Origin of the sequence: Pseudomonas cichorii (assembly GCF_019719005.1) — a bacterium.
Classification (GTDB): Bacteria; Pseudomonadota; Gammaproteobacteria; order Pseudomonadales; family Pseudomonadaceae; genus Aquipseudomonas; species Aquipseudomonas cichorii_E.
Genome location: NZ_JAIGPJ010000015.1, coordinates 57,672 through 114,015 on the forward strand (window position 1 = coordinate 57,672; position 56,344 = coordinate 114,015).

General features: G+C 58.0%; 59 protein-coding genes and 1 tRNA gene (1 of these 60 running past the window's edge). 29 read left to right on the top strand and 31 right to left on the bottom strand.

The window, feature by feature from the left end; translation table 11 throughout:
• Window positions 1-2,164 carry the 3' portion of a PAS domain-containing hybrid sensor histidine kinase/response regulator gene (locus K5D32_RS13345; RefSeq protein WP_221594578.1) on the top strand. Its footprint begins 1,310 nt before the window's first position, so the window shows 2,164 of its 3,474 coding nt (coding positions 1,311-3,474); its start codon lies beyond the left edge, outside the window; the stop codon is at window positions 2,162-2,164.
• A 35-nt stretch (window positions 2,165-2,199) separates the two neighbouring features.
• On the opposite strand, the gene aceK is transcribed toward K5D32_RS13345, so the two are convergent.
• Window positions 2,200-3,927 carry a bifunctional isocitrate dehydrogenase kinase/phosphatase gene (aceK, locus tag K5D32_RS13350; protein ID WP_221594577.1) on the bottom strand — a complete coding sequence of 576 codons (1,728 nt, stop codon included), beginning with the start codon at window positions 3,925-3,927 and terminating at the stop codon, window positions 2,200-2,202.
• A 224-nt stretch (window positions 3,928-4,151) separates the two neighbouring features.
• Between aceK and K5D32_RS13355 the strand changes: the two genes are divergently transcribed.
• Window positions 4,152-5,762, top strand: coding sequence for a methyl-accepting chemotaxis protein (locus K5D32_RS13355; protein WP_409372870.1), 1,611 nt, complete (start codon window positions 4,152-4,154; stop codon window positions 5,760-5,762).
• A 62-nt stretch (window positions 5,763-5,824) separates the two neighbouring features.
• Here the strand turns inward: K5D32_RS13355 and K5D32_RS13360 are convergent, their stop codons facing one another.
• Together K5D32_RS13360 and cysK are read right to left on the bottom strand one after the other, a co-directional pair.
• Window positions 5,825-6,763: an aspartyl/asparaginyl beta-hydroxylase domain-containing protein gene (locus K5D32_RS13360; protein WP_221529134.1), complete on the bottom strand. Its 939-nt coding sequence runs from the start codon at window positions 6,761-6,763 to the stop codon at window positions 5,825-5,827.
• 117 nt (window positions 6,764-6,880) lie between these two features.
• The gene (cysK, locus tag K5D32_RS13365; protein ID WP_025261173.1) at window positions 6,881-7,855 is read right to left on the bottom strand and encodes a cysteine synthase A; all 975 of its coding nucleotides are present in this window, start codon (window positions 7,853-7,855) and stop codon (window positions 6,881-6,883) included.
• Between the two features lie 126 nt (window positions 7,856-7,981).
• Between cysK and K5D32_RS13370 the strand changes: the two genes are divergently transcribed.
• From K5D32_RS13370 to K5D32_RS13390, 5 genes are all read left to right on the top strand, one after another.
• Entirely contained in the window at window positions 7,982-9,052 is a 1,071-nt protein-coding gene (locus K5D32_RS13370; RefSeq protein WP_221600593.1) for a DUF748 domain-containing protein, read from the top strand.
• Window positions 9,053-9,208: 156 nt separating this feature from the next.
• Entirely contained in the window at window positions 9,209-10,054 is an 846-nt protein-coding gene (locus K5D32_RS13375; RefSeq protein ID WP_221575535.1) for a MoxR family ATPase, read from the top strand.
• 39 nt (window positions 10,055-10,093) lie between these two features.
• Entirely contained in the window at window positions 10,094-11,272 is a 1,179-nt protein-coding gene (locus K5D32_RS13380; protein ID WP_221600594.1) for a VWA domain-containing protein, read from the top strand.
• Between the two features lie 186 nt (window positions 11,273-11,458).
• Complete coding sequence (locus K5D32_RS13385) at window positions 11,459-12,178, top strand: WbqC family protein (protein WP_221594572.1); 720 nt, start codon at window positions 11,459-11,461, stop codon at window positions 12,176-12,178.
• Window positions 12,179-12,375: 197 nt separating this feature from the next.
• On the top strand, window positions 12,376-13,221 hold the full coding sequence (locus K5D32_RS13390; protein WP_221600595.1) for a hypothetical protein: 846 nt from the start codon (window positions 12,376-12,378) through the stop codon (window positions 13,219-13,221).
• Window positions 13,222-13,269: 48 nt separating this feature from the next.
• Here K5D32_RS13390 and K5D32_RS13395 read toward each other — a convergent pair whose 3' ends face one another.
• The 4 genes from K5D32_RS13395 to K5D32_RS13410 form a co-directional block, all read right to left on the bottom strand.
• Entirely contained in the window at window positions 13,270-13,857 is a 588-nt protein-coding gene (locus K5D32_RS13395) for a hypothetical protein (protein WP_221600596.1), read from the bottom strand.
• Between the two features lie 263 nt (window positions 13,858-14,120).
• A complete protein-coding gene (locus K5D32_RS13400) occupies window positions 14,121-14,645 on the bottom strand; it encodes a DUF2937 family protein (RefSeq protein WP_201019331.1) in 525 nt (174 codons plus the stop codon).
• 28 nt (window positions 14,646-14,673) lie between these two features.
• Complete coding sequence (locus K5D32_RS13405; RefSeq protein WP_221600597.1) at window positions 14,674-15,459, bottom strand: class II glutamine amidotransferase; 786 nt, start codon at window positions 15,457-15,459, stop codon at window positions 14,674-14,676.
• Between the two features lie 52 nt (window positions 15,460-15,511).
• Window positions 15,512-15,982, bottom strand: a complete 471-nt coding sequence (locus K5D32_RS13410; protein WP_095067455.1) for an MFS transporter — start codon at window positions 15,980-15,982, stop codon at window positions 15,512-15,514.
• Between the two features lie 141 nt (window positions 15,983-16,123).
• Here K5D32_RS13410 and K5D32_RS13415 point away from each other — a divergent pair, with 141 nt between their 5' ends.
• The 7 genes from K5D32_RS13415 (at window position 16,124) to K5D32_RS13445 (ending at window position 22,908) form a co-directional block, all read left to right on the top strand.
• A complete protein-coding gene (locus K5D32_RS13415; protein WP_221538577.1) occupies window positions 16,124-18,172 on the top strand; it encodes a S9 family peptidase in 2,049 nt (682 codons plus the stop codon).
• A gap of 77 nt (window positions 18,173-18,249) precedes the next feature.
• A complete protein-coding gene (locus K5D32_RS13420; protein ID WP_025261183.1) occupies window positions 18,250-18,726 on the top strand; it encodes a cyclic nucleotide-binding domain-containing protein in 477 nt (158 codons plus the stop codon).
• A 68-nt stretch (window positions 18,727-18,794) separates the two neighbouring features.
• A complete protein-coding gene (locus tag K5D32_RS13425; RefSeq protein WP_025261184.1) occupies window positions 18,795-19,166 on the top strand; it encodes a YajD family HNH nuclease in 372 nt (123 codons plus the stop codon).
• 120 nt (window positions 19,167-19,286) lie between these two features.
• A complete protein-coding gene (locus K5D32_RS13430; protein ID WP_221600613.1) occupies window positions 19,287-21,029 on the top strand; it encodes a copper resistance system multicopper oxidase in 1,743 nt (580 codons plus the stop codon).
• A 70-nt stretch (window positions 21,030-21,099) separates the two neighbouring features.
• The gene (locus K5D32_RS13435) at window positions 21,100-21,912 is read left to right on the top strand and encodes a copper resistance protein B (RefSeq protein ID WP_409372871.1); all 813 of its coding nucleotides are present in this window, start codon (window positions 21,100-21,102) and stop codon (window positions 21,910-21,912) included.
• A 52-nt stretch (window positions 21,913-21,964) separates the two neighbouring features.
• Complete coding sequence (locus K5D32_RS13440) at window positions 21,965-22,456, top strand: RNA methyltransferase (protein ID WP_025261187.1); 492 nt, start codon at window positions 21,965-21,967, stop codon at window positions 22,454-22,456.
• A 74-nt stretch (window positions 22,457-22,530) separates the two neighbouring features.
• Entirely contained in the window at window positions 22,531-22,908 is a 378-nt protein-coding gene (locus K5D32_RS13445) for a DUF2892 domain-containing protein (RefSeq protein WP_221600599.1), read from the top strand.
• Window positions 22,909-22,913: 5 nt separating this feature from the next.
• Here the strand turns inward: K5D32_RS13445 and K5D32_RS13450 are convergent, their stop codons facing one another.
• Complete coding sequence (locus tag K5D32_RS13450) at window positions 22,914-23,363, bottom strand: YcgN family cysteine cluster protein (RefSeq protein ID WP_025261189.1); 450 nt, start codon at window positions 23,361-23,363, stop codon at window positions 22,914-22,916.
• A gap of 216 nt (window positions 23,364-23,579) precedes the next feature.
• On the opposite strand from K5D32_RS13450, the gene K5D32_RS13455 reads away from it, so the two are divergent.
• A complete protein-coding gene (locus K5D32_RS13455) occupies window positions 23,580-24,173 on the top strand; it encodes a nitroreductase family protein (protein ID WP_221600600.1) in 594 nt (197 codons plus the stop codon).
• Window positions 24,174-24,263: 90 nt separating this feature from the next.
• Here K5D32_RS13455 and K5D32_RS13460 read toward each other — a convergent pair whose 3' ends face one another.
• From K5D32_RS13460 to K5D32_RS13480, 5 genes are all read right to left on the bottom strand, one after another.
• The gene (locus K5D32_RS13460; protein ID WP_221600601.1) at window positions 24,264-25,196 is read right to left on the bottom strand and encodes a D-2-hydroxyacid dehydrogenase; all 933 of its coding nucleotides are present in this window, start codon (window positions 25,194-25,196) and stop codon (window positions 24,264-24,266) included.
• Window positions 25,197-25,304: 108 nt separating this feature from the next.
• On the bottom strand, window positions 25,305-25,598 hold the full coding sequence (locus K5D32_RS13465) for a YcgL domain-containing protein (RefSeq protein WP_025261192.1): 294 nt from the start codon (window positions 25,596-25,598) through the stop codon (window positions 25,305-25,307).
• Window positions 25,595-26,728: a ribonuclease D gene (gene rnd / locus K5D32_RS13470; RefSeq protein WP_221600602.1), complete on the bottom strand. Its 1,134-nt coding sequence runs from the start codon at window positions 26,726-26,728 to the stop codon at window positions 25,595-25,597. The genes K5D32_RS13465 and rnd overlap by 4 nt, the downstream gene beginning before the upstream one ends.
• A 185-nt stretch (window positions 26,729-26,913) precedes the next feature.
• Complete coding sequence (locus K5D32_RS13475; protein ID WP_221600603.1) at window positions 26,914-28,563, bottom strand: phosphoethanolamine transferase; 1,650 nt, start codon at window positions 28,561-28,563, stop codon at window positions 26,914-26,916.
• A gap of 238 nt (window positions 28,564-28,801) precedes the next feature.
• Entirely contained in the window at window positions 28,802-30,493 is a 1,692-nt protein-coding gene (locus K5D32_RS13480) for an NAD-dependent malic enzyme (RefSeq protein ID WP_221527657.1), read from the bottom strand.
• Window positions 30,494-30,777: 284 nt separating this feature from the next.
• Between K5D32_RS13480 and K5D32_RS13485 the strand changes: the two genes are divergently transcribed.
• Window positions 30,778-31,425 carry an HAD family hydrolase gene (locus tag K5D32_RS13485; protein WP_221600604.1) on the top strand — a complete coding sequence of 216 codons (648 nt, stop codon included), beginning with the start codon at window positions 30,778-30,780 and terminating at the stop codon, window positions 31,423-31,425.
• Window positions 31,426-31,480: 55 nt separating this feature from the next.
• Here the strand turns inward: K5D32_RS13485 and gvpU are convergent, their stop codons facing one another.
• The 6 genes from gvpU to dapA all read right to left on the bottom strand — a co-directional run bounded on the left by gvpU (window position 31,481) and on the right by dapA (window position 35,804).
• Entirely contained in the window at window positions 31,481-31,948 is a 468-nt protein-coding gene (gene gvpU / locus K5D32_RS13490; RefSeq protein ID WP_221538582.1) for a gas vesicle accessory protein GvpU, read from the bottom strand.
• 163 nt (window positions 31,949-32,111) lie between these two features.
• Window positions 32,112-32,201, bottom strand: a tRNA-Ser gene (locus tag K5D32_RS13495).
• 92 nt (window positions 32,202-32,293) lie between these two features.
• On the bottom strand, window positions 32,294-33,004 hold the full coding sequence (gene purC / locus K5D32_RS13500) for a phosphoribosylaminoimidazolesuccinocarboxamide synthase (protein WP_095067461.1): 711 nt from the start codon (window positions 33,002-33,004) through the stop codon (window positions 32,294-32,296).
• A gap of 28 nt (window positions 33,005-33,032) precedes the next feature.
• Window positions 33,033-33,791, bottom strand: a complete 759-nt coding sequence (locus K5D32_RS13505; RefSeq protein WP_025261202.1) for an MBL fold metallo-hydrolase — start codon at window positions 33,789-33,791, stop codon at window positions 33,033-33,035.
• Entirely contained in the window at window positions 33,792-34,907 is a 1,116-nt protein-coding gene (gene bamC, locus K5D32_RS13510; RefSeq protein ID WP_025261203.1) for an outer membrane protein assembly factor BamC, read from the bottom strand.
• An 18-nt stretch (window positions 34,908-34,925) separates the two neighbouring features.
• Complete coding sequence (gene dapA, locus K5D32_RS13515; protein WP_221529281.1) at window positions 34,926-35,804, bottom strand: 4-hydroxy-tetrahydrodipicolinate synthase; 879 nt, start codon at window positions 35,802-35,804, stop codon at window positions 34,926-34,928.
• Between the two features lie 326 nt (window positions 35,805-36,130).
• On the opposite strand from dapA, the gene K5D32_RS13520 reads away from it, so the two are divergent.
• Together K5D32_RS13520 and K5D32_RS13525 are read left to right on the top strand one after the other, a co-directional pair.
• Entirely contained in the window at window positions 36,131-36,694 is a 564-nt protein-coding gene (locus tag K5D32_RS13520; protein ID WP_025261205.1) for a glycine cleavage system protein R, read from the top strand.
• 9 nt (window positions 36,695-36,703) lie between these two features.
• Entirely contained in the window at window positions 36,704-37,177 is a 474-nt protein-coding gene (locus K5D32_RS13525; RefSeq protein WP_221600605.1) for a peroxiredoxin, read from the top strand.
• Between the two features lie 44 nt (window positions 37,178-37,221).
• Here K5D32_RS13525 and K5D32_RS13530 read toward each other — a convergent pair whose 3' ends face one another.
• Window positions 37,222-38,292: an AI-2E family transporter gene (locus K5D32_RS13530; RefSeq protein ID WP_198729003.1), complete on the bottom strand. Its 1,071-nt coding sequence runs from the start codon at window positions 38,290-38,292 to the stop codon at window positions 37,222-37,224.
• A gap of 33 nt (window positions 38,293-38,325) precedes the next feature.
• Window positions 38,326-38,577, bottom strand: a complete 252-nt coding sequence (locus K5D32_RS13535; protein ID WP_025261208.1) for a sulfurtransferase TusA family protein — start codon at window positions 38,575-38,577, stop codon at window positions 38,326-38,328.
• 148 nt (window positions 38,578-38,725) lie between these two features.
• Between K5D32_RS13535 and K5D32_RS13540 the strand changes: the two genes are divergently transcribed.
• Window positions 38,726-40,159: a M48 family metalloprotease gene (locus K5D32_RS13540; protein WP_221538586.1), complete on the top strand. Its 1,434-nt coding sequence runs from the start codon at window positions 38,726-38,728 to the stop codon at window positions 40,157-40,159.
• Between the two features lie 64 nt (window positions 40,160-40,223).
• Here K5D32_RS13540 and nadA read toward each other — a convergent pair whose 3' ends face one another.
• The 7 genes from nadA to K5D32_RS13575 all read right to left on the bottom strand — a co-directional run bounded on the left by nadA (window position 40,224) and on the right by K5D32_RS13575 (window position 46,368).
• A complete protein-coding gene (nadA, locus tag K5D32_RS13545) occupies window positions 40,224-41,282 on the bottom strand; it encodes a quinolinate synthase NadA (RefSeq protein ID WP_221538588.1) in 1,059 nt (352 codons plus the stop codon).
• A 319-nt stretch (window positions 41,283-41,601) separates the two neighbouring features.
• A complete protein-coding gene (rluB, locus tag K5D32_RS13550; protein WP_221600606.1) occupies window positions 41,602-42,813 on the bottom strand; it encodes a 23S rRNA pseudouridine(2605) synthase RluB in 1,212 nt (403 codons plus the stop codon).
• Between the two features lie 185 nt (window positions 42,814-42,998).
• Window positions 42,999-43,190, bottom strand: coding sequence for a DUF1289 domain-containing protein (locus K5D32_RS13555; RefSeq protein WP_200999859.1), 192 nt, complete (start codon window positions 43,188-43,190; stop codon window positions 42,999-43,001).
• Window positions 43,191-43,275: 85 nt separating this feature from the next.
• A complete protein-coding gene (gene scpB / locus K5D32_RS13560) occupies window positions 43,276-44,028 on the bottom strand; it encodes an SMC-Scp complex subunit ScpB (protein ID WP_221575519.1) in 753 nt (250 codons plus the stop codon).
• A gap of 15 nt (window positions 44,029-44,043) precedes the next feature.
• Window positions 44,044-44,742, bottom strand: coding sequence for a ScpA family protein (locus K5D32_RS13565; RefSeq protein ID WP_176767540.1), 699 nt, complete (start codon window positions 44,740-44,742; stop codon window positions 44,044-44,046).
• A 119-nt stretch (window positions 44,743-44,861) separates the two neighbouring features.
• On the bottom strand, window positions 44,862-45,491 hold the full coding sequence (locus K5D32_RS13570; RefSeq protein ID WP_221529279.1) for an L-threonylcarbamoyladenylate synthase: 630 nt from the start codon (window positions 45,489-45,491) through the stop codon (window positions 44,862-44,864).
• Window positions 45,492-45,504: 13 nt separating this feature from the next.
• Window positions 45,505-46,368, bottom strand: coding sequence for a PHP domain-containing protein (locus K5D32_RS13575; protein WP_025261216.1), 864 nt, complete (start codon window positions 46,366-46,368; stop codon window positions 45,505-45,507).
• A 67-nt stretch (window positions 46,369-46,435) separates the two neighbouring features.
• On the opposite strand from K5D32_RS13575, the gene K5D32_RS13580 reads away from it, so the two are divergent.
• The 6 genes from K5D32_RS13580 (at window position 46,436) to K5D32_RS13605 (ending at window position 50,612) form a co-directional block, all read left to right on the top strand.
• The gene (locus K5D32_RS13580) at window positions 46,436-47,035 is read left to right on the top strand and encodes a septation protein A (protein ID WP_025261217.1); all 600 of its coding nucleotides are present in this window, start codon (window positions 46,436-46,438) and stop codon (window positions 47,033-47,035) included.
• A 1-nt stretch (window position 47,036) separates the two neighbouring features.
• A complete protein-coding gene (locus K5D32_RS13585) occupies window positions 47,037-47,336 on the top strand; it encodes a YciI family protein (RefSeq protein ID WP_221538595.1) in 300 nt (99 codons plus the stop codon).
• Window positions 47,337-47,491: 155 nt separating this feature from the next.
• A complete protein-coding gene (locus K5D32_RS13590) occupies window positions 47,492-47,905 on the top strand; it encodes a translation initiation factor 2 (protein ID WP_221538596.1) in 414 nt (137 codons plus the stop codon).
• Between the two features lie 7 nt (window positions 47,906-47,912).
• Window positions 47,913-48,590: a response regulator transcription factor gene (locus K5D32_RS13595; protein WP_216703729.1), complete on the top strand. Its 678-nt coding sequence runs from the start codon at window positions 47,913-47,915 to the stop codon at window positions 48,588-48,590.
• A 141-nt stretch (window positions 48,591-48,731) separates the two neighbouring features.
• Window positions 48,732-49,193, top strand: coding sequence for a Spy/CpxP family protein refolding chaperone (locus tag K5D32_RS13600; protein ID WP_216703730.1), 462 nt, complete (start codon window positions 48,732-48,734; stop codon window positions 49,191-49,193).
• 78 nt (window positions 49,194-49,271) lie between these two features.
• Window positions 49,272-50,612 (top strand): HAMP domain-containing sensor histidine kinase, encoded by a 1,341-nt coding sequence (locus K5D32_RS13605; RefSeq protein ID WP_221600608.1) that lies wholly within the window; start codon window positions 49,272-49,274, stop codon window positions 50,610-50,612.
• 33 nt (window positions 50,613-50,645) lie between these two features.
• Here the strand turns inward: K5D32_RS13605 and K5D32_RS13610 are convergent, their stop codons facing one another.
• Window positions 50,646-51,206: a nitroreductase family protein gene (locus tag K5D32_RS13610; protein ID WP_025261223.1), complete on the bottom strand. Its 561-nt coding sequence runs from the start codon at window positions 51,204-51,206 to the stop codon at window positions 50,646-50,648.
• Between the two features lie 162 nt (window positions 51,207-51,368).
• On the opposite strand from K5D32_RS13610, the gene K5D32_RS13615 reads away from it, so the two are divergent.
• Both K5D32_RS13615 and K5D32_RS13620 read left to right on the top strand, forming a co-directional pair.
• Window positions 51,369-52,823, top strand: coding sequence for a TrkH family potassium uptake protein (locus K5D32_RS13615; protein ID WP_025261224.1), 1,455 nt, complete (start codon window positions 51,369-51,371; stop codon window positions 52,821-52,823).
• A 57-nt stretch (window positions 52,824-52,880) separates the two neighbouring features.
• Entirely contained in the window at window positions 52,881-53,192 is a 312-nt protein-coding gene (locus tag K5D32_RS13620) for a DUF962 domain-containing protein (RefSeq protein WP_200992567.1), read from the top strand.
• 6 nt (window positions 53,193-53,198) lie between these two features.
• On the opposite strand, the gene K5D32_RS13625 is transcribed toward K5D32_RS13620, so the two are convergent.
• Together K5D32_RS13625 and K5D32_RS13630 are read right to left on the bottom strand one after the other, a co-directional pair.
• Window positions 53,199-54,020, bottom strand: coding sequence for a UDP-2,3-diacylglucosamine diphosphatase (locus K5D32_RS13625; RefSeq protein WP_221575514.1), 822 nt, complete (start codon window positions 54,018-54,020; stop codon window positions 53,199-53,201).
• Window positions 54,021-54,119: 99 nt separating this feature from the next.
• Window positions 54,120-54,422, bottom strand: a complete 303-nt coding sequence (locus K5D32_RS13630; RefSeq protein ID WP_200992569.1) for a SelT/SelW/SelH family protein — start codon at window positions 54,420-54,422, stop codon at window positions 54,120-54,122.
• Window positions 54,423-54,829: 407 nt separating this feature from the next.
• On the opposite strand from K5D32_RS13630, the gene K5D32_RS13635 reads away from it, so the two are divergent.
• Together K5D32_RS13635 and K5D32_RS13640 are read left to right on the top strand one after the other, a co-directional pair.
• Window positions 54,830-55,711: a DUF4123 domain-containing protein gene (locus K5D32_RS13635; RefSeq protein WP_221600610.1), complete on the top strand. Its 882-nt coding sequence runs from the start codon at window positions 54,830-54,832 to the stop codon at window positions 55,709-55,711.
• Window positions 55,704-56,344, top strand: a 641-nt coding sequence (locus tag K5D32_RS13640) for a toxin VasX (RefSeq protein WP_409372869.1), incomplete at its 3' end; no start/stop codon positions are given. The genes K5D32_RS13635 and K5D32_RS13640, both read left to right, overlap by 8 nt.

Below are 56,344 nucleotides of genomic sequence, written 5' to 3' on the forward strand. Positions count from 1 at the left end.
CCGCCGTGGCGTATTCGCCGGTCTCGCAGCGGGGATCTTCATCTGGTTCTACACCCTGGTGCTGCCGGTGGTAGCCCATGGCATGGACTGGTCGCTGGATAACTTCCCCTTGCTGAGCTGGCTGCACAGCAACCCTCTGGACTTGCCGATCACGCCGATGACCCAGAGCGTCGTGCTGTCGATGGTGGGTAACTGCACGCTGTTCGTCTGGGTGTCGATGCTGTCGCGCACCCGGGTTTCGGAGCACTGGCAGGCTGGCCGCTTCATCGGACAGGAAACCCATGTTCGACCTGGCAGTCGCCCGTTGCTGGCCGTGCAGGTCGAGGATCTGCTGAGCCTGTCCTCACGGTTTGTCGGCGAAGAGCGCGCCCGGCAGAGCTTCCTCAGTTTCTCCTATCGCCAGGGCAAGGAGTTCACTCCGAACCAGAACGCCAATGGCGAATGGATCGCCCATACCGAGCGTCTGCTGGCCGGTGTTCTGGGCACCTCATCGGCCAGGGCCGTGGTCAAGGCGGCCATCGAAGGCCGGGACATGCAGCTTGAAGACGTGGTGCGCATCGCCGACGAAGCCTCGGAAGTGCTGCAATTCAACCGCGCCCTGCTGCAGGGCGCCATCGAGAACATCACCCAGGGCATCAGTGTCGTCGATCAGTCCTTGAGGCTGGTGGCCTGGAATCATCGCTATCTGGAACTGTTCAATTACCCGGAAGGCTTGATCAGCGTCGGACGGCCGATTGCCGATATCATCCGCTACAACGCCGAGCGCGGCCTGTGCGGGCCGGGCGAAGCCGAAGTCCACGTTGCGCGCCGCCTGCACTGGATGCGTCAGGGCCGGGCACACACTTCCGAGCGACTGTTCCCCAATGGCCGGGTGATCGAGCTGATCGGCAACCCGATGCCCGGCGGCGGCTTCGTGATGAGCTTCACCGATATTTCTGCCTTCCGCGACGCCGAACATGCCCTCAAGGGTGCCAATGAAAGTCTGGAACAGCGAGTCGCCGAACGGACTCATGAACTGTCGCAACTGAACATTGCACTGACCGAGGCCAAGGGCAACGCCGAAGCAGCCAACGAATCCAAGACCCGCTTTCTCGCGGCCGTCAGCCACGACCTGATGCAGCCGCTGAACGCCGCCCGGCTATTTTCCGCGGCGCTGTCCCATCAGGAAGAAGGCATTTCCAGCGAAGCCCAGCAATTGATCCAGCATCTGGACAGTTCGCTGCGCTCTGCAGAAGACCTGATCAGCGACCTGCTGGATATCTCGCGCCTGGAAAACGGCAAGGTCACGCCGGATCGCCAGCCTTTCGTACTCAATACCCTGTTCGACACACTGGGCGCAGAGTTCAAGGCGCTTGCTCAGGAGCAAGGCCTGAAGTTTCGGGTCAAGGGCAGCGATTTGCGGGTCGACAGTGACATCAAGCTGCTGCGCCGCATCCTGCAGAACTTCCTGACCAATGCCTTCCGCTACGCCAAAGGCCCGATATTACTGGGTGTCAGGCGTCGTGGCGGCAATCTGAGCCTGGAGGTCTGGGACCGTGGACCGGGCATTCCCGAAGACAAGCAGAAAGTGATTTTCGAGGAATTCAAACGCCTGGACAGTCACCAGACTCACGCCGCCAAAGGCCTGGGGCTTGGTCTGGCGATTGCCGACGGCCTGTGCCGGGTGCTCGATCATCCGTTGCAGGTCAAGTCATGGCCGGGCAAGGGCAGCATGTTCAGCGTCACGGTGGCGCTGGCTCAACCGCTGACGCTGGCACCCAACACCCCGACCGAACCTAGCCGCGTGGTGCTCAACGGCATTCAAGTGCTGTGCGTGGACAATGAAGACAGCATCCTGATCGGCATGAACAGCCTGCTGTCACGCTGGGGCTGCCAGGTATGGACGGCACGCAATCGGCAGGAATGCGAAACCCTGCTCAACAACGGGATTCGCCCGCAAGTGGCGCTGGTGGACTATCACCTGGACGAAGGTGAAATCGGTACCGAACTGATGGCCTGGCTGCGAACCCGACTGGGGCAACCGGTGCCGGGCGTGCTGATCAGCGCCGACGGCCGACCGGAACTGATTGCCCAGGTGCATGCGGCAGGCCTGGATTACCTGCCCAAACCGGTAAAGCCTGCGGCATTGCGCGCGCTGTTGAGCAGGCATGTGCGACTGAGTTGATTCCAGCGCTGCCATGCAACTCCGTAGGAGCGAATTTATTCGCGAAGCCCTTCGCGAATGAATTCGCTCCTACTGCGTCGATACGGAAACACATCGATCACCTTGCCGGCCCGGATCTGCACTTGCAGGCCTTTCCAGTACTCGGCGTCATAGAGTTCGCCATGCAGGCTGTCGAACAGGCGGCGCTGTTGCAGATCGGCAAACAGAAAAGGCGGAAACTCTTCGGGGAATACATCCATCGGACCAATGGAATACCAGGGCTCGCTGGCCATTTCATCCTCGGGCGTGCGCGGGGTCGGGATACGGCGAAAGTTGGCCTCGGTCAGAAAGCAGATTTCGTCGTAGTCATAAAACACCACACGACCATGGCGGGTGACGCCAAAGTTCTTGAGCAGCATATCGCCGGGGAAAATATTGGCAGCCGCCAGTTGCTTGATGGCCAGCCCGTAATCATCCAGCACCTCACGCATCTGCTCGGGGCTGGCCTGCTCCAGATAGAGATTCAACGGCGTCATGCGTCGCTCAGTCCAGCAGTGGCGGATCAGGACTCTGTCCCCATCCTCCACTTCGACGGTGGAAGATGCTACCTGTAACAGCTCGGCCAGGCATTCGGGCTCGAACTTGCTCAAGGGAAAGCGAAAATCGGCAAACTCCTGGGTATCGGCCATGCGCCCTACCCGATCGACGCTTTTCACCAGCCGGTACTTGTCGATCACGGTCATGCGGTCGACGTTCTTGGACGGCGAAAAACGGTCCTTGATGACCTTGAACACCGTATTGAAACCCGGCAGCGTGAATACGCTCATGACCATGCCACGCACGCCGGGGGCCATGATGAAACGGTCGTCGGTACTGGCCAGATGATGAATCAGGGCACGATAGAACTCGGACTTGCCCTGTTTGTAGAAACCGATGGAGGTGTAGAGCTCGGCGATGTGCTTGCCGGGCATGATCCCCTTGAGAAAACCCACGAACGCTGCTGGTACCGGTACATCGACCATGAAATACGAGCGGGTGAAGGAAAAGATGATGGACACTTCGGCCTCATCGGTAATCAGCGTATCGATCAGAATCCCGGCGCCTTCACTGTGCAGCAAGGCGATGACCAGCGGCCACTGTTCCTCGCGGGTATAGACACGCCCCACCAGATAAGCACCCTTGTTGCGATAGAAGACCGATGAAAACAGCTCGACGCACAATGTCGGATCCTTGCACACCCAGTCAGGCAAGTTGCTCTGCAATTGCATCTGGACGTGGTTCATATCGGCGGCCAGATCCGCATAGGGCACCTTGAAACGATAATCAGCGAATACACGCCCGAACATGGCCGCCATATCGCCAGACGGCCAGTAGCTGCGAACTTGCGCCACACACTCTTGAGCCTGCGCCGCTGGCCTCGTGCTGTGGATAAACATGCGTTCGTCGCTGATCAGGTCATGGCTGAACAGACCGAAGAAGATCGAGTTGAACCAGGTTTCTGACAGTTCATCGTCCAGCCGCGGGTCGATCAGCTCGATATAGGCGCCCTTGACTCCAGGCCAGTCACGGGCTTCCAGAGCCTGCACGCCAGCTCGCTGCAGGTGCTCGATCACTTCGCTGACTTTCTGCTCATAGAGATTGATCCGGTCGGCCGAAGCACGCTGGATCAATTGCCATTGCGCACCCTCGAAACGCTCCCGGGCCCCGGCGGTTATCTGCCGGAAGTGTTCACGGTAATCATCGAAACCGTCGAGGATCAGACGGGCGATAGCGTTGGCGGACATGGCACGGCCTCACGTCGAGACACCCAAAGCCTAGTTCAGGAATGCCAGGTATCGGGAACCACTTAACCGGGACAGGCCACTGAATGCACCCCTCATTTATGACCTGTTACAGGCACATGTCGATAAAATGATGGCTCGAAGATATTACTCATACCTTCTCCCACTCAAAAAAGACAATCAGGGAGTTTTTACGACACAAGGAGCGGTCAATGTTCATCAGAAATATGCGTATCGGGATCAGGGCCTGTCTGGGCTTTGGGTTAGTTGCTGCCTTGTTGGCACTGGTGGGGATTTTCTGCCTGGGCAAAATGGCAGAGCTGCGTTCAAGTGCAGAGATCATCGAACAGTCCTGGATGCCGGATATCGAAAACATGCACGATGCAGGAGCAGCCATCGCATCCATCCGGATGGAATCACTCAGGCTGATCGCAATGCCGGAACCTGCCAGCCAGTTGCGCAGCAAGAAAGTCATCAACGACGCCAGAAACGAACTGTTCACCCGTCTGCAAAAGCAGAAAGATAAAACCACCGACAGTCAGAAAGTCACGATCCTGGCTGATCTTGAAAGCAGCGCGACCCGCTATCTGGCGCTGGTGGACAACATCATCACGCAGATAGACAACCGGAATCCGGATAACGCCAAGGCCATCCTGAGTGACGAACTCACGCCACAGGGACGCATCCTTGATACAAATCTGGAAGCCGCTATCGGTTTCAGCCAGAAAGGTGCCGACAATGCTGCCAACGAGGCAGCTGCACTGTATGAGTCCACGAAAACCATCGTGACCCTGATCATCATCGCCGCCTTGCTGGGTACAGTGTTGCTGGCATGGCTGCTGACCCGCAGCATCGTCAAACCGATCAGCGAAGCGTTGACGGTTGCGCAAACCATCGCCCAAGGCAACCTGCGTGCATCGATCCACCTTGAAGGCACGGATGAACCGGCACAGTTGCTGAAAGCATTGTCGACCATGCAGGACAACCTGCGCTCGACCATCCAGAGCATCAGCGAATCGTCATCGCAACTGGCCTCGGCGGCTGAAGAGATGAGTTCGGTCATGGAACAGAGTACCCGTGGTCTGCAGGCCCAGAATGACGAAATAGAACTGGCGGCCACGGCAGTCAACCAGATGAGCGCTGCGGTGGATGAAGTCGCTACAAACGCCGTATCGACCTCGCAAGCGTCCAAGGCTTCGGATGCCGACAGTCAGCATGGCCATCGTCAGGTTGCCGAGACCATCGAGTCCATCGAAGGACTGGTCAGCGAAGTGCTGGGCGCGTCGGAGCAGGCGCAGGAGCTGGCGACCCAGGCTCAGGACATCACCAAGGTGCTGGAGGTCATCAGGGGCATCGCCGACCAGACCAACCTGCTGGCGCTCAATGCCGCCATCGAAGCTGCACGTGCCGGTGAAGCGGGTCGCGGCTTTGCGGTCGTGGCCGATGAGGTGCGCTCACTGGCCAAACGCACGCAGGATTCGACTCAGGAAATCGAGCTGATGATCAGCACCATCCAGACCGGCACTCACCAGACGGTCGGTGCCATGCAGAACAGCGCGCAGCAGGCAGGCCAAACCCTCAAGCGCGCCAGCAGCGCGGGCGAGGCTCTGGAAAAGATCACGGCAGCCATTTCCGAAATCAACCAGCGTAATCTGGTCATCGCCAGCGCCGCCGAACAGCAATCGCTGGTGGCCCGGGAAGTGGACCGCAGCCTGGTGAGCATTCGCGACCTGTCTACCCAGACCGCCGCTGGAGCGACCCAGACCTCGGCCGCCAGCCATGAACTGTCACGACTGGCCATTGGCCTGAATGGCCTGGTGGCGCGCTTCGCGTTGTAACAGGCAGCCCCGGCAGGAGCGAATTCATTCGCGAATGAATTCGCTCCTGCCGAAGCAATGGCTTATCCGAACAGCCACTTCCACAGCAAGACCGCCACCACCACAGCCAGCACCGGGCGCAGGACGCGGTAGGCCTTGGGATTCTGACGCTTGAACTGCTTGACCTTGCCGCTGAAGCTGTCGCTGAAACGCTTGCTGAAGGCATAGGCACGGTTGATGCCGCCCACACGCTCGTCATCCAGGTTCTGCGGTGCGGTGGCGCGGCCCAGGAAGGCACTGACGCTGCGGTTGATGCGGGTCATGAAGCCGTTGGTGAGCGGGCGCTCCACATCGCAGAACAGGATCACGCGCGTGGTCTGTGTTTCGTTCTTGACCCAGTGCACGTAGGTTTCATCGAACATCACGTCCTGGCCGTCGCGCCAGGAATACTCTTCGCCATCAACGAAAATACGGCAGGCGTCGGAATTGGGCGTGGACAGGCCCAGGTGATAGCGCAATGAACCTGCAAACGGGTCACGGTGCGGATTGAGATGGCTGTCGCCCGGCAGCAGGGCAAACATCGCACCTTTGACATTCGGAATACTGTTGACCAGAGCCACGGTTTTCGGACAAAGGGTTTCGGCAGACGGCAGCGCCTTGTCGTACCACTTCAGGTAGAAACGCTTCCAGCCCTTCTTGAAGAACGAACCGAAGCCCGCGTCGTTGTTCTTCTCGGCCGCACGGATATAGCCTTCATCGAACAGATGCATGGCCTCCTCGCGAATGGTTTCCCAGTTGTCCTTGAGCACATCGAGCTCGGGAAACTGGCTGCGGTCCAGATACGGCTTGGACGGCACCCGGGAAAACAGGTACATCAAGGCGTTATAAGGAGCAAAAAGCGCCGAATGGTTCACGAACTGACGCAACAGAGGCAGCCGCGCCTTGCCACGCAAATGCACATACAGCGTGCTGCACAGAAACAGCATCAGGATCGATGCCTTGGCAGCAAATGAAAGGGTCATGAAACTCTCCTTGCAACGGACAGATAGCCGGGCTGCCGTCATGTCAGGGGTATATCAGCAGCCGGCCATCATAAACACTTGTCGACTCAGGACAAAGCCGACAAGTCAAAGATACGTTTACTGTTGCAATTCCTGTTCGGTAAACAGATCGCTGAACAGCATGCTCGACAGATAGCGCTCACCGGAGTCCGGCAGAATCACGACGATCGTCTTGCCCTGCATTTCGGGTTTTTCCGACAGACGCACAGCCGCCGCCATGGCTGCGCCACAGGAAATGCCGCACAGGATGCCCTCTTCCTGCATCAGACGCCGCGCCATGGCCTTGGCTTCGTCATCGCTGACCCGCTCGACCCGATCGATAAGCGACAGGTCCAGGTTGCCAGGGATGAAACCGGCGCCAATGCCCTGGATCTTGTGCGGGCTGGGCTTGATCTCTTCGCCAGCCAGCGCCTGAGTGATGATCGGCGACACATCCGGCTCCACCGCCACTGACTGGATAGGCTTGCCCTGAGTGTTCTTGATATAGCGGGAAATCCCGGTGATCGTACCGCCCGTTCCCACACCCGCCACCAGCACATCGATAGCACCTTCGGTGTCTTCCCAGATTTCAGGACCGGTGGTCTTTTCATGAATGGCAGGGTTGGCCGGGTTATCGAACTGCGCCGGCATGAAGTATTTCTCGGGATCGCTGGCCAAAAGCTCTTCGGCCTTGGCGATGGCGCCTTTCATGCCCTTGGCCGGCTCGGTCAACACCAGTTCGGCGCCCAGGGCCTTGAGCACCTTGCGTCGCTCGATGCTCATGGAAGCCGGCATGGTCAGCGTCAGTTTGTAACCCCGCGCCGCAGCAACAAAGGCCAGGCCGATCCCGGTATTGCCTGATGTAGGCTCGATGATGGTCATGCCTGGCTTGAGTCTGCCGCTGCTTTCGGCGTCCCAGATCATGTTGGCGCCAATCCGGCACTTCACCGAATAGCCTGGATTGCGCCCTTCGATCTTGGCCAGAATCGTCACACCCCGAGGCGCGATGCGGTTGATCTGCACCAGGGGCGTATTGCCAATTGAATGGGCGTTATCAGCATAAATACGGCTCATGATCGTGTCCTTGTACGCATGCGTTAAAAACTCAAAGCCTATGCTTACCGCCAGTGCGCGTCCAGTTGCACCGAACGGATGCGAGCCTTGGGAGTCAACCATTCAACACATCCAGAGGCCCAGGTCATGAAACCTCGCTACCGCTGGCCACTATGGATACTGGCCGCTCTTGTCATATTGCTGATTGCCATCAATGTCGCGCTGCCTTATCTGGTGCGCAACTACCTCAACGACAAACTCGCGGACATGGGCGATTACCGTGGCCAGATCACCGATGTGGACATCGCCCTGTGGCGCGGTGCCTACAGGATCAACGGGCTGAATATCGTCAAGGTGGATGGCAAGGTCCCGGTTCCCTTCGTCAAGGTGCCGGTCATCGACCTTGCGGTGAGCTGGCACGCCCTCTGGTACAACCATGCAGTCGTGGCCAGGATGGTGTTCATCGAGCCGGAGCTTAACTTTGTCGATGGCGGCAATGACAAACAGGCCTCGCAGACGGGCCAGGGCACTGACTGGCGCACCCAGTTGAACAAACTGTTGCCCATCACCCTGGATGAAGCACGCATCGAGAATGCCCGCGTCACCTTCAACAACTTCACTTCCACTCCCAAGGTCAAGATCGAGGCCGACCGGATCAATGCCAGCCTCTATAACCTGACCAACGTGGTGGACGTGGAAGGCAAGCGCGACGCCCGCTTCGAAGGCAAGGGCCGGCTGCTGGGCGGTGCCGCCGTGGAAGCCACTGCGACCTTCGACCCGCTCAGTGACTTTCAGGATTTCGACTTTCGCCTTCGCGCCACGGGCATCCACCTGCGACGCCTCAATGATTTTGCCTCGGCCTATGGCAAGTTCGACTTCAATGCCGGCAATGGCGACCTGGTCATCGAAGCCCAGGCCAACGACGGTCAACTCAGCGGCTATATCAAGCCGCTGTTGCGCAATGTCGATGTGTTCAACTGGAAACAGGACGTGGAAAACCAGAACAAGGGATTCTTCCGTTCCATCTGGGAAGCGTTGGTGGGCGGCAGTGAAACCGTTCTGAAAAACCAGCGACAGAACCAGTTCGCCACTCGCGTCGATCTCAGTGGCAGCGTACGTCAGCAGGACATCAGCGGCTTCCAGGCTTTCCTGCAGGTGCTGCGCAATGCCTTCATCCAGGCGTTCAACACGCGCTACGAGAGCAATGAAAACCCCTGAGCCCGACACGACCCTGTGAGCGCAATCCCTCATTCAATGACTGAATGAGGCATCTGCGTTCACAGTCGGTGACCCTGCGCGCTATAGTCGTCACATTATTTGCGCCCATTGAGCCGCGCCAGCCACAGACTGCGCGTCACGTTAGAGGATTCACCGATGAAGTTCGAAGGCACCCACGCATACGTCGCCACCGACGACCTCAAGCTTGCGGTCAATGCCGCCATCACCCTGGAGCGGCCGCTGCTGGTCAAGGGTGAGCCCGGTACGGGCAAGACCATGCTGGCCGAACAACTGGCCGAGTCCTTCGGTGCCCGGCTGATCACCTGGCACATCAAATCCACCACCAAGGCTCATCAGGGCCTGTACGAATACGATGCGGTCAGCCGTCTGCGGGACTCGCAACTGGGCGTCGACAAAGTCCACGACGTGCGCAACTACCTGAAGAAAGGCAAGCTCTGGGAAGCCTTCGAGTCCGAAGAGCGCGTGATCCTGCTGATCGACGAAATCGACAAGGCCGATATCGAATTCCCCAACGACCTGCTGCAAGAACTCGACAAGATGGAGTTCTACGTTTACGAGATCGACGAAACCATCAAGGCCAAAAAGCGCCCGATCATCATCATTACCTCCAATAACGAAAAAGAACTGCCGGACGCCTTCCTGCGCCGCTGCTTCTTCCACTACATCGCCTTTCCGGATCGCGTCACTCTGCAGAAGATCGTCGACGTGCATTACCCCGACATCAAGAAGGATCTGGTCAGCGAAGCCCTGGATGTCTTTTTCGACGTGCGCAAGGTCCCGGGCCTGAAGAAAAAGCCCTCGACCTCTGAGCTGGTGGACTGGCTGAAGCTGCTGATGGCCGACAATATCGGCGAAGCGGTACTGCGCGAGCGCGACCCGACCAAGGCGATTCCGCCGCTGGCCGGTGCGCTGGTCAAGAACGAGCAGGACGTGCAGTTGCTTGAGCGCCTGGCCTTCATGAGCCGCCGCGGCAATCGCTGACCGCCCTTAACTACCCTGCCACGAAAAAGGGCGACAGCCATGCTGCTCAACCTGTTCAACGAAATGCGTGCGGCGAAAGTGCCGGTGTCATTGCGTGAATTGCTGGACCTGATCAACGCGCTGAAACAGCGGGTGGTCTTCGCCGATATCGACGAGTTCTACTTTCTGGCGCGCACCATCCTGGTCAAGGATGAACGCCACTTCGACAAGTTCGACCGGGCTTTCGGCGCCTACTTCAACGGCCTGGAAAACCTCGACGATCAACTTCAGGCGCTGATCCCGGAAGACTGGCTGCGCAAGGAGTTCGAGCGCTCGTTGAGCGAGGAAGAACGCGCCCAGATCCAGTCTCTGGGCGGCCTGGACAAGCTGATCGAAGAATTCAAGAAGCGCCTGGAAGAACAGAAGGAACGCCACGCCGGAGGCAACAAATGGATCGGCACCGGCGGCACCAGCCCGTTTGGCTCCGGCGGCTATAACCCCGAAGGCATCCGCGTCGGTGAAGCCGGTGAACGCAAGGGCAAGGCGGTCAAGGTCTGGGATCAGCGCGAGTACAAGAACCTCGACGACCAGGTGGAACTGGGCACCCGCAATATCAAGGTCGCCTTGCGCCGCCTGCGCAAGTTCGCCCGCCAGGGCGCTGCCGATGAGCTGGATATCGACGGCACCATCGACCATACCGCCCGCGATGCAGGCCTGCTGAATATTCAAATGCGCCCCGAACGGCGCAATACCATCAAGCTGCTGCTGTTATTCGATATCGGCGGCTCGATGGATGCTCATGTGAAAGTCTGCGAAGAATTGTTCTCGGCCTGTAAAACCGAGTTCAAGCACATGGAGTATTTCTACTTTCATAACTTCATTTATGAATCGGTCTGGAAGAACAACCTGCGCCGGGGCTCGGAACGCACCGCCACCCAGGACCTTCTGCACAAGTACGGCGCCGACTACAAAGTGATCTTCATCGGCGATGCCGCCATGGCTCCCTATGAAATCACCCAGCCGGGAGGCAGCGTCGAACACTGGAACGAGGAAGCGGGCTATGTCTGGATGCAGCGCTTCATGGCCAAGTTCAAGAAGATCGTCTGGATCAACCCTTACCCCAGGAATGCATGGGACTACACCTCCTCCACCCACATCATCCGCGACCTGATCGAAGACCAGATGTACCCCCTGACCTTGCGCGGCCTGGAAGAAAGCATGCGCTACCTGGCCAAGTAGGCCTTCTTCACCTTTCGTCAAAGCCAGTCATCGACTGGCTTGTCGAAGGCGACCACTAACCGCTCTCTTTCACCCCGCCAGACTAGGCTTCCCAGTGCGACACCCACAGCAGTAATCACAACCCATCAGTTGTATTCCTGACTACTCCGCCGGCTAACCACCGTCGTCGAGACCTTGTGGGGTTCCATGATCAAAACCCTGGGCATCATGCAGCCCTATTTCTTTCCCTACCTTGGTTACTTCCAGCTTATCGCCTTGGTGGAGCAGGGAATTCTCTTCGATATCGTCAAGTACAAGCGCAAAAGCTGGATGAACCGCAATCGAATGCTGGATAACAAAGGTGGCTGGCACTATATAACCGTCCCCGTGAAAAGCAGCGACGGCATGCTGATCAAGGACGCGATGGTCATCGATCATGCAGGCTCATTGAGGCATATCCGAGGCCAGCTTGAGCACTACCGAGGCAAGGCGCCCTTCTTCAAACAGACCCTGCAACTGATCGACCTGACCTTCAATTCCACCCGCTCGGCCAGCATTGGCGACCTGAGTGCCAGCTCTCTGAAAGTCGTCTGCGACTACCTCGGCATGGCGTTCAACTGGACAGTCTGCTCCGACATGCACCTGGAACTGCCGCCCATTGAACATGCCGGCCAGTGGGCACTGGAAATCAGCAGCCTGATGGGCGCCCGCCGCTACATCAACGCCCCCGGAGGCCGGGAAATACTCATTCCCCGGGAATGGCACGAACGGGAAATAGACCTGCGATTCCTGCAACCCTCGGTATTCAGATACCCGACCGGCCCCTACACCTTCGTGGAAAACCTCTCCATCCTGGATGTGCTGATGTGGAATGAACCGGGAGCCATCATGGAGTACATACGGTGCAATACGGAGTGTGTGGTTTAACCTCATGTTTATTTCGCAATATCGTATTGACAACGATTCTTACCAGTGATTACGTCCTGACGATCAGTTGATAAACAACTGTCTGTCAGACGCCCTTAGTGCTTCTGCCTTAACTCTTTTTTGATATTTACAGCCTTGCATGCTGGGGACTTCGACGCCTCGACAATAGCGGCTGTGCAATATAAGGATTTTGTAAAATGGACACTTTCAAGAAACATGCACTGATCATGGCATTGGTTTTTTTCGGGCTTAATATGAACCCGACAAACGCCATGGCAGACTCAAGCACGCCTGCAAACGTTCAAGTGATTGAGTTACCGGACAAACTCAATACGATCATTGACAGCCTCGCTAATGATGCTGACGTGAAGTACTACTCATTCACGGCAATTCGAGGACAAAGGGTACTGATCAATCAGATCAACCCGGAAAACTCACCCTGGCTGATTGAATACAAAGAAAGTGACACATGGAAAACCAAACATGGCGACGAAGCTTTTGCAACACCCAATATGAATCCCGGGCAACAAGTCCAGATAAGGGTGTCGAAAAAATCGTACCGCAACATTAAAAAAGATGAACACTACAAAATACTGTTCGGCTCAGCACCGCGTCTTGCCGACACAGAGGTGACCGGTGATGTCGAGCACTTCAATACACAATTTGGCAAACACAGGGCCTATCGAGTCTTAAACTGGCAAACGCGGATTGTCGATTATAAGGGGCATCCACTTGAGGGAGTAAGGGTTACGTTAGAACTAAACACAAACCAAAACTCAAATTCAAAAAACATACTGTCTCAGGGCATAAGTAACAAGAGTGGATTTTTCAGAACATCGCTCGCGCTACCAGAATGCCAGGGGGAAGATAGAACCGAGCCTTTCTGGCTATGGCAATACGGCTTCAGGACAAAATGGCAGTTGACCTATAACACAGGCTACTGGTTTGCTTACCCCGACAGCCATGAAAATGGCGGTGCAGGCAGTAAAACAGGAATCAAGACTTCGTTCGTACATATCTGCACCCAGAAAATAATCCGCTGATTAATGTTGACTTAACCGCTAACGGGCCAATAGCCCGTTAGCCTGAAATCAGCTCTCTATTTCCTCTGGCACAAGATATCGCGCGTAAGATGCATCCCACCCTTCTACCGTAAAATCCACCAGACTGAAAACCATCCGAACATATTGGCGGGCCACTTTCCTCAGGTCTTCGTTTTCATTCAACAGTTTTGTAAAAACACTGTCTATTTCTTCATGGGGCTTTCCAGATACAGAAGCCGGTTTGAATTCTCCTTTTTCATTTATCGAAAAGTTTAAGTCCTGCTCGCTCAAAACCACCCCAGAAGCTTTGAGCTTTTCCTTGACCCCCTCAACAGCATCATTGATGCTGTTAGATAGCGACTCAGCCGCATAGACCCTGTCGTTAATTTTTGCTTGCTCATAGCTATCTCTAAGGGTCCAGCACTTGAAATAAACACCCCCCGTATCCGTTACCCTGTTGCTACTGACCATACTTGACTCATGGTAAATCGCAGCCGGTGGCGGACTATTGAATTCTTTCTGGCAGGCCACCTCTGTTATTTCATCCAGCGTGCCATCCTGCCTGGCTTTATCGTAGGCAATTTTCAACGCTTCCCTGTAGCTAAGGTGCTGCTCGACGGTCAAAGTAATATTCATGGATAAGGTCTCTTCTTGCTGTTGTCATCCCTGTCTATAGCGGCTGATAACAGAAAAATTCGACCTGACTTCGAAGCGTGAAAAGTCTGAGTACGTTGAGTGAAATTAACTACAAGCCCGCATAAAAACCGGCTATTCAGCTTAACCTGGGCAACACACTCAACTGACTGGTATTACACAGTAGGAGCGAATTCATTCGCGAATAACACATCCAAATACTGGAATGCCATCTCGCACATGAATTCGCTTACGCGGTGATGCGATCAGCGCCACTCCCTGTTCAACTTTGGCTTGCGCCGACCGCCCGTCACCACCCAGCCCAGCAGCAGGAAGAAGCTTTCGATCAGCAGCGCCAGCAACAGTGCCGAGATGATGCCCCAGGCAATGACTTCAGGTGCCAGCAGCACTTGCCAGGTGTAGCCATTGAAGGTTTCGCGACGGATGTCGGCATCGGCTGAGGTGGCGACATACAAGGCTCTGGAATACCACGCGCCTTGCAGGCCGAGCCATTGGCGCTCCAGCACGTGGGTGCGGGTCAGCAATGTGCTGATGGTGTCGGCATCGCTGCGAAACACCGGATCTTCGCTGTTGCGATAGTGCTGGATCAGCGCCTGGATGTCGCCCTTGAAAAACTGCTGCGCGGTCGCGTTGTAACCCTTGATGGCCTGTTGCGCCTCGATCAGATGCGCTTCGACTCGCTTGCTGTAGTCACTGATGAAACCCGGAACCTGAACCCCCACCAGCAGGCCAGTCGTGAACAAGACCAATCGCAGATAACTTCGCAGCATTTAGATCCCTCTTGTCGGTTAGGCGAGCTTAAATCGGAGTATCGGTTGACCCTTGGGCCACACATTCGCCCTTGCGCCACAGGCTCCACTGACCCGGTTCGTAGCGATTCCAGGTTTCGTTTTCAGTCAGCGGTTCGGTGGCAATGACAGTCACCACGTCATGGGGCGTGGTTTCTGCCTGAAAATCGACAATCACATCGACATCCTTCAAGCGTGCCGGACCAAAGGGCGCACGACGGGTGATCTGTACCAGTTTGGTACTGCAGAAACAGAACAGCCAGTCGCCATCACTGAGCAGGCCGTTGAACACGCCTTTGGCCCGGTATTCGGAGCACGCCTCAATCAGATAAGGCAGCACTTGTTCGACTTCCACCGGCTCGGGAAAGGCTTCGCGAACCCGGTTGAGCAGGTCACAGAACGCCGCTTCACTGTCGGTATCGCCTACAGGACGATAAAAGGTAGCACGGGGACTGAAATCGGCCAGTTGGCCGTTATGGGCAAAACACCAGTTGCGTCCCCAGAGTTCGCGCACGAAAGGATGAGTGTTGGACAGGCAGACCTTACCGACATTGGCCTGACGAATATGGCCGATGACCACTTCACTCTTGATGGGGTAGCGCTGCACCAGTTGCGCGACTTCCGATTCGCTGCTGGCTGCCGGGTCCTGAAACAGACGCAAACCACGCCCTTCATAGAAGGCGATCCCCCAGCCATCGCGATGCGGGCCGGTGCGCCCGCCCCTCTGCATCAGCCCTGTGAAGCTGAAAACGATATCGGTCGGGACATTGGCGCTCATGCCCAGTAGTTCACACATGCTCAGGTTCTCGCTTCAATACGTGCTGCACGCTTGCCAACGAAGCGGGTTCTTACAAACGAGGCTCGACTCGCCCACGACTCGCACTGGCGGCCGGTGCAGCCGGGCTGCGGCCGTAGCGGTCGTCCCTGGCAAAAGGTTCGTCGTCGGTGTCGTCAGGCTCGGCTACAGGCTGTGGCTGACGGGCCTTGCGGTTTTTCTCCAGGGGCCAACGCACCAGCACGAACACCAGATAGGCAATCAGGGCAAACATGCCATAGGTGGCCAGATCGATGATCGCGCTCCAGACATTGCTGCCCACCTTGAACAGCAGATCAAGGGCGGTAACGGCCACGGCAGGTGCCAGTAATTCCTTGGCTGGATCGACGATGGTCGGCGTGAACAGCAACACTGCGCCAATCACCCGAAGGGGCTCTTTCAGGTAGCGCCACATCCAGCGGGTCATCAAAAACCACACCAGCAGGCAGCCCAATGCTGCAAATGCATAGAGGCCCCAGGCGATCAGATAGTCGTTCTCGGTCATGACGTCCGTGGTAAGGCAGGTAAATAGGCGCTTATGATAACGACTTTTCACTGGCCCGGCTCGCCCGGCTTCAGTAATAGGTGCGCCATACTTGCAGCCACCGATATTTCAATGACCCGATGCCTTTAAAGAGAGCCCCGCATGTCCTTCTCGAATGCCACCTCCAGCGCCCCGATCGCTCGCAAGGCCGACGGCTCCGATCCCTATGCATGGTTGCAGAATCGCGACAGCGATGAAGTGCTCGACTATCTCAAGGCTGAAAACAGCTATCAGGAACAGCAGTTGGCCGATCAGGCGCAATTGCGTGAAACCCTGTTCCAGGAAATAAAAGGCCGCATTCTTGAGACCGACCTGTCGCTACCCTCCCCCTGGGGCCCGTACCTGTATTACACCCGCACCACCGAGGGTGATGAATATGCCAGGCACTATCGCTGCCCGCGCCCGGCAGACGACTCGAACACCGTCGATGAGAGCCATGAAGAGCTGTTGCTGGACCCCAACGTGCTGGCCGATGGCGGATTCTTCTCTCTGGGCGCGTTCAGTATCAGCCCCGACCATCAACGCCTGGCCTACAGCCTGGATACCACGGGCGAAGAGGTCTATCAGCTTTACGTCAAGGAACTGGGCACAGGCCAGGTGAGCAGCCTGCCGTTCGAAGATTGCGACGGCAGCATGACCTGGGCCAATGACAGCCAGACGCTGTTCTTCGGTGAACTGGACGACACCCACCGCCCGCACAAACTCTACCGTCATCGTCTGGGCAGCGACTCGGCCGACCTGGTATTCAGCGAGCCGGACGGCCGCTTCTTCCTGCATTGCTTCCGTAGCAGCTCCGAGCGCCAGTTGATTCTGCTGCTCAACAGCAAGACCACCAGCGAAGCCTGGCTGCTGGATGCCGAGCATCCCGAGCAAGCCTTCGTATGCATGGCCGAGCGGGTCGAAGGTCATGAATACTTTCCGGACCACGGCCAGCTCGATGGTGTCTGGAGCTGGTTTATCCGAAGCAATCAGAGCGGTATCAACTTCGCGCTGTATCAGGCCTCGGAACAGCATGCGGGCCGCGATGGCTGGCAAGAGCTGGTCCCGCACAGCGATACAGTGATGCTGGAAGATATGAGCCTCAATGCCAGAAGTCTGACCCTGAGCCTGCGCGAAGGTGGCCTGCCGATCATCGAAGTTCGCCCACAAGGCCTGCCGGCCTATCGCGTGCAATTGCCCGACGCGGCCTACAGCCTGTATGTACAGGACTCACTGGAATTCGACAGCGACAGCATTCGCCTGCGCTATCAGTCTCTCAATCGTCCGGCGCAGGTCCGCCAGTTGGCTCTGGCCACCGGCGAGCAAGTGGTGCTCAAGGAAACGCCGGTGCTCGGTGAGTTCGATGCCGATGCCTACGTCAGCCAGCGTCTCTGGGCGACCGCCAGCGATGGCACACAAGTGCCCATCAGCCTGGTAGTCAAACGCGAGTTGCTGGGCCAGGCGACGCCACTGTATCTCTATGGTTACGGCGCCTACGGCGAAAGCCTGGACCCATGGTTTTCCCACGCCCGTCTGAGCCTGCTGGATCGTGGCGTAGCCTTTGCAATTGCCCATGTGCGCGGCGGCGGTGAACTGGGTGAAGCCTGGTATCGCAACGGCAAACAGGAACACAAACAGAACACATTCGGAGACTTCATTGCCTGCGCCGAGCACCTGATCGATCAGGGCCTGACCCGTGCCGATCAATTGGTCATCAGTGGTGGCAGCGCCGGTGGCCTGCTGATCGGTGCCGTGCTCAATCAGCGTCCCGAGCTGTTCAAGGCGGCGATTGCCGAAGTGCCGTTCGTGGACGTGCTCAACACCATGCTCGACCCTGAACTGCCGCTGACCGTCACCGAATACGACGAATGGGGTAACCCGCAGGAACCAGACGTTCATGCCCGCATCAAGGCCTATGCGCCTTACGAGAACGTCACGGCTCAAACCTACCCCGCCACACTGGTGATTGCCGGTTACAACGACAGCCGCGTGCAGTATTGGGAAGCCGCCAAATGGGTCGCGAAACTGCGTGACACCAAAACTGACGACAATCTGTTATTGCTCAAGACCGAACTGGGTGCCGGCCATGGCGGCATGAGCGGTCGCTATCAAGGGCTGCGCGATGTCGCCCTTGAGTACGGTTTTATCTTCAAGGTTTTGCAACTGGACTGAACTTGGCGCCAATAGTCTGTCTTAGTAGCATCGGGGAGCACGGACCTGCTCCCCTCTTACCAGCACAAGACCGAACCATGTCAGAACAACCGTCTCACCTGAACAATGCCATACGCGACATGCTGCTGGACTGCGGCCTGTTCGACACCCTGCTGCCTGCCGATTACCTGACCGTCGCGGGTTACTTCAGCATCAGCGATATCCAGGAAGGCCAGAGTATTTTCAACGAAGGCGATGCCGGTACCTTCATGTGCATCATTGATCGCGGCACGGTTTCGGTACAGAAACTCAACCCCGAAGGCCAGCAGGTGGAAATCGCCACGTTGCGTCGGGGCCGGGCCTTCGGCGAAATGGCGGTTCTCGACGGCGAACGCCGTTCGGCCAGTTGCATCGCTGCATCGGATTGCCAGTTGCTGAACCTGGGCCGGGACTCGCTGGACAAGATGCTCGACGAAGCGCCGAAAATCGCAGCCAAGATCATTCGCGCCCTGGCCATTTCCCTGTCCAAGCGTCTGCGCATGGTCGATGGCCAACTACTCTCCCAACAGGTGTGAGTTTCGTCATCTGGCGCTAAACTTGTGCGCATTCCCGCTATCAATGCGCACACGACACAGGTGACACCATGAGCACGGCCAACCCTCCTTCCAACACGTCCAAGCTGGACCGTATCCTGGCCGACGCCCAGCGCGACCGCGAAATGGGTTATCGCGACAAGGCTCTGCGCATGTACCCGCACGTCTGCGGCCGTTGCGCCCGTGAGTTTGCGGGCAAGCGCCTGAGCGAACTGACCGTTCACCATCGCGACCACAACCATGACAACAATCCTCAGGACGGCTCCAACTGGGAACTGCTGTGCCTGTATTGCCATGACAACGAGCACTCGCGTTACACCGACCAGCAGTACTTCTCCGACAGCTCCCTCAGTACACCCAAAGCCGCCAAGGCCACCCACAACCCCTTCGCTGCGCTGGCGGGGCTGATGAAAAAGGAATGACACCCAGTCAGTCCATGGGCGGCGTGATCTGCAACCTTACAGAAATGTAATCACCCGCCCGGCCTCGTTATGGCATCTTCCTTTCAGGCAAATACGCAACTGACCGGATACAACCTGGGCATGCACTCAAAGACCTCAAGACGAACCTTTGTAAAAGGGCTGACAGCCGGCAGCCTGCTGGGCGGCATCGGGCTTTGGCAAAGCCCTGTGTGGGCCATCAGCGGCGCGGATGAACCCAGGGTTCTGGCGGGCACCGAGTTCGACCTCTTCATCGGCGAAACTCCGGTCAATATCACTGGCACGCCGAAAACGGCCATGACCATCAACGGCGGTATCCCCGGCCCTCTGCTGCGCTGGCGTGAAGGCGATACCGTCACCTTGCGGGTTAAAAACCGGCTCAAGGAAAACACCTCCATTCACTGGCACGGCATCCTGCTGCCCGCCAACATGGACGGCGTTCCGGGCCTGAGTTTTCAAGGCATCGAGCCGGACGGCATGTATGTCTATCGCTTCAAGGTCAAACAGAATGGCACTTACTGGTATCACAGCCATTCCGGCTTTCAGGAGCAATCGGGGGTATATGGCCCGCTGGTGATCGATGCCAGAGAGCCTGAACCCTTCCAGTACGAACGCGACTACGTGGTGATGCTCACGGACTGGACGGATGACGATCCGGTCAGGCTGATGAAGAACCTCAAGAAACAGTCGGATTACTACAACTACAACAAGCGCACAGTGGGTGACTTCATCCACGATGTCAGCGAAAAAGGCTGGGGCGAGGCAGTGGCCGATCGCACGATGTGGGCCGGGATGAAAATGAACCCGACCGATCTGGCTGATGTGAGCGCTGCGACCTACACCTACCTCATGAACGGCAAGGCACCGGACATGAACTGGACCGGCGTGTTCAAAGCAGGCGAACGGATCAGGCTGCGCTTTATCAACGGCTCGTCCATGACCTACTTCGATGTGCGGATTCCCGGCCTGAAAATGACCGTGGTCGCTGCAGATGGTCTGCACGTCAAGCCGGTCAGCGTCGATGAGTTGCGCATAGCCGTTGCCGAGACTTTCGATGTCATCGTCGAGCCCACCGAAGAGGCCTACACCCTGTTCGCCCAGTCCATGGATCGCACAGGTTTTGCCCGTGGCACGCTCACCCGAAAGGCCGGTACAACGGCACCTGTTCCGCCTCTGGACCCACGCCCGTTGCTGGGCATGGACGATATGGGAATGGACCACGGCGGTATGGATCATGGAAAGATGGCCGCCATGGACCACAGCAACATGGCAGGCATGAATCACCATGACATGTCAGGCATGGGCAATATGCAGCCTGCGCCTCAGTCACACCCGGAAACCGAGAAGAACAACCCGCTGGTGGACATGCAGGCCATGAAGACCGCTCCCAAGCTGGACGATCCTGGCATCGGCCTGAGAAACAACGGTCGTCGGGTCCTGACCTACGGGGATCTGCGCAGCACCTTCGAGGACCCGGATGGACGCGAGCCTGGGCGCACCATCGAATTGCATCTCACCGGTCACATGGAGAAATTCGCCTGGTCCTTCAACGGCGTGAAGTTCTCGGATGCCGAGCCGCTGAAGCTCAAGTATGGCGAGCGCATCAGGGTCGTTCTGGTCAACGACACCATGATGACTCACCCCATTCACCTGCATGGCATGTGGAGCGACCTCGAAGACGAGAACGGGCAATTCATGGTCCGCAAACACACTATCGACATGCCACCGGCCTCAAGGCGCAGCTATCGCGTCACCGCCGATGCCCTCGGGCGCTGGGCCTATCACTGCCATCTGCTCTACCACATGGAAATGGGCATGTTCCGTGAAGTGCGCGTGGAAGAATGAGAACCTCAGCATGAACAGAATCTTTCATCTTTCCCGTCTGTCCGGCCTGCTTGTGGCGCTGGGTCCATCGATGACAATGCCGGCCCTGGCTGCCGACATGAGCGGCATGGATCACGGCAGCCATTCCCTGCACCACGACCACATGCAGCCCGCTCCGTCCACCGCTGGCCAGAGTCGTACGCCCATCCCCGAACTGACGGATGAAGACCGGGCTGCCGTCTACACCAGCCATACAGGCCATATGGTGCATGACAGCGCCATCAATACCTTCTTCATGGCCGACAAGCTGGAATGGCAGGACGCCGATCAGGGCAGCACCCTGGCGTGGGATCTCAAAGGCTGGATCGGCGGTGATATCGATCGCCTGTGGATACGCTCCGAAGGCGAACGCACTGATGGCAAGACCGGGGACGCCGAAATCCAGGCGCTGTGGGGACACGCGATCAGCCCGTGGTGGGATCTGATCGCGGGCGCACGCCAGGACTTCAAGCCGGGCGACCCGCAGACCTGGGCCGCTTTTGGCATTCAGGGCATGGCCCTTTCCAGCTTCGAGGCCCAGGCCACGGCCTTCGTCGGCGAAGCTGGCCAGAGCGCCGCACGCCTTGAAGGCGATTACGACCTGCTGCTGACCAACCGGCTCATTCTGCAGCCCACGGCCGAACTCAACGTCTATGGCAAGAACGATCCGCAACGGGGTATTGGCTCAGGGCTGGCCAACACCGAAATCGGCCTGCGGCTTCGCTATGAAATCCGCCGGGAGTTCGCACCTTATATTGGCGTGAGCTGGAACCGGACTTACGGCAAGACCGCCGATTATGCTCGCGAGGAAGGCGAAGATCGCAGCGAAGCGAAGTGGGTGATGGGTATCAGGATGTGGTTCTAGAGATTTCGCGTTCTGCCGTATACTTGCGCGTTTTACCCAGAGCATCTCTAAAGTGGCAAACAAACGGTACGCCTGCATCGGCCTTTACAACCCCAAATCCCCGGAAAACGTCGGCTCGGTGATGCGGGCGGCGGGCTGTTATGGCGTGGCTTCGGTCTTCTACACCGGCAAACGCTACGAGCGCGCACGGGACTTCATCACCGACACCAAGAAGATCCATCAGGATATTCCGCTGATCGGCATCGAAGACCTCAAGAGCATCCTGCCGCTGGGCTGCATTCCGGTTGCGGTGGAACTGGTGGACGGCGCCCGTGCCCTGCCCGAATACACTCACCCGGATCGCGCCCTGTATATCTTTGGCCCGGAAGACGGCTCACTGGATCAGGAAATCCGCGACTGGTGCGAAGACGTGGTCTACATCCCCACAGAGGGCTGCATGAATCTGGCGGCGACGGTCAACGTCGTGCTCTATGACCGAATGGCCAAAGGCATCAATACCCGCTCGGGTCCGCAATTCGGCCGGGAAAAGCCCGACCGCTCATGAAAATGCACTGAACAGTTTCACAGATGGGCAGTCAGTTTCGTTGAAGCTGATTTATCACATCCTGGAGAATCATCATGAGCGACACCTCGATCATCGACAGAATCGACACCCCGCGACTGCACAACCATCCGCAGCAGAACGTCCAGGGCTGGGAGCGGATAGGCTCTCTGGCAGGCGGCGTGACAATAATGGGCAAGGGGCTGCGCCGTGGCGGCATCCTGGGCCTTGTACAGCTGGCCATTGGCGGTGCCGTACTGGCGCGCGGCATCACCGGGCACTGCTCGGCAAAAAGCCTGCTCGAAAAAAGCCGCAGCAACCTGCACAGTGCGCGCTCGGATATCGAACGCGCAGGCGCTGAGTTGAGACAGCTCAAGGACAATGCCGAACTGGCCGCCAGGACCTCGGTCATCAACGGCATCGATGCCTTGAAAGACCCGAAAAACGACGTCTGAAATCCTTAACCGGCGCGGAAAATCAGATAATCCTCCCAGTCGTCCTCGGGCACGCTGTTCTCACTGAGCATGCGTCCCGACTGGGAGATGCGCTCGTGATGCACAGCCTCGCGATCACCGCACACCAGATGGTGCCAGAGCGGTAGATCCTTCCCTTCACTGACCAGACGATAACCACACGTAGGCGGCAGCCATTTGAACTCGTCGGCCTGCCCGGCCGTGAGTTGAATGCAGTCAGGCACAAAGGCTCGACGATTACTGTAATCGGAGCACTGACAGGTTTTCAGGTCCAGCAACTTGCAGGCGATGCGCGTGTAGTAAACGCTGTTGTCGTCCTCATCTTCCAGCTTTTGCAGGCAGCACAGACCGCAGCCATCGCACAGCGATTCCCACTCGTCCCTGTCCAGTTGTTCGAGTGTTTTGCGTATCCAGAAGGGTTCAACTTTAGCGGCCATGGTTCGGACAACGGTATCGACAATGAAAAGGCCGCCAGTCTAGTGGCACATCGGATGCGGGCCAAGCATTTGCGACTGCCGGTATCCCACACTTCACTTGTCAGCAGCGTGGCAAAACAGTAGCGTTAGAAGGCTTTCGAGGGCACAAGACAATGCCTGCCGACCACGGCCCATCATGTCAAGCTCACTTCAAACCTTCGCTACGACAGGATTTTCATGAGCATTAATCCACGCATCGCCGACCATACCATCGACCCGCAATTCACCCAACGCTGGTCGCCTCGCGCCTTTACAGGCGAAAGCATTCCACAGGAAACCCTGCTGGGTTTCTTCGAGGCAGCACGCTGGGCACCTTCGGCCTACAACTCGCAGCCATGGCGCTTTCTTTATGCGCGTCGCGACACGCCAAACTGGGAGCGTTACCTGGGCCTGCTCAATGAGTTCAACCGCAGCTGGGCGCAGAGCGCTTCGGCACTGGTGATCGTCATCTCCAAGACCACCTTCGCCGCACCCGGCGCGACCGAAGAGAGCCCGGCAACCACGCACGAATTCGATGCCGGCTCCGCCTGGGGCTACCTGGCATTGCAGGCCAGCCTGAGCGGCTGGTACACCCACGGCATGTCAGGCTTCGACAAGGAACTGACCCGCAAGGAGCTGAACATTCCAGAAGGCTATGCCCTGCATGCAGCAGTCGCTATCGGCAAGCTGGGCGACAAATCGACCCTGCCCGAATACCTGCAAGGCCGCGAAGTCCCAAGCCCGCGCAAACCAGTAGCAGAACTGGCGGCTGAGGGTGATTTTTCGTTGTAGGTTTTTAGAGCTGCAAGCTGCAAGTGGAAAGCTTCAAGCTTCTAACTTGTAGCTTGTAGCTTGTAGCTTTTAACTTGCAGCTACCGCTGCTCAATATCCCCGCGAAAAATCCACTTCTCCGCGCAGCGGCTCACCCGCCTGAAAGGCCTTGAGGTTATCGACGAACAATTCGGTCATGGCCACAGGCGATGTCGGCGCGGAGCTATGTCCGGTCAGCAGCAGGCCATAGGCGGTCCAGAACGGATGGCGCTGAGGCAGCGGCTCCTGACGGCAGACATCGATCACAGCGCCCGCCAGATGCCCTTCCTTCAAGGCCTGCACCAGATCCGCATCGACCACCGCTACACCACGCCCGACGTTGATGAACAGCGCAGAGGGCTTGAATGCAGCGAACAGTTTCGCGCCATACAAATCGTGGGTTGCCGGTGTGTTGGGCAGCAGGTTGATGACGTAGTCCATATCGCCAACCATCTGTTCCAGATCCGCCAGGGCACCGACTTCGACGAACGGCTCCTGAGTGCGCGCTTGAGAAGCGACGCCGTAGACCTGCACACCGAAAGGCACCAGGAATTGCGCGACACGCTGGCCGATATCACCCGCGCCCACGATCAGCACCTTGCGGCCATACAGGCTCTGGCCGGGACGATTGTCCCATTTGCGTTCGACCTGACTCATCAGGCGCGCCAGCACTTCACGTTCGTGACCGAGCATGTAGGTCAACAGAAACTCGGCCATGACCTGGCCGAAAATACCGACCGCCCGCGTCAATCGATAATCCCTGGATACACCTTCGGCCAGCAACGGGGTAATTCCCGCCCAGGTCGATTGCAACCATTGCGGCTTGTGCCCCTGACGCAACAGATTGGCCAGCAGATCAGGCTGTCCCAGCCAGACCGTGCATTCACCGGCCATACGAGACAGTTCGGCGGAATCACCGCTGCTCATGATTTCAACTTCGGGCGCTACCTTGCGCAACAGTTGGGTGTAGATGGGGTAATCGTGTTCGGCAATCAGAACGCGCATGTTTCAAAAACCTTAAAAACGGGACAAACAAGCTGCAACAGCCATGGGCCGGTCAAGCCTGCGCACTGCGAAAGCAGGCAGACCGGCACTACAGTGCGGCACAACGGATCAGACAGGATCGTTGCGGCGCAACAACTCTTCGGGCAAGTGCTGGATGTATTCCTCTTCGGCAGGCGGCATCTGCAAGTGATAGCCCTGGGTATCGAGGTTTTCCAGCACCTTGTTGATATCTTCACGAGCCAGCGCGCGCTCAGGACTGAGCACCAGGTCGAAAGCATGCTGAGGCGTGCCGAACGCAGCCAGTAACTCTACCGGTACACGCTTGAGCACATCGCTCTTGAGCACATACAGGTACATCTCGTTCTTTTTCGGGCTGCGATAAATGGAGCAAATACGTTTCAAGGCTGTTCTCCTGCATTGGCCAGGCTGTCGAGCAGCGCCTGGCCCATTAATTCGCGACGCCAGCCACGCAGCGAATCGGGCAATGTGTAAGGGCCATCGGGGTAGCCGCTCTTGAGCAAGGCTTCGAGGGTCTTCTTGCGCAGCACGACCTCGGGGGCAATATTCAGTTGTTCAGCGTATTGCTGACCAATGGCCCGCAAGCCTTTCAGGATGCCGGAAGCCTCGATCGGCAGAGGCTCGGGCAACGCCAGCGGCCACTGATCAGGCGGCAGATTGCCGGACTTCTTGATCAGGTCCAGCAGGTACTCACCATCCTGGCGTACCGTGCGCGGGTGCATGTCTTCGATTCGGGCCAGGGCACTCAGGTTGTCCGGCTGGGTCTTGGCCAGCGGCCACAACGAGTGCTCACGCACGATGCGATTGCGCGGCAGGTTACGCGAGCGCGCCTGTATCTCGCGCCAGGCGCACAGCTCACGCAATACCGCCAACTGGGCACGAGACAGTTTCCAGGCCAGCTTGGCGTCGCGGTAAATCTCGTAGGGATCGGTTTCGCGGCGCAGGTTGGCGACCAGCTCTGCACCATCCTCGAGAACCCAGAGGTATTTTTCGTCCGACAAACGTGGCCGCAGCAGACCGAAAAGCTCGGCCAGATGCACGGCATCTTCGGCGGCATAGCTGATCTGGGTTTCCGACAACGGGCGTTGCAGCCAGTCGGAACGGGTCTCGCCCTTGGGCAGGTCGATGTTCAGCACCTCCTGCACCAGACGCGAATAGCCCATGGAAAACCCGATGTTCAGGTAAGCGGCCGCCAGTTGGGTGTCGAACAGCGGAACCGGCAGGCTGCCCGTCAGGCGCAACAGGACTTCCAGATCTTCGCTGCAAGCATGAACCACCTTGATGACGTCGGGGTTTTCAAGCAATGCGGACAGAGGCGTCCAGTCGCTGATGAGCAACGGATCGATCAGCCAGGCGCTGGAACCGTCGCCGATCTGCAACAGCGCGGCAATCGGGTAAAAGGTGTCGACCCGCATGAACTCGGTGTCGAGCGCGACAAATGGCAGCGACTGCCACTGCGCGCACTGTCGGGCGAGGCTGTCGTCGTCGCGAATCCAATGAATATCGATGGCCACACGGCTCTCCCTTGATCAATGGCGCGCAGTATATATCGCCATAGGAGGTTTATCGCGCATCTGGCCTGAAACTCTTGGATATCTTCATGTGGATCGCCGGGAAACAGCAGGCTGGCGATCCATGAGCTGCGAGGTGCCTGGGACAAGGCCTGTCCGGTCAAGCGCCTCACCCTCAGAATCATGAATTACCTGTTGATTGCCACGCCATTGCCGATCGAACTTCTGCAACCGGAAAACATGTCCAGACTCGGGTCATAAACCTTGGTGTCGACTCTCAACAAGCCCAGCATGGAATGAAAGAGATTGTCCTGACTCAACGGTGCATTACGCTCCCTGGCCAGACACTCCGGAGTGACGGCAAAAGACTTCTGATAGTTATCGGACAACCATATCATCATCGGTACATGTTTCTGCTGATCCGGAGCCAGCATATAAGGCGTACCGTGCAGGAACAGATTATATTCGCCCAATGACTCTCCATGATCCGACAGATACAACAGGGCAGTATCCACTTTATCCTGACGGCTGCGTAATATATCGATCAGGGAAGACAGGACATGGTCGGTATACAGCAAAGTATTGTCATAACCATTGACAATACTTTCACGACTGCAGTTGTTCAGGGCATTGCTTTCACACACAGGTGTAAACTTCTCGAATGCCTTGGGGTAACGCTTGAAATACTCCGGCCCGTGACTGCCCATCTGGTGCAGTACCAACACGGTGTCTTTATCGAGACTGTCGATAAAGGCTTCCAGGCCTTGCAGCAGGATCTCGTCGTGACACTCGTTATTGGCGCACAGCAACGGGTCCTTGAGGTTGCTGACATCCTGGAAGGCGACGCGATCACAGGTGCCTTTACAGCCCGACTGGTTATCGCGCCATATCACTTCAAGACCTGCGCGCTTCAGCACATCCAGCAGCCCTTCCTGATTGCGCGCCTTGGTCGCGTTGTAATCCTTGCGTCCCATATTGGAGAACATGCAAGGCACCGACACTGCCGTCTCGGTACCGCACGAATACACATCGGTAAATGCCACCAGACCGCTCTGTTTATTGAGCTTTGGCGTGGTATCGCGGCCATAGCCCAGAATGCCGAAGTTCTCCGCCCGGGCACTTTCACCCACTACAAGGACAGTCAGGGATTTGCGGCTATGCGTAGACCAGTCCGGCGAGCGCCTGGCATCTTCGCCAATCATCAGAAACGGGCGTTGGGACGAAATGATCTGCTCGCTCAGATAGCCAACCGAGGCACCAATGTAGTTGCTGGGCACGACCATAAGGCGCAGCTCATGGTGATTGCGAAACAGCGATGACAGTCCCTGATAATTCGCCAGAGCGACGCCACCAATCGACACCGAGCAGATGAAACAGACCAGCACCTTGCTGAACAGCTCACGGTGCCAGCGGCGGTAGTTGATCGGGGTTTTCCACAACAACACTGACGGCAGAAGCCCCAGCAGGACGATGTAAATCACCAGTTTCAAGGACAGCAGGCCTTGAACTTCGGTAGGGTTGGTTTCCGCAAAGTTGCGAAACATGCCGGCATCAATCATGACGCCGTACTCACTCATGAAGTAAGAAACAGAAGCACTGACAAAAAACAAAAAGATCAAGACCGGCTTAAGCACACGCCGAAATGAAAAAAACGTCAAAAAGATATTGAACACGCAAAAAATCATCACACCAAAAGCAATACGCATGGCAATGCCTTTACTGCTCCCTCCTGTAATTTCAAAAAGATGCTGCCAAAGATTGGCATTGTAACCGAACAACAAAAAGGCACTGGCAATCAGCGTAACAACTTCAGGACGAACAGCTTTGATTTTCAGCATTGACAGTCTGCTTATATAATTTTTTATCGAGTATAGATTGAACCAGGCGGCCCATCCATGCGCAGACTTTAGGCGGCATCCTATCAATTTTTTGTGAAAAGAATGCAAATAACAGGTCGGATTAAACTTATTTCACTGTAGGAAAAAACCTCCAAGAAACCGGCAATCCTAATGCAGCCATAAAAAAGGCCCTTCACGAGCACGCTCGCGAAGGGCCATTCAGTAGTGACGCTTACAGTCAGACTGAACGACGACGGTAGCCGCGATATTCAGGCACCCAGAAATTACGCTCGATGGCTGCCAGCAGTACTTCATCCGACGTCTCAAGGGCAAGACCTTCAGCCTGAGCCTCCTTGGCCACAGCCAGAGCGATCTTGCGGCTGACCTGCTGGATTTCCTTGAGCGGAGGCAAGACTGCATCGCCAAGCCCGGACACCATCGGCGAGCATTCTGCCAGTGCATTGGACGCTGCCATCAACATCCGGTCAGTGATACGCGAAGCCTTGCAAGCCACCACACCCAGACCGATGCCCGGGAAAATGTAGGAGTTGTTGCACTGCGCGATATGTACTGTACGACCATTGATTTCCACAGGCGCGAACGGGCTGCCGGTAGCAACCAGTGCATTGCCATCGGTCCAGCGCAGGATCTCTTCTGGCGTGGCTTCGACCTTGGAGGTCGGGTTCGACAGCGGCATGACCAGCGGTTTGGCACAATGCTTGTGCAGCTCACGGATCACTTGCTCAGTGAACAGACCACGCTGGCCCGAAACACCGATCAGCACCGTCGCACCGGCATGGGTCACTACATCGAGCAACTGCGGGAACGCTTCACCGCCAGCCGCCCAGCCCGCAACATCACCCGCCTTATGAGCCAGGCGCTGCTGGAAGTCCAGCAGGTTGTCCATGCCCTCGGTCAGCAGACCGAAACGGTCGACCATGAAAATACGCTTGCGCGCTTCGCTTTCGCTCAGGCCTTCGATCTTCATCGCGGCAATGATGTGCTCGGCAATCCCGCAACCGGCAGAACCGGCGCCCAGGAACACGACCTTCTGCTGACCCAGCGTCTCGTTCTTGGCCTTGCAGGCGGCAAGCAAGGTGCCCACGGCCACCGATGCAGTGCCCTGAATGTCATCGTTGAAGCAGCACAGCTCGTCACGATACTTCTCCAGCAACGGCATGGCGTTGGACTGGGCGAAATCCTCGAACTGCAGCAGTACATCCGGCCAGCGACGCTGAACGGCATCGATGAAGGTAGCGATGAAATCGTCATATTCCTTACCGGTAACACGCTCATGACGCCAGCCCATGTACATCGGGTCGTCGAGCAGTTCGCGGTTATTGGTGCCGACATCCAGCACGATCGGCAGCGTATAGGCCGGGCTGATGCCACCACAGGCGGTGTACAGCGACAGCTTGCCGATCGGAATGCCCATGCCGCCGATACCCTGGTCGCCCAGGCCCAGAATGCGCTCGCTATCGGTGACAACGATGATCTTGATACGGTCTTTGGTGGCGCTGCGCAGAATGTCGTCGATGCGGTCGCGCTCAGGGTAGGAAATGAACAGCCCGCGATGGGTGCGGTAGATCTTGGAGAATTCCTGGCACGCCTGGCCGACCGTCGGGGTGTAAATGATCGGCAGCATCTCGTCCAGATGCGAATCCAGCAGGCGGAAGAACAGGGTCTCGTTGTTGTCCTGGATCGAACGCAGGTAAATATGCTTGTCCAGGTCGCTGGCGCACTGCTTGTACTGGCTGTACACGCGAGTGACTTGCTCTTCGATCGTCTCTACGTTCTGCGGCAGCAGCCCGATCAAATTGAATTCGACCCGCTCTTGCGGGGTAAAAGCACTCCCCTTGTTCAGAAGGGGCATTTCCAGCAGCGAGGGGCCGGCATAGGAAATGTACAAAGGTCGCGAAGTGTTGGTCATTTTTTCTAATCGCCTTTTTTCGTCTACTCATTAATTCTGGGTATCGACCGGGGCGGGCAGCCTGGCTCTCTGTTTCTTGTTCTTCTTCTGGTTGCCAGTTTTCTATCAGGCCATTCCGGGCATAAAAATCGGATGGCACATATTACCTGCGATAAAGACGGTTGCGGCATTTTGTCGCGCAAAACGTGGCCAAATGATGTCTCAATGTAAAAGCCCTGCCTTGCACAAGCCAGTGCTGCATGGGCATATTTGCCCGCTATCAACGCCACCCACAAGAGGCATGCATGCTCAACGAGAAGCGATTTTCGGCCTTCCTGTTCGATATGGACGGGACCTTGCTCAACTCTGTCATTTGCGCCGAACGAGTGTGGGCGAAATGGGCACGCAAGCACGGCATCGACGTAGAAACCTTTCTACCGACCATCCATGGCGTGAGAAGTATCGATACCGTCCGCCAGCAGAACCTGCCCGGCATCGATGCAGAACAGGAGGCAGAGGCCATTTCTCAGGCCGAGATCGAAGATGTCGAAGGCGTGATCGCGATTGAAGGCGTCGCAGCCTTCCTCGCCTCGCTGCCCAAGGAGCGCTGGGCCATGGTCACCTCCGCCCCGCTTGCACTGGCCCAGGCACGCATGGGCGCTGCCGGCCTGGCACTCCCCGAAATCGTCATCACCGCCGAAGACGTAACCCAAGGCAAACCTGCCCCCGATGGTTTTCTACTGGCCGCCCAACGACTCGGCGTGGCTGCGCAGGACTGCCTGGTATTTGAAGACGCACCCGCCGGCATCACCGCAGCCAAGGCAGCCGGGGCCAGTGTGGTGGTGATCACGGCAGCCCACTTGCACCCTTATGAAACTCAAGATGTGACACTCAAGAGCTACCTTGAGGCCCGCGTAGAAACAGAGGGCCAATGGCTGAAACTGGTCCTGTAAGCGCCACAAACAAAAAGCCCCGGTAAACACCGGGGCCATTCAGCAGCTCAGGCTTTCACTTGCGTGCAATGAGCCCGATGGTAAAGCCATCGACAGCCGCAATTCTTCCACGCCACAGCACACCCGCATCGCAGATCGGGCTTTCATCGGTCGAGTACGTTCTGCAATCCTTCAAATGGATGAAATGGAAAGCTGGCGTGTCTTCATTGGACTCACCCGGCTTGAAAGACAGGATCATCTCCTTCATCGACTCGTCAGTACCGTTATTGAACTGGGTGAAAGGTGCAGAGATATCTGCAGCCAGTTGCTCAAAGTAGGCATCGTGGGAAATCAGATGGCCGGAAACGAGGTTCCCGCCTACCGACAGGGTAACCCCCAACTCAACCTTGGTATTGGCAACGAATTTGACAAGCCACTGAAGCAGCCAGTCGATCTGCTTGCCCTGCCACTTGAACTGGGCAATGACGTCATCATGGCTCTGGCTGGGAGACGGTTGCGGTTGTGCCTGGTTTACGTCCGACATCTGATAGCTCCTTGCATCACAAAACGTGAGATTTGGCTCTACCACACCTTAGCTGAAAAAAAGCAAAGGGGCGGACGGGAGTGGGATTTCTTGAAGATCCGTGAAGCACACCCCAGAAAACAGAAAAGCCCCGTAGACGGAATCTACGGGGCTTTTCAATGTATGGCGGAGAGATAGGGATTCGAACCCTAGGTACCGGTGAAGGTACAACGGATTTCGAATCCGTCCCATTCGGCCACTCTGGCATCTCTCCAACGGCGCGCATGATAACAGCATCGGCGCGTAAGGCGAAGCCCTTTACGCTAATTTTTTTCGTGCTATCAAGCGCTTGCGTAACTTTTTGCCTTAAAGCGGGACGCCCAGGCGGTTTGCGACTTCTTCGTAGGCTTCGATGACGTCACCCAGACCCTGGCGGAAGCGGTCCTTGTCCATCTTCTTGCGAGTGTCTTTATCCCACAGGCGGCAGCCGTCCGGGCTGAATTCGTCGCCCAGGACGATCTCGCCGTGGAATACGCCGAACTCGAGCTTGAAGTCGACCAGCAGCAGGCCTGCGTCGTCGAACAGTTTGCTGAGGACTTCGTTGACCTTGAGCGACAGCTCTTTCATGCGAACCAGTTGCTCGGCGGTGCCCCAACCGAATGCCACGACGTGGGATTCGTTGATGAACGGGTCGCCCTTGGCGTCGTCCTTGAGGAACAGCTCGAAGGTGTACGGATCGAGTTTGGTACCCTCTTCCACACCCAGGCGCTTGACCAGGCTGCCGGCAGCGTAGTTACGCACGACGCACTCGACCGGGATCATGTCCAGTTTCTTGACCAGGCACTCGTTGTCGCCCAGCAGCTTGTCGAATTGGGTCGGAACGCCCGCTTCTTCCAGCTTCTGCATGATGAAGGCGTTGAACTTGTTGTTCACCATGCCTTTGCGGTCCAGCTGTTCGATGCGCTTGCCGTCGAACGCCGAGGTGTCGTTGCGAAACAGCAGGATCAAGCGGTCAGCGTCGTCGGTCTTGTAAACCGACTTGGCTTTGCCGCGGTAGAGTTCTTCACGTTTTTCCATGATGGGCTCCGCTTGCTAAGTAGTTGGGCTAGGCGATATGTCGCCAGTCGAGCCCTGAATCTTGATCGGCCAGCTCCAGCCAGTCCGGGTCGCAACCCAGAGTGTCGGCAAAACATTGCCGGGCCAGATACGGCAGGTTGTTCTTGCTGCTGAGATGGGCCAGCACCAGATGCTGCAAATCCCTCCATCCCAGTTCGCTCACCAGGTTTGCGGCCTGATGATTGTTCAAATGTCCTGTTTCGCCTCCCACACGCTGCTTGAGAAAGACCGGATAACGGCCTCGGGCAAGCATGTCGCGGCAATGGTTGGCCTCAATCATCAAGGCATCCAGGCCATGATAGCTTTGCAGCACATTGGGGCAGTAAGACCCAAGGTCGGTCAGCAGGCCAAAACGGCGGCGCCCGTCATTGAAGACGAACTGGGTGGGCTCCAGCGCATCATGGGCGACGGACACCACATCGATGCCCAGCGCTCCCACCTGCAACCTTTGCCCACCTTCCACCACCCCGGCGGCTTCGACCGGCTTGCGCATCCCGCGCAAGGTCCCGCGACTGAGATAGACCGGCACATTGTACTGCCGAGACAGCAAACCCACGCCATGCACGTGATCGGCATGTTCGTGGGTCACCAGAATGGCACTCAATTGTCTGGCGCTGACTCCCAGTCGCGCCAGACGCCGCTCGGTTTCCCGCAGGGAGAAACCGCAATCGACCAGCACGTACGTATCGTTGCTTGCGACCAGCGTGCCGTTGCCACGGCTGCCGCTGCCCAGAACAGCGAAACGCACTTAACCCAGGTTGTCTTGAATGATGCTCAAGACCCTGCGAGCGACGTCGGCCGGCGCAACGGTGTTGATGTTTTTCTCGACAGTGACCTGCACGCTGTCACCCACCTTGCTCAGGCGGACCTGATAGCGCTCGGCACGGGCTTCGATTTCTTCCTTGCTGGACTTGCTGCCAAACAGGCGACCGAAGAAACCAGGCTCGTTCGCAGGCGTGTTGGCCTTCTCTGCCAGGTTGATGTAGTACAGGCCAAGGCTGCGGTTGATGTCTTCAACGCGCCATTCACCCTGATCCAGCGCACGGCCGACACTCGACCATGCTCGGTCCAGATCGGCACCGACGGTCAGAACCGGGTTGCCACTACCGTCTTCGCTCAGCGCTACACGGCTCGGTGTATCGTAGTCACGCGCCGCCACCAGAGACACCGAACCGCCCTTCTCGGCGTTGCGGCTCATGCTGGCCAGCAGGTCGTCGGTCAGTGCGGCGTCGAGGCCGATGTTGGTCGTGCGCGGCGGGAAACCGACGTCGGCAGTGCTGCCAGCCGGACGCTCGACGCTGACTACATAGACTTCACTGGTGTTGCGCTGTACGCCCGGCTCGATACGAACCCGCACGCGGGTTTCGGAATCGGCCGATACGCCGCTGGCCGTCAGACGCTTGGCGACCGAAGCGGACAGCTCGTCCAGACGCTGCCAGGTGGTGCTGAATTCGCCGGTCTGTGGACGCTCTTCAGCGATACGGAAACCGTTGTCTTCAAAATACTGATGCGCCACCGGCCAGACTTCGGCAGGCGGACGCTGAGCCAGAACCCAATGGGCATCGCCGCTCTTCTGCAAGCTGAAATCGCTCGATTCGGAGGCTACCGACAGAGGCAGCGGACGAGGCACCTTGTACTCGCCCTTCACGGTGCTGTCAGCCACGTTGCGAGGGATCGGCAGCAGCGGATCCAGACGCTTGGTGTTGGAGATGTCGGCAGGCACCTGCATCGGTGCGGTCTGGGTTGCTTCCAGATAGTCACTGCCGCGATCGCGGAAGTAACCATCTTGCCCCCATAGCCAACCGCAACCACTGGTGCTGGAGATAATCAAGGCTAGTGCGGAAAGTCCGGCCAGTCGCTTCATTGCGTAATGCTTCCTCAATTAAACCAATACGCCGGACTGGCGCATGGCCTGACGCAGCGGTTCGTGACAGGCTTCGCTGAGCCAGGTGAGTGGCAGACGGATACCGTCCGGCATCAGACCCATTTCATGCAGAGCCCATTTCACGGGAATAGGGTTGGATTCGATAAACAGGGTGTTATTGACCGGCATCAGCTTTTCATGGATGGCACGTGCCGTTTCGGCATCGCCACGCATGGCAGCGGCGCACAGCTCGCTCATGGCACGCGGCGCGATGTTGGCAGTCACGGAAATGTTGCCCTTGCCGCCCAGCAGCATGAGTTCGACGGCCGTGGCGTCATCGCCGGAATAGAGCAGGAAATCGCTGCTCACGCCTGCCAGGATGTCCTTGGCGCGCTGCAAGTTACCTGTGGCTTCCTTGATACCGATGATGTTGTTGACCTTCGACAGACGCACGACCGTCTCGGGCAGCATGTCGCAAGCAGTACGACCTGGCACGTTGTAGAGAATCTGCGGGATGTCCACGGCCTTGGCGATGTGGCTGAAATGCTGGAACAGGCCTTCTTGCGTCGGCTTGTTGTAGTAAGGCGTCACCAGCAGGCATGCATCGGCACCTGCGGTCTTGGCGTTGGTCGTCAGTTCGACGGCTTCGCGCGTGGAGTTCGCACCAGTACCTGCAATGACAGGGATACGCCCTGCAACCTGAGTGACCACACGGCGGATGACTTCGATGTGTTCGCTCACATCGAGTGTCGCCGACTCACCTGTAGTGCCGACGGCAACAATGGCGTTGGTGCCCTCTTGCAAGTGGAAGTCCACCAGTTTGCTCAGGCTGTCCCAGTCCAGACGACCTTGTGCATCCATGGGTGTGACCAGTGCCACCATACTGCCCGCAATCATGCAACCGCTCCTGCCGGAAAAAGAGAGCCGTAATGGTACTGGCGCCATCAGCCTTGTACAAGCGAAGTACCGCACTGTGAGCATTCCCCTGAGCGATGGTTTTCGCTACCCTTCGTCCTTTGATCGTTACTGGTCATCTGCGCACCTCGTTCAATCGATCGTTTTTTGTCGCCAACCCCCTTGTGCCAGCGCGTTGCAGCCCTACCATGGCCATGCCATGCAGGCGTTCAACGACGGGGCCCGGGTTGGTACCTTGCGCTCACGATCGTCGAAACAGCCCGGCAGAGCCCAAAAAGTACCGACCGCTCATCGCTTAGGAATGCTGCATGTCGTCCACCCCCACAGTTCGCGAACAATTCCTTGTTATCAGTGCCCTTGGCGCAAACCCTATGGAGCTGACCAACGTCCTGTGCCGCGCCAGCCATGAAAACCGCTGCTCGGTCGTCAGCTCCCGCCTGACCCGTCACGGTGAGTGCAGCGCGCTGATCCTTCAGGTCTCTGGTAGCTGGGATGCCCTGGCCCGTCTTGAAACCGGCCTGCCGGGGCTGTCGAAAAAGCACGCCTTCACCATCAGTGTCGTGCGCAGCGCCACGCTCGAAAGCCGTCCTGAAGCCCTGCCTTACGTGGCGTACGTCAGCTCGGCCTATCGCCCGGACATCATCAACGAACTGTGCCAGTTCTTCATCGACCACAACGTCGAGCTGGAAAACCTGATCTGCGATACCTATCTGGCTCCGCAGACCGGTGGCACCATGCTCAACGCGACGTTCACGGTCACGCTGCCGGCAGGCACCCAGATCAGCTGGTTGCGCGACCAGTTCCTGGACTTCGCCGACGCACTGAACCTCGATGCGCTGATCGAACCATGGCGCCCTCAAGCCCCCATGTAAGGAGTTCTCATGGCAGTAGCAGTAGATCAACCCGTTCCCGACTTCCAGGCCCCCGCCACCAGCGGGCAGGCTGTCAGCCTTGCCGGGCTCAAGGGCCAGCAGGTCGTCATTTATTTCTACCCCAAGGACAATACGCCGGGCTGCACCACCCAGGGCCAGAACTTCCGTGACAGCATCGCGCAGTTCCAGGCGGCCAATACTGTGGTTTTCGGCGTATCGCGCGACAGCCTCAAGGCCCACGAGAACTTCAAGGCCAAGCAGGAGTTTCCCTTCGAGCTGATTTCCGACAAGGACGAAGCCCTGTGCCAGCTGTTCGACGTCATCAAACTCAAGAAGCTGTATGGCAAGGAATATCTGGGTGTTGATCGCAGCACCTTCCTGATCGACAAGGATGGCGTGCTGCGCAAGGAATGGCGTGGCGTGAAAGTCCCGGGCCATGTTGAAGAAGTACTGGCGCAGGCTCAGGCACTGAACAAGGCCTGAAGCCCGCCCCACTGGCTGCGGCGCGCAATGCACCGCAGCCGGCGCTACAACATCGGCGCCACGCTCGGTCCATGACGCGGCCAGGCGTCGAGAACGGCCTTGAACAGGGTCGCCAGCGGAATCGCGAAGAATATCCCCCAGAAGCCCCACAACCCGCCAAACAGCAGCACGGCGCAGATGATCGCCACCGGATGCAGATTGACAGCCTCCGAGAACAGCAGCGGCACCAGCACGTTACCGTCCAGCGCCTGAATGATGCCGTGGACCATCATCAGATAGATGAACTGATCGCCCCAGCCCCATTGAAACAGACCGATCAGCGCCACCGGCACCGTGACCACCACGGCGCCCACATAAGGCACGACCACCGACACTCCCACCAGCATCGCCAGCAGCGCGGCATAGTTGAGGCCAAGCGCCACAAATGCCACGTAGGTCACACCGCCACAGATGAAAATCTCGATGACCTTGCCACGAATATAGTTGGCGATCTGGCGATTCATTTCCTCGGCAACCCGGGTCAGCAAGGCACGCTCACGAGGCAGATAGCCACGTACCCAGCGGCCGATCATCTGGCGGTCCTTTAGGAAAAAGAACACCAGGATGGGCACCAACACCAGATAGATCATGAGATTGACCAGCAACGGCAGGCTGGACAGGGAAAACGTCAGCGCCAGTTGGCCGATCTTGCCGATTTCCCCACGAGCAGCTTCGATGGCTTGCAGCACTTGCACGTCCGAAACCAGATGCGGGTAACGCTCCGGCAACAGCAGCAGAAGCGACTGCCATTTGGCGAGCATGCCCGGCAACTCGTTGAACAGGGTGATCAACTGATGCCAGAGCAACGGGACCAGCACCAGCAGGAAAACCAGCAACACGCCGATGAACAGGGCGAATACCAGACCGACCGCCCCCACCTCCGGCATGCGCAGGCGTTCCAGAAAGTTGACAACGCCCTGCATCAGAAACGCCAGAACCAGCCCGGCCAGAACAGGAGCCAGCATGCCACCCAGTGTCAGGACCAGGGTGAATGCCAGAAACAGCAGGACTGCCAGTACAACCGCTTCCTCATCGGAGAAATACAGCTGCACCCAATTGCGAAGCACCTTGAACATCAAACATCCTTTCGAGAAAAAACGGGCTGTGATTTACGCCTTGCGCAACCAATAGCTGTAGATGCCTTCATTGGCCTCTTCATGCAGCAATACATGGCCTGCCAGCCTGGCAAAGGTTCTGAAATCACGCTGCGATCCCGCGTCGGTCGCAATGACTTTCAGAACCGCGCCACTGGGCAGGCGATTGAGTTCCATCTTGGCCTTGAGCAGCGGCAACGGGCAATTGAGGCCACAGGCATCGAGTTCGGCATCACAGACCTCGGGGCGCGTTACAGCGTCAGACATCGTTTCTCTCCAGGCGGACACATCAAGTTAAAAAGTATTCGAAAAAATGCATGCAGACATTTCAGACAGAACGAGAAGAATACCTCACTCTGGTCAGCACGCCATTGAGCCAGCTACAGTAAGCGTTCTCCAGCCTAGAGCCTCGTGCATGAATTTCCTGCGTCCTACACTGCTCACGCTCGCCTGCCTGCTCGCCACGCCGAGCATGGCTGATGATTTACCATCTCTTGGCGACGCCAGCTCTTCCATCGTTTCGCCCGAACAGGAGCACCAGTTGGGCCGTGCCTGGCTGGGCATGCTGCGTGCCCAGGTGGGTCAACTCTCCGACCCGCAGCTCAAGGACTTCGTCGAAACATCGGTCTATCGCCTCGCCGAAACCAGTCAGGTCCAGGACCGGCGCCTTGAGTTCATCCTCATCAACAGCCCCCAGTTGAACGCCTTTGCGGCGCCCGGCGGGATCATCGGGGTCAACGGCGGACTGTTTCTCAACGCCCAGACCGAAGGCGAATACGCATCGGTCATGGCCCACGAACTGGCTCACCTGTCACAGCGCCACTTTGCCCGTGGTGTCGAAGCCCAGCAGCGCATGCAGGTTCCCGTAATGGCCGCCATGCTGGCCGGTATCGTCATGGCCGCAGCAGGTGCGGGTGATGCCGGCATCGCCGCCATTGCCGGCTCACAGGCCGCAGCCATCCAGGAGCAGCGCCGCTTCTCTCGCCAGAACGAACAGGAAGCGGATCGCATCGGCATCATGAACCTGGAAAAAGCCGGGTATGACCCTCGCAACATGCCGACCATGTTCGAGCGTCTCATGCGCCAGTACCGATTCGATGCCAGACCACCGGAGTTCCTGCTGACTCACCCGGTCAGCGAATCGCGTATCGCCGACACCCGCAACCGCGCCGAGCAGGCCAAACCTGGCGGCAAGGAAGACAGCCTTCTCTACCAACTGATGCGGGCACGGGTCGCGCTGATCTATGAAGAAACCCCGGGGATCTCCGCCAAGCGCTTCCGCGCCCAACTGGTTGAAAACCCCAACTCCGATTCGGCACGCTACGGGCTGGCCATCGCGCAGATCAAGGCCGGGCAGCTCAATGAAGCCCGTGAAGAGCTCAAGCCGCTTCTGGCCAAGGCGCCCAACGACATCACCTACAACCTGACCCAGATCGATCTGGACATCACCAACAATCGTCTGGCAGATGCCCAGCAACGGGTTGACCGGATGCTCACGCTGTATCCGAACAACTACCCTCTGAACGACGTGCGGATCGACGTGCTGCTCAAGCAGAACCGCACCGCAGAAGCCGAAAAAGCACTGGAAGCGCTGCTCAAGACCCGCTCAGACGATCCGGACATCTGGTACGTGGTTGCCGAAACAAGGGGTCTGAATGGCAACACCATCGGTCTGCATCAGGCCCGCGCCGAATACTTCGCCCTGGTCGGCGACTTCCGGCAGGCCATTCAGCAACTGGAATTCGCCAAGCGTCGTGCCAGCAACAACTTTCAGCTGGCTTCCCGGATAGATGCCCGGCAGAAAGACCTGATCGAACAGGAACGAATGGTCAAGGACATGATGAACTGACTGTTCACACCCCAGAATGAAAATCCCGGCTCGAAGGCCGGGATTTTCATTTCAGGCATCGCTATCAGGCATTACCAGCCTGTTTCAGGCGAGCCGCCTGAGTGAAATCCAGCATCCGCTGCAGAGGACGGACGGCATGGGGGATTACCGCAGGCTCGACGAATATCTCGTTGCTGCCCTCACGCAGGCACTGCAAGGTGCGCTCAAGGGTGTTCATCGCCATCCAGGGGCAATGAGCACAACTGCGGCACGCCGCACCATTACCGGCCGTTGGCGCTTCGATGAAGATCTTGTCCGGGCACAACTGCTGCATCTTGTAGAAAATGCCGCGGTCGGTGGCCACGATAAACGTCTTGTTGGGCATGCGCTGGGCGGCGGCGATCATCTGGCTGGTGGAACCCACCGCATCGGCCAGGGCAATGACTTCCTCAGGCGATTCGGGATGGACCAGCACGGCAGCGTCCGGATACAGCGCCTTCATGTCTTGCAACTGCTTGGACTTGAACTCTTCGTGAACGATACAGGCACCGTCCCAGAGCAGCATGTCGGCACCGGTTTCACGCTGGATATAACGCCCCAGATGCTTGTCCGGCGCCCAGATGATTTTCTCGCCGTTGTCCATCAGGCTCTCGACGATTTCCAGGGCGCAGCCGGAGGTCACAACCCAGTCGGCGCGGGCTTTGACAGCGGCCGAAGTGTTGGCGTAAACCACCACGGTACGGTCCGGGTGCTGATCGCAGAAAGCAGAGAACTCGTCGACAGGACAGCCCACATCAAGGGAACAGGTGGCTTCAAGCGTCGGCATGAATACCCGTTTTTCCGGGTTGAGGATCTTGGCGGTTTCGCCCATGAAACGCACGCCAGCCACCAGCACGGTACTGGCCGAATGGCTATTGCTGAAGCGCGCCATTTCCAGCGAGTCGGCCACGCAACCGCCAGTTTCTTCGGCCAGGGCCTGGATGACCGGATCACAGTAATAGTGGGCGACGAGCACCGCATCCCGCGCCTTGAGTTCGGCAGCGATTTCGGCGCGGTAATGGGCCTGTTCTTCAATACTCAACGCTTTGGGCTGCTTGGCATCGAGGTGAGCCTGTACCAGAAAGCGTTCGGAAATCTGCGTCATTTTTAGCTGGACCTGAATGCACTTGAGCGCGAGCGGCAAGTTTACACCGGAAAGCCATTCAAGAAAAAAGCCGAAGTAGCTGATTTTCAGGGGTTGTCCAACTTTTCAGGAATCAGCCTGAAAAACTGCAAGCAATTGATTTTCTGTCTGTTTAGCCGCACCTGGAGTAACAAGAATCATTTACCAGATTAATCTACTCCATGACGGGTAAATAATCTGACGCAATAACTTCAGACAAAGCCTGACCTCGCTCCTTTCATTAAATGAAAGCCATAAAAAAACGCCAGTCGAAACCGGCGTTTTTTATTTACATCAAGACTTACTGCGGCTTGCGACGGCCAAAGCCAGGACGCTGACCGGAACCGGCCGGTGGACCACGACGCTTGCCCGATGGAGCATCGTCATCGACAAGCTTGATACCGGCGCGCTTTGGCGAAGGCTTGGCTGGACGCTTGCTCACTTCACTTGGACGCTCGGCAACCGGCGTACCACGGCTGTTCTCGGCAGGACGCGAACCTGGCTTGCCCGAATCCTTGCGCGGTGGACGCTGCGTGGAATCGCCACGTGGACGATCACGATCGCTGCCGGTGACCTGCGGCTGACGTGGTGCGCGCTCGCCGGTGGCCGGTGCGCCATTGGCAGGACGCAGGTTCCGTACGCGCTCGCCCTTGCCCAGTGGGCGGGACGACTGGCGCTGCAAACGCTCCAGCTTGTCCTTGGTCTTGGCATTCATCTGCGGCTGAGCCACAGGTGTCAGGCCGACTTCGGCAGCCAGTACGTCAACTTCGTACTGGCTCATTTCGCGCCAGCGGCCCATCGGCAGGTCGGAATTGAGGAACACCGGCCCGTAACGAACGCGTTTCAGACGGCTGACCACCAGGCCCTGGGATTCCCAGAGACGGCGCACTTCACGGTTACGACCTTCCATCACCACGCAGTGATACCAGTGGTTGAAACCTTCGCCGCCCGGCGCCTGCTGAATGTCGGTGAAACGTGCAGGACCGTCTTCGAGGATCACGCCGTTCTTGAGACGCAGCAGCATGTCGTCATCGACTTCGCCACGCACACGTACCGCATATTCGCGGTCCATCTCGAAGGACGGGTGCATCAGGCGGTTGGCCAGCTCACCATCGGTGGTGAACATCAGCAGACCGGTGGTGTTGATGTCCAGGCGACCGATATTGATCCAGCGGCCTTCTTTGGGACGCGGCAGGCGGTCGAACACCGTTGGACGGCCTTCAGGGTCGTCACGGGTGCAGATCTCGCCGTCCGGTTTGTTGTACATGATGACGCGGCGTACCGTTTCGGCAGCCTCTTCGCGCTTGATGACGCGACCGTCAACGGTAATGGCGTCATGCATGTCGACGCGCTGACCAAGGGTGGCGTCGCGGCCATTGACCTTGATGCGACCCTGGCTGATCCAGGCCTCGACGTCACGGCGCGAACCGACGCCAATACGTGCCAGAACCTTCTGCAGTTTTTCACCTGCGGGTCCGATTTCCTGGCTGTCCTGCGTGTCTTTTTCACTCATCTGGGCACCTCCCGGTGTGTCGAATCAGGGATTGCCGAGGACCGGCAAGACCTGCTGCCCTGCGCGCTGTGGATAGCCGCAAGGCGAAATACTTTAAGCCTGGGCGAAGCGGATTCGCCAAAGGGTCGCGAATCATACGCTCATGCAGCCGGTTGCGCATCCAAGGCTAGTTGAAAATCTGCCGGTCACTTCTTCTTTTTGCGACCGGTGGTCTTCAACTTCGCCAGACGCATGGCCGATTCGGCAAGTACGGTGCGCTTGTCGTCCTTGTCGAGTTTCTTCCAGGCCTTGATTTCCCGTTTGCTGCGACCGCATCCCAGGCAGATGTCGTCGTCAAACTTGCAGAGGCTGATACAGGGGTTCTTGGTGCTGCTCATAGCGTTTTTTTCGCGAATGAATTCGCTCCTACCAAGTCGCGGTAATTTCCGTAGTAACGAATTTATTCGCTCCTAAAGAGTTGGGTCACACGTCGCCTTCAGGCTCATCGACCAACAGATCATCGAAGTCGGTCTTCAGACCCTGCTCCATGGAATCGAGTTCAAGCAACAGGCTGCGGAAGCTGGTTTCATCCCGTGGCGCCTCAGGCTCCTGCTCATCGTCGACCTCAAGGCTGGCGTCGGCCAGGGCCTGCAAATGAGCCGGGACCGGGACGTCGTCGAATTCGAGTACCGGCTCGGTTTCCATCTCGCGCAGGTCGGCCAGTGGCGGCAGTTCTTCGAGACTCTTGAGGTTGAAATGATCGAGAAAGCCCTTGGTGGTCGCAAACATCGCCGGCTTGCCGGGCACATCACGATAGCCCACGACCCTGATCCACTCGCGCTCCAGCAGCGTCTTGACGATATGGCTGTTGACCGCCACGCCACGCACATCTTCGATTTCGCCACGGGTAATCGGCTGGCGATAGGCGATCAGCGCCAAGGTTTCCAGCATGGCCCGGGAATAACGCTGCGGACGCTCTTCCCACAAACGCCCGACCCAGGGCGAAAAGCGCTCGCGAATCTGCAGGCGATAGCCGGAAGCCACTTCCTTGAGCTCGAAAGCCCGACCTTCACAGGACTTGCTCAGCACTTGCAGAGCCTTCTTGAAGACCGGCGGCTCCGGGCGCTCGCCTTCCTCGAACAGCTCGTACAAGCGCTCCAGCGTCTGCGGCTTTCCGGAAGCCAGCAGAAACGCTTCAAGCAACGGGGCCAGCTCGCGGGGTTCATTGAGGTTCATGATTCAGTTCTTGCTCTACTCGGCTCGCGCCCGGACATGGATCGCCGCAAAGGGCTCGTTTTGGACCAGCTCGACCAGAGACTCCTTGACCAGCTCAAGCACGGCCATGAACGTCACTACAACACCAAGCCGCCCTTCTTCAGCGGTGAACAATTCGGCAAAAGGCACAAAACCACCACCCTTGAGCCGCTCCAGCACATCACTCATGCGCTCGCGGGTCGACAATGCCTCACGGCTGACCTGATGGCTCTCGAACATGTCGCCCCGGTGCAGCACCTCGGCCATGGACATCAGCACTTCTTCCAGGCTGACATCCGGCAACAGCTTGCGCGCCCTCGCTTCGGGGGCATCGAGTTTGGGAACGATCACATCGCGCCCGACCCGCAGCAAGCCATCGATCCCTTCGGCAGCGGCCTTGAAACGCTCGTACTCCTGGAGACGGCGGATCAGTTCGGCACGGGGATCCTCTTCATCCTCTTCCACTTCTGCCGAGCGCGGCAGCAGCATCCGCGACTTGATCTCGGCCAGCATCGCGGCCATCACCAGATACTCGGCGGCCAGTTCCAGACGCACGGTTTTCATCAACTCGACGTAACCCATGTACTGACGGGTGATTTCCGCCACCGGGATGTCGAGGATATCGATGTTCTGTTTACGGATCAGGTACAGCAGCAGGTCAAGCGGGCCCTCGAAGGCTTCGAGAAAGACTTCCAGAGCATCCGGCGGAATATAGAGGTCCAGCGGCATTTGCGTGACCGCCTGCCCATAGACCAGTGCGAACGGCAGCTCCTGCTGGGCATCGGCCTGGCTGTCTACCGTTTCCAGGTTCGTCATTAAGCTTCTTCACCGAACGGCGTCGGATCACCGCAACCCACACGGATGATCTGCGGCTCTCCGTCAGCCAGGCTGATGACGGTGGAAGCCGAAATGCCGCCCATACCGCCATCGATGATCAGGTCCACCTGATGTTCCAGGATCTGACGCATTTCATAAGGATCGCTCAGCGGCACGCTGTCGCCGGGCATGATCAGGCTGACACTCATCAGCGGCTCACCCAGTTGCTCCAGCAACGCCTGGGCAATCGGATGACTCGGCACGCGCAGGCCGATGGTACGGCGCTTGGGGTGCAGGATCAGGCGCGGCACTTCACGGGTTGCATTCAGAATGAAAGTGTAAGGCCCCGGTGTATGCGCCTTGAGGGCTCGAAAGGCTCCGGTATCGACCTTGGCGAACAGGCCCAGTTGCGACAGGTCGCAGCACATCAGGGTGAAGTTGTGCTTGTCGTCCAGCTGGCGCAGACGACGAATGCGCTCGATAGCGCTCTTGTCGCCGATCTGGCAGCCCAGCGCATAGGACGAATCGGTCGGGTACACCACCAGCCCGCCGGCTTTGATGATTTCCGCGGCCTGTTTGATCAGACGCGGTTGCGGGTTCTCCGGGTGGACCTGGAAAAATTGACTCACGGTAACTTCCTGTTCAGACGGAGGCTGGAGGCTGTTCATGTTTGAATCTGCACCACAATGGCGGCAGATCCTCGGGCAACGGTCGGTATATACCGATCTCGGACCATGCACCAGGGCCATGGAAATCGCTGCCGGCGGTAACCAGCAGACCGAACTCACGGGCCAGTATCGCCAGGGTTCCGACCTGATCGGCAGGTTGCATGCCATTGACCACTTCGATGGCGTGGCCACCGGCCTGGATGAAATCGGCGACCAGTTTACGCCGTTTACTGCGCGTGAAGTCATAATGCGATGGATGCGCGAGGCTGACCCAGGCACCTGAAGCCCGCAAAGTGGCGACGGTTTCGTCCAGAGTCGGCCAATGCTGCTTCACATCCCCCAGCTTGCCTGCCCCCAGCCATTTGCGAAAAGCCTCGGCACGATCCTTCACAAAACCGGCACGCACCAGATAGTCGGCAAAGTGCGGTCGGGCCGGAGCATTACCGCTGTCGCCCAGTTCCTGCTGGATCGCCCGGGCACCTTCCAGCGCCCCAGGCATACCTTTGATCGCCAATTTGCGACTGATTTCCTCAGCCCGCAGCCAGCGGCCTTCGTGCAAACGCTCGATTGCTTCCACCAGCGCCGGGGCCTTCATGTCGAATCCGTAGCCCAGAATATGGATGGTTGCGCCTCCCCAGGTGCAGGACAACTCGACGCCATTGACCAGCTGCATCCCCAGGGAATGCGCGGCCGCGCGGGCTTCTTCGAGGCCTTCGACCGTGTCATGGTCGGTCAGCGACAGGACCCGCACACCGTTTTCATAGGCACGGGCAACCACGGCCGCTGGCGCAAGAGAGCCATCCGACGCGGTGCTGTGGCAGTGCAGGTCAACATTCATATTCGGGAGCTATCGCTGTCTTTGATGTTTGTTATTATGCCGTCACATCCTGCTTCTGGCTGCCATTGTGAAACAATTCATAGACTTCATCCCGCTGATCCTGTTTTTCATCGTCTACAAGACCGAACCTCGCGCCGTCGACATCCTGGGCCACAGTTACATGCTAGGCGGGATTTTCAGTGCGACCGCGATGCTGATCGCCAGCTCCCTGGTCGTCTACGGGATTCTGTACATCAAGCAGCGCAAACTGGAAAAAAGCCAATGGCTGACCCTGGTAGCCTGCCTGGTCTTCGGCAGCCTGACCCTGGCCTTTCACAGCGAAACCTTCCTCAAGTGGAAAGCTCCGGTGGTCAACTGGCTGTTTGCCCTGGCATTTGCCGGCAGCCACTTCATCGGTGATCGCCCGTTGATCCAGCGCGTCATGGGCCACGCCCTGACCCTGCCTGCTGCAGTCTGGGTCAAACTCAACATTGCCTGGGTTCTGTTCTTCATTTTCTGCGGTGCGGCCAATCTGTATGTGGCCTTTACCTATCAGGACTTCTGGGTCGACTTCAAAGTTTTCGGCAGTCTGGCCATGACCCTGATCTTCCTGGTGGCTCAAGGTATCTACCTGAGCCGTCACCTGAGTGACGCGGCCCCTTCTTCCACTACCAAAACCGAGGACTGACATGCTCTACGCCATCATTGCTACAGATGTTCCCGACTCGCTGGAAAAACGCCTGAGCGTACGTCCTGCTCACCTGGAGCGCATCATCGCCCTGAAGGACGCAGGCCGTCTGGTGCTGGCGGGTCCTCATCCAGCCGTGGACAGCAATGATCCGGGCCCTGCGGGTTTCAGCGGCAGCCTGATCGTCGCCGAGTTCGAGTCCCTGAGCGCCGCGCAAACCTGGGCCAAGGCCGATCCATTCGTTGCCGCAGGCGTCTATGGCAATGTTGTGGTCAAGCCGTTCAAGCAAGTCCTGCCTTAAATCTGCTATTGCTCGCAGGAATTCATTCGCGAAAAGCACCGTCTCGCGAATGAATTCGCTCCTGCGCATACCTCCCCTTTGCTCATCATTCCCGCCTCCCTGCCGACAACCTCATCGATATTTCTAATAGAAACGGCTCTATCAAGGGAGTTCAGATGCGTCCAGGTGCGTTGTGTCTGTTGATGATGGTGTTAGCGGTAAACAGTGCGGTTCAGGCCGAGGAAACCAGTGATTCCGGTAACGTGCAGGCATTGCATTTGCCCAGCCCTGCCAGCCGGATTGCCGAGCTTGAACAGCGACTCAGGGAAAGCGAGCGCCTGCGCGAAGAACAACTCAGGCAGACGCAGAATGCAGAGACCGAGCGTGAAAACGCGCAAGTGGCACGTTTGCGTCAAGAGAACCAGAGACTCAAGCTGCAGCTCAAGGAAGCACAATCCATCGCGTCCTCACACTTGCTGACCGAACAGCAACAATGGTTCATTGCAGGCGGTGGCGTTGCGGTAATAGCCCTGGTGTGCGGTATATTTGTCGGCGGTCGACGTAAGCAACGTCAGCAATGGCTAAATTGAGTGAGTCATGAGCGAGCTGTTACTAATTGATGATGATCAGGAGCTATGTGAGCTTCTGAGCAGTTGGCTGAGCCAGGAAGGTTTTCAGGTACGCGCCTGTCACGACGGTCACAGTGCGCGTCGGGCACTGGCCGAAACCGCTCCGTCTGCCGTGGTGCTGGACGTGATGCTGCCCGATGGCAGCGGCCTTGAACTGCTCAAGCAACTGCGCACCGACCATCCCGAGCTTCCTGTGGTCATGCTTTCGGCCAGGGGCGAACCTCTGGACCGCATCCTCGGCCTGGAACTGGGTGCCGACGATTATCTGGCCAAACCCTGTGACCCACGGGAGCTGACGGCCAGGCTGCGAGCCGTACTGCGCCGCAGCCATCCGGTCGCCACCTCCAGCCAGCTTGAACTGGGCGACCTGTGCTTCAGCCCGGTGCGCGGCGTGGTCAGCATCGATGAAAAAGAACTGACCCTGACCATTTCCGAAAGCCGCCTGCTCGAAGCGCTGCTGCGTCAACCGGGCGAGCCTCTGGACAAGCAGGAGCTGGCGCAGCTGGCCCTGGGGCGCAAACTGACGTTGTATGACCGCAGCCTGGACATGCACGTCAGCAACCTGCGCAAGAAGATCGGCCCGCATGCCGATGGCCGGCCTCGTATCGTGGCGCTGCGTAGCCGCGGTTATTACTACAGCCTGTGAAGCAAAAGCCCCGGTGCCTGGTAAACCCGGGTGCCGGTTCGCTTTACACAAGCTTTACCGAGGGCTGACCGCCCTTGACCTTGATCTCCCTAAACTGGGCTCCAACGGCAACGAGCCGCACCAGAGACAAGGAGATTCACCATGCGCAAGACCCTCATCGCTTTGATGCTCGCAGCAGCACTGCCTACCGTCGCCATGGCCGTACCACCACCGGGTGGCCCGGAAGCCGACGTACCGGGCATCCATCAGGATCGCGATCATCGCGGCCCAGGTCCGGAAATGAAACGTGGCCCTGGCCCTTTTGCCGATCTGGATCTGACTCGCGAACAACGCCGTGACATCGGTAAATTGATGGGCGAGCAGATGAAAGACCGCCGCGACGTCACCGAGCGCTACCTGGCCAAGCTGCCCCCGGCAGACCAGAAAGCCATGAAAGACGAACTGGATGCCAAACGGGCCAAGACCGACAGCGAGATCCGCGCCCTGCTCAAGCCGGATCAGCAGAAGGAGTTCGACGAGATTCGCAAGAAACAGGAAGAGCGCCGCGCCGAATGGGCTGAATTCAAAGCCTGGAAAGCGGAAAAGGCAAAAAAGGCGCAATAATCGCCAGACTGCAAGTTGCTACTTAACTCAAACCCGACAGGCTCCCTGCCTGTCGGGTTTCTCCATTGAGGTCATCCTGTGCGTTCATTGTTCTGGCGAATCCTGGCCAGCTTCTGGTTAGCCATAGCCCTGGTTGCAGGCCTGTCGATTCTGCTTGGGCACATGCTCAATCAGGATGCCTGGATTCTCAGCCGTCATCCGGTCCTGAACGAGCTGCCGAAAAAGTGGGTGCAGATCTATGAGGAGCAAGGCGCAGCCACGGCACAGGACTACCTGCAGAACGTAAAGCGCCGCAACCGCATCGATGTGCAGGTGCTCAATGACAATGGCGAACCAGTGGTGCTCGGCACCTTTCCTCCACGGGCAGCAGCCTTTGAAGCCCGTCAGCAGGACGACTCGCGCCAGTTGCCATGGCGCCGCCTGACCACCGAATACACCAGCGACAGTACCGGCATCACTTACCTGCTGATCTTTCGCATCCCGCATCCAGAGATCGAAGACTGGCACCGCCAGAGCCTGATGTGGCCACTGAGCGCACTGGGCATCGCGCTGGTGGTACTGACGCTGTTCAGCCTTTTTGTAACGCTCTCCATCACCCGGCCACTGAGTCGGTTGCGCGGTGCCGTGCACGATCTGGGGCAAACCAGCTATCAGCAACACAGCCTGGCACAGCTGGCCAACCGCCGGGACGAGTTCGGTGTACTGGCGACCGACTTCAACCGCATGGGCGCACGCCTGCAAAGCCTGATCGGCAGCCAGCGTCAGCTACTTCGCGATGTGTCCCATGAACTGCGCTCGCCGCTGGCACGGCTGCGCATTGCCCTGGCACTGGCAGAGCGAGCGGAACCGGCAGAACGGGAAAAACTCTGGCCACGCCTGGGCCGCGAATGCGACCGCCTGGAAGCCCTGATCAGCGAGATTCTTGCACTGGCCCGCCTGGATGCCGACTTTGGCAGCCCGGAGCCTGTGGAACTGGGCAATATGCTGCAGCGCCTGAAAAACGACACGCAACTGGACGACGAACCTCAGAACATCAGGGTTCAGGTCCAGGACAACCTGCAACTGCAAGGCTGGCCGGACATGCTCGAACGTGCGGTGGACAACCTGCTGCGCAACGCCCTGCGCTTCAGTCCGCCGGGACAGCCCATCGATGTGCAGGCCATGCGCGTGGGCCATCATGTGCAACTGAGCGTGCGCGACCGCGGCCCCGGCGTCGCGGCAGAACATCTGCCACAACTGGGCGAACCGTTTTACCGCGCACCCGGCCAGACAGCGCCCGGCCACGGCCTGGGCCTGGCCATCGCCAAACGGGCGGCGGAGCGTCATGGTGGCAGCCTGACACTGGGCAATCACCCGGAAGGCGGCTTCCTTGCCACGCTGGAAATACCGCTGGAACCTGTCAACCCGCAGACAAACTGATCGACTCCGGTCGCTCGCCCGAGCGACCGGTCATCAGCCCTGCCACTCGCTGACAAAACCACCCACGTCCACTTTCGGCGCTTCACGTGGCGGGTTTTGTGGCGTGCCCAGATACAGGAAGGCAATGACCTCTTCGTCATCAGCCAGTCCGAAGCCCTTGGCAACATGGGGTGAGTACGACAGATCGCCCGTACGCCATACCGCTCCGACACCCTGGGCATAAGCGGCCAGTAGCACGGCATGCGCGGCGCAGCCAGCGGTAATCAGTTGCTCCTTGCGCGGCACCTTGAAGTGATCCTGCAAGCGCGCAACCACCACGACCACCAGCGGAGCACGCAACGGCCCCAGACGCGCCTTGTCCAGAGCCTGGGGCGTGATTTCACCACCACCCTGCTGCAGAGCCTCGACCAGCAACTCGCCCATGCGCTCGCGAGCCGGACCTTCGACCGTGATGAAACGATAAGGCCGCAGTTGACCATGATCGGGTGAGCGCAAGGCTGCGCCAAACAGGATTTCCCGCTGTGCAGCATCCGGAGCGGGATCGACCAATCGTGGTACAGAAACACGATTGAGCAAAACGTCGAGTGCCTCCATGGGCGACCTCCTTGAGAATTGATCGGGCATTCTAGAATGGGTTCAGAGTCAATAACGAGCACGTCGAACAATTACTTACCACCAATGACCTTTGCCAGTCGGTTTACATGCCCTCTGGCACAGGTAAAATGACCGCCCTTCCCTATTCAGTCCGAGCAGTTCATGGCGTTGCCGACCCTTCGCATTATCGGTTTCATCATCGGCATATTCCTGATCACTCTGGCGGTTGCCATGATCGTGCCCATGGCAACACTCGTCATATACGAGCGCTTTGAAGACCTGCGCTCATTTCTGTGGGCCAGCGCCATTACCTTTATCGCGGGTCTGGCGCTTGTGGTGCCGGGCCGACCTGAACATGTGCACCTGCGACCGCGGGACATGTACATGCTCACGGTTTCCAGCTGGATCATCGTCTGCATCTTCGCCGCCCTGCCCTTTTTGCTGACTCAGCACATCAGCTACACCGATTCGTTTTTCGAGAGCATGTCAGGCATTACCGCCACCGGCTCGACCGTGCTGAGCAATCTGGACAGCATGTCACCGGGGATTCTGATCTGGCGCTCCATGCTGCACTGGCTGGGCGGCATCGGCTTCATCGGCATGGCAGTAGCGATCCTGCCACTGCTGCGCATCGGTGGCATGCGTCTGTTCCAGACCGAGTCTTCCGACCGGTCCGAGAAGGTCATGCCACGCTCACACATGGTGGCCAAGTTCATCGTCCTGGCCTATGTCGGCTTTACCGCCCTGGGCAGCCTGGCGTTCTGGGCAGCGGGCATGAGCCTGTTCGACGCAATCAACCATGCGATGTCAGCGATTTCCACTGGCGGTTTCTCCACGTCCGACCTTTCCCTGGCAAAGTGGCCGCAACCGGCGGTGCACTGGGTCGCAATCGTGGTAATGATCCTCGGCAGCCTGCCCTTTACGCTTTACGTGGCGACCCTGCGCGGCAATCGCAAGGCGCTGATCAAGGATGAACAGGTTCAGGGCCTGATCGGTCTGCTGCTGGTGACCTGGCTCATGATGACTCTCTGGTACGGCGCCACCACCGATCTGCCCTGGAGCGACGCACTGCGCCATGTGGCCCTGAACGTGACGTCAGTGGTCACCACCACCGGCTTCGCCCTGGGCGACTACAGCCTGTGGGGCAATTTCTCACTGATGCTGTTTTTCTATCTGGGTTTCATTGGCGGCTGTTCCGGCTCGACGGCTGGCGGCGTGAAGATCTTCCGCTTCCAGGTGGCCTACATCCTGCTCAAGGCCAACCTCAATCAGTTGATCCACCCGCGGGCCGTCATCAAGCAGAAGTACAACGGACACAGGCTGGACGACGAAATCGTTCGCTCGATCCTGACCTTTTCGTTCTTCTTCACCATCACCATTTGCGTCATCGCCCTGCTGCTCTCCCTGCTGGGCCTGGACTGGATGACAGCCCTGACCGGCGCCGCGAGCACGGTATCCGGCGTGGGGCCGGGCCTGGGTGAAATCATCGGTCCAGCAGGCAATTTCTCCACACTGCCGGATGCTGCGAAATGGATTCTGTCCGCCGGCATGCTGCTGGGGCGCCTGGAGATCATCACGGTGCTGGTGCTTTGCGTACCCGCGTTCTGGCGGCATTGATGCAGGGTTCACCTTCACTCGGCTAGACTGGAGCGAGCTGACATGAGGGTGGGCATCATGGATCACGTCAAACGCTTCACCAGCTTCGCCGAGTTCTATCCTTTCTATCTGCAGGAACACCGCAGCAGCACCAGCCGACGCCTGCACTTCATCGGCACCAGCCTGGTGATTTTCCTGCTGGCTTTCGGTGTCGGCAGTGGTCGATGGTGGTTGTTGTGGCTGCTGCCCGTTGCCGGTTACGGCTTTGCATGGGCCGGGCATTTCTTCTTCGAGAAGAACCGGCCAGCCACTTTCAAGCATCCGTTCTATAGCCTGCTCGGTGACTTCGTCATGTACCGGGACATGCTGCTGGGCAAGGTGCCGTTCTAGACAGCATCAGACGACGGACTCAACCACAGGCTCCTGCTGCGCAGCGGCCTTTTGCTGAAGATGGGCGTCGGCCAGACGAAACAGTTCGATGGTGCCGTCCAGATGCTCGATCAGGGCGGAACAGGACTCCACCCAGTCGCCGCAGTTGAGGTATTCCACCTCCCCGACCCTGCGGATTTCAGCATGGTGAATATGCCCGCACACCACGCCATCGAGGCCGCGCTTCACACATTCGTGGGCAATGGCTTCCTCGAAGTCGCTGATGAAACTCACGGCTGTCTTGACCTTGTGCTTCAGGTACGCCGACAGCGACCAGTAACCGTAGCCGTACTTCGCCCGCCAGTGGTTGAGCCAGCGATTGAGGGTCAGCGTGAATTCGTAGGCCGAATCCCCCAGAAAGGCCAGCCAGCGGTGATAGCGCGTGATGACGTCGAACTGATCCCCATGAATCACCAGCAATCGACGACCGTCCGCCGTCACGTGCACGGCCTCGTCCAGTAACTGGATATTACCCAGGATCAGTTTCGAGTAACGGCGCAGAAACTCATCATGATTGCCGGTGATATAAATCACCTCGGTGCCACGCTTGCTCATGGTCAGCAAGCGACGTATCACGTTGGTATGCGCCTGGGGCCAGTACATGCCGCTGCGCATCTTCCAGCCGTCGATGATGTCGCCCACCAGATACACCTTGTCGGCCTGATAGCGCTTGAGGAACATCGACAGATGCTCAGCCTGACAGTCGCGAGTGCCCAGGTGCACATCGGAAATCCACAAGGTCCGCACACGTTGCTTGGAGCTGGGTTTGGCAAGCTGAGCACTGCTCATGGGAAGACCTCCGGCAGGTTTTCCAAGAGAGTGCGGCATGCGGGTTAATTGAATGTGACGCCCGCATGACCGTGTAGTGACAGAGCCCCAGCGCTGCCCTTACGGATTTTCAGGCTGGCCCGACCTGTCGTTGTGGCCCAGATCGCGCAGCGGATCGATCTGGTCACGCACCCGCTGCTTGAGCACCTTGGCCTCCGGAAAGCCCCCGTCAGCCTTGCGCTCCCAGATCTGCACGCCCGCGCAGGTGATGCGAAACACCCCACCCGTCCCGGGCTCCAGAGAAACCTTGCCTAGATCGTCCGAAAACGTACTCAACAACTCCTGGGCCAGCCAGGCGGCGCGCAACAACCACTGGCATTGGGTGCAATAGGTAATGACAACTTCAGCTTTTTCGAGTGGCATGGACGAGCTCTTCAAGACAAATCAATTGATATACCCATGATAGGGCACATGATAAACATTCCTTGTTTTCATGACGTATGTGGAACTCCATTTTTTAACTGCCCACCTATCAATAGTAGCCACAAGCCTTGATGCGCAATGTTTTGCGCACTCCATCTGCAAAAAACACTCTGCAAACCGCTACAGCCCTTGCAGATCAAGCACGCCACCCTGCTGCGCACGATATTGCGCACATGCGCATTTTTTTGCGCAGTTCATCAGGAGAATTTGCTCAAAAAACAGGCAGAAATCGCTCATAGAAAATTCAAGCTATTGATTTAAATAGGGAAATAATTTCAGGCATGACTCTTGATAGAGGCTATGCCATTAAGCGAGCAGCGTCGCTCGCAAGAACAAAGGAACAAGGGATGTTCACACCTGCTTACAAGGCCAATTACATGCTGATCGATGGTGCCCTGCACCCGAATGTCATTTGCCAACTGCAACAACGGAACGAGCCTCTGGAGATCCTGCCCCTTTACCTGTCGACATGCCTGGAGCCTGTCAAAGAGCAAGGACCGATTCTGGTACATGCACCTTTCGGCACAACCCTGATGACCGAGTGGCAACAGACTCCAGCCCAGCATCTGTATGCCAGTGTCTTCGCCAGTCAGGCCCCCTTGCGCACCGTCTCCAACCATCTGCGCCACTTTCTCCAGCCAACGGACCACCTAGGCAACAGCAGCCTGCTGCGCTTTGCCGACCCCGTCGTGACGTATTTCTGGTTGTCGAGCTATCCCCAGGATCATCTGGACTCATTGCTGGGACCAGTCACCGACTTATGGGTCAAGACACCGGTTCATCGCTGGCACACCCAGCCTGATCATCCTTTCACCCACTTTGCCCACAACAAACCACTCCAAGACTGGGACCCACGCTTTGCGCTGCAAGGCGAACCGCAACTGGCCGCCTTCGAGCAGGCTGGCAAGTGGCTGTTCATGGAGCAGCTTCATGAATGGCTCACCGATCACCATCCATCGGCGTTCACCAACCAGACGAGCGAACAGGTCCAGAGCTGGATGGAGCAAGTACTGGAAAAAGGCCGGGCATGGGGACTGGCAAGTGATTACTCCTTCGTCGCCTGGGCAGATATCTGCCACATCTGGGGCCTGGACTTCATGGATCGGGCTGAAAGCCCTTACCAGCGCTGGCTGACGCAGTTCCCCGAAAAGGCGCGACTGCCTCCCGAAGTTCGTGTCGAAGTGATCGCCGAATACGCACGCCACACCACGGGCGCAGCAAATGACTGAAAAGCACGGCACCCTTCAACAACGGCGTGCAACCCGCTTCGACAAGACACCCTCAACCGGCACCAGTCTGTGCCCTTTCAAGGGGCCGGACGTGGCGATTGTTCCGGTGCGCTACGCTCTGGATCGTTCCCGTTACGATGTCGACCCCGCACAGCTCAAGCCCTTGCCCGCGCAGGGCCGCTGGAGCGCCTTGCCCAGGCTCAAGACCCGCAGTTACACCTTGCGCCAGCTCTATGATGGCTATGTCTATGTGTTCGACGAAACGGCCGGCACCTTTCATGAGTACACCTTCTCGGGCGTCGATGCCTGCCTGACGCGCATCGTCTTGACCGCGGCCCATCAGGGGCAGGATGTGCGCAGCGGCGAGGGCGAAGGCAAACCCTATCTGCTTTATCCCCGCAAGCACCGCCTGCACCTGGCCTTTTCCCCTGTGCAATGGACGTGGCGCCTCTGCGAGCACATGCGCTCCCATGCCGACAGCCGTGCCTTGTGGATGAAGCCGGTGGACCTGGCGCGTTTCTGCACCACCCTGAACGAACCCGACACCTTGCCCCTGCTGGATCTGGCCACCGCCGTGGCCGATATCGACAAGGAATACGTGGTCGAGGACAAACGCTTTGCCGATTCGTCCAT

What these genes read in the sequence shown, in the direction of transcription:
- K5D32_RS13600 (WP_216703730.1), top strand. Translation starts at nt 48,732, where the DNA reads ATGCGCAAGACCCTCATCGCTTTGATGCTCGCAGCAGCACTGCCTACC.
- K5D32_RS13410 (WP_095067455.1), bottom strand. Translation starts at nt 15,982, where the DNA reads ATGACCGAGAACGACTATCTGATCGCCTGGGGCCTCTATGCATTTGCA.
- nadA (WP_221538588.1), bottom strand. Translation starts at nt 41,282, where the DNA reads ATGACGCAGATTTCCGAACGCTTTCTGGTACAGGCTCACCTCGATGCC.
- K5D32_RS13535 (WP_025261208.1), bottom strand. Translation starts at nt 38,577, where the DNA reads ATGTCTGACGCTGTAACGCGCCCCGAGGTCTGTGATGCCGAACTCGAT.
- K5D32_RS13485 (WP_221600604.1), top strand. Translation starts at nt 30,778, where the DNA reads ATGCTCAACGAGAAGCGATTTTCGGCCTTCCTGTTCGATATGGACGGG.
- K5D32_RS13430 (WP_221600613.1), top strand. Translation starts at nt 19,287, where the DNA reads ATGCACTCAAAGACCTCAAGACGAACCTTTGTAAAAGGGCTGACAGCC.
- bamC (WP_025261203.1), bottom strand. Translation starts at nt 34,907, where the DNA reads ATGAAGCGACTGGCCGGACTTTCCGCACTAGCCTTGATTATCTCCAGC.
- K5D32_RS13635 (WP_221600610.1), top strand. Translation starts at nt 54,830, where the DNA reads ATGTTCACACCTGCTTACAAGGCCAATTACATGCTGATCGATGGTGCC.
- K5D32_RS13625 (WP_221575514.1), bottom strand. Translation starts at nt 54,020, where the DNA reads ATGAGCAGTGCTCAGCTTGCCAAACCCAGCTCCAAGCAACGTGTGCGG.
- K5D32_RS13425 (WP_025261184.1), top strand. Translation starts at nt 18,795, where the DNA reads ATGAGCACGGCCAACCCTCCTTCCAACACGTCCAAGCTGGACCGTATC.
- K5D32_RS13385 (WP_221594572.1), top strand. Translation starts at nt 11,459, where the DNA reads ATGATCAAAACCCTGGGCATCATGCAGCCCTATTTCTTTCCCTACCTT.
- K5D32_RS13415 (WP_221538577.1), top strand. Translation starts at nt 16,124, where the DNA reads ATGTCCTTCTCGAATGCCACCTCCAGCGCCCCGATCGCTCGCAAGGCC.
- K5D32_RS13555 (WP_200999859.1), bottom strand. Translation starts at nt 43,190, where the DNA reads ATGAGCAGCACCAAGAACCCCTGTATCAGCCTCTGCAAGTTTGACGAC.
- purC (WP_095067461.1), bottom strand. Translation starts at nt 33,004, where the DNA reads ATGGAAAAACGTGAAGAACTCTACCGCGGCAAAGCCAAGTCGGTTTAC.
- gvpU (WP_221538582.1), bottom strand. Translation starts at nt 31,948, where the DNA reads ATGTCGGACGTAAACCAGGCACAACCGCAACCGTCTCCCAGCCAGAGC.
- K5D32_RS13380 (WP_221600594.1), top strand. Translation starts at nt 10,094, where the DNA reads ATGCTGCTCAACCTGTTCAACGAAATGCGTGCGGCGAAAGTGCCGGTG.
- dapA (WP_221529281.1), bottom strand. Translation starts at nt 35,804, where the DNA reads ATGATTGCGGGCAGTATGGTGGCACTGGTCACACCCATGGATGCACAA.
- K5D32_RS13455 (WP_221600600.1), top strand. Translation starts at nt 23,580, where the DNA reads ATGAGCATTAATCCACGCATCGCCGACCATACCATCGACCCGCAATTC.
- K5D32_RS13630 (WP_200992569.1), bottom strand. Translation starts at nt 54,422, where the DNA reads ATGCCACTCGAAAAAGCTGAAGTTGTCATTACCTATTGCACCCAATGC.
- K5D32_RS13435 (WP_409372871.1), top strand. Translation starts at nt 21,100, where the DNA reads ATGACAATGCCGGCCCTGGCTGCCGACATGAGCGGCATGGATCACGGC.
- K5D32_RS13360 (WP_221529134.1), bottom strand. Translation starts at nt 6,763, where the DNA reads ATGACCCTTTCATTTGCTGCCAAGGCATCGATCCTGATGCTGTTTCTG.
- K5D32_RS13405 (WP_221600597.1), bottom strand. Translation starts at nt 15,459, where the DNA reads ATGTGTGAACTACTGGGCATGAGCGCCAATGTCCCGACCGATATCGTT.
- K5D32_RS13375 (WP_221575535.1), top strand. Translation starts at nt 9,209, where the DNA reads ATGAAGTTCGAAGGCACCCACGCATACGTCGCCACCGACGACCTCAAG.
- K5D32_RS13460 (WP_221600601.1), bottom strand. Translation starts at nt 25,196, where the DNA reads ATGCGCGTTCTGATTGCCGAACACGATTACCCCATCTACACCCAACTG.
- cysK (WP_025261173.1), bottom strand. Translation starts at nt 7,855, where the DNA reads ATGAGCCGTATTTATGCTGATAACGCCCATTCAATTGGCAATACGCCC.
- rluB (WP_221600606.1), bottom strand. Translation starts at nt 42,813, where the DNA reads ATGAGTGAAAAAGACACGCAGGACAGCCAGGAAATCGGACCCGCAGGT.
- K5D32_RS13420 (WP_025261183.1), top strand. Translation starts at nt 18,250, where the DNA reads ATGTCAGAACAACCGTCTCACCTGAACAATGCCATACGCGACATGCTG.
- K5D32_RS13355 (WP_409372870.1), top strand. Translation starts at nt 4,152, where the DNA reads ATGCGTATCGGGATCAGGGCCTGTCTGGGCTTTGGGTTAGTTGCTGCC.
- K5D32_RS13445 (WP_221600599.1), top strand. Translation starts at nt 22,531, where the DNA reads ATGAGCGACACCTCGATCATCGACAGAATCGACACCCCGCGACTGCAC.
- K5D32_RS13400 (WP_201019331.1), bottom strand. Translation starts at nt 14,645, where the DNA reads ATGCTGCGAAGTTATCTGCGATTGGTCTTGTTCACGACTGGCCTGCTG.
- K5D32_RS13575 (WP_025261216.1), bottom strand. Translation starts at nt 46,368, where the DNA reads ATGAATGTTGACCTGCACTGCCACAGCACCGCGTCGGATGGCTCTCTT.
- K5D32_RS13530 (WP_198729003.1), bottom strand. Translation starts at nt 38,292, where the DNA reads ATGTTCAAGGTGCTTCGCAATTGGGTGCAGCTGTATTTCTCCGATGAG.
- K5D32_RS13585 (WP_221538595.1), top strand. Translation starts at nt 47,037, where the DNA reads ATGCTCTACGCCATCATTGCTACAGATGTTCCCGACTCGCTGGAAAAA.
- K5D32_RS13480 (WP_221527657.1), bottom strand. Translation starts at nt 30,493, where the DNA reads ATGACCAACACTTCGCGACCTTTGTACATTTCCTATGCCGGCCCCTCG.
- K5D32_RS13395 (WP_221600596.1), bottom strand. Translation starts at nt 13,857, where the DNA reads ATGAATATTACTTTGACCGTCGAGCAGCACCTTAGCTACAGGGAAGCG.
- K5D32_RS13525 (WP_221600605.1), top strand. Translation starts at nt 36,704, where the DNA reads ATGGCAGTAGCAGTAGATCAACCCGTTCCCGACTTCCAGGCCCCCGCC.
- scpB (WP_221575519.1), bottom strand. Translation starts at nt 44,028, where the DNA reads ATGAACCTCAATGAACCCCGCGAGCTGGCCCCGTTGCTTGAAGCGTTT.
- K5D32_RS13475 (WP_221600603.1), bottom strand. Translation starts at nt 28,563, where the DNA reads ATGCTGAAAATCAAAGCTGTTCGTCCTGAAGTTGTTACGCTGATTGCC.
- K5D32_RS13595 (WP_216703729.1), top strand. Translation starts at nt 47,913, where the DNA reads ATGAGCGAGCTGTTACTAATTGATGATGATCAGGAGCTATGTGAGCTT.
- K5D32_RS13370 (WP_221600593.1), top strand. Translation starts at nt 7,982, where the DNA reads ATGAAACCTCGCTACCGCTGGCCACTATGGATACTGGCCGCTCTTGTC.
- K5D32_RS13615 (WP_025261224.1), top strand. Translation starts at nt 51,369, where the DNA reads ATGGCGTTGCCGACCCTTCGCATTATCGGTTTCATCATCGGCATATTC.
- aceK (WP_221594577.1), bottom strand. Translation starts at nt 3,927, where the DNA reads ATGTCCGCCAACGCTATCGCCCGTCTGATCCTCGACGGTTTCGATGAT.
- K5D32_RS13610 (WP_025261223.1), bottom strand. Translation starts at nt 51,206, where the DNA reads ATGGAGGCACTCGACGTTTTGCTCAATCGTGTTTCTGTACCACGATTG.
- K5D32_RS13390 (WP_221600595.1), top strand. Translation starts at nt 12,376, where the DNA reads ATGGACACTTTCAAGAAACATGCACTGATCATGGCATTGGTTTTTTTC.
- K5D32_RS13450 (WP_025261189.1), bottom strand. Translation starts at nt 23,363, where the DNA reads ATGGCCGCTAAAGTTGAACCCTTCTGGATACGCAAAACACTCGAACAA.
- K5D32_RS13620 (WP_200992567.1), top strand. Translation starts at nt 52,881, where the DNA reads ATGGATCACGTCAAACGCTTCACCAGCTTCGCCGAGTTCTATCCTTTC.
- K5D32_RS13590 (WP_221538596.1), top strand. Translation starts at nt 47,492, where the DNA reads ATGCGTCCAGGTGCGTTGTGTCTGTTGATGATGGTGTTAGCGGTAAAC.
- K5D32_RS13540 (WP_221538586.1), top strand. Translation starts at nt 38,726, where the DNA reads ATGAATTTCCTGCGTCCTACACTGCTCACGCTCGCCTGCCTGCTCGCC.
- K5D32_RS13520 (WP_025261205.1), top strand. Translation starts at nt 36,131, where the DNA reads ATGTCGTCCACCCCCACAGTTCGCGAACAATTCCTTGTTATCAGTGCC.